General features: G+C 63.7%; 59 protein-coding genes and 1 pseudogene. 30 read left to right on the forward strand and 30 right to left on the reverse strand.

Going from position 1 to position 54,272, the window contains the following annotated elements; all coding sequences use genetic code 11:
- Positions 1–173: 173 nt before the first annotated feature.
- The 3 genes and pseudogenes from FJ423_RS06145 to FJ423_RS06155 all read right to left on the reverse strand — a co-directional run bounded on the left by FJ423_RS06145 (position 174) and on the right by FJ423_RS06155 (position 2,026).
- The gene (locus tag FJ423_RS06145; RefSeq protein ID WP_095765229.1) at positions 174–569 is read right to left on the reverse strand and encodes a GFA family protein; all 396 of its coding nucleotides are present in this window, start codon (positions 567–569) and stop codon (positions 174–176) included.
- Positions 570–706: 137 nt separating this feature from the next.
- Positions 707–1,654: pseudogene (locus FJ423_RS06150) on the reverse strand (alpha/beta hydrolase).
- Between the two features lie 123 nt (positions 1,655–1,777).
- A complete protein-coding gene (locus tag FJ423_RS06155) occupies positions 1,778–2,026 on the reverse strand; it encodes a ParB N-terminal domain-containing protein (RefSeq protein WP_042644583.1) in 249 nt (82 codons plus the stop codon).
- A 146-nt stretch (positions 2,027–2,172) separates the two neighbouring features.
- On the opposite strand from FJ423_RS06155, the gene FJ423_RS06160 reads away from it, so the two are divergent.
- The 4 genes from FJ423_RS06160 to FJ423_RS06175 are packed head-to-tail and all read left to right on the forward strand — an operon-like array spanning position 2,173 to position 6,736.
- Entirely contained in the window at positions 2,173–3,813 is a 1,641-nt protein-coding gene (locus tag FJ423_RS06160) for a N,N-dimethylformamidase beta subunit family domain-containing protein (RefSeq protein WP_140840117.1), read from the forward strand.
- 1 nt (position 3,814) lies between these two features.
- Positions 3,815–5,197, forward strand: a complete 1,383-nt coding sequence (locus FJ423_RS06165; protein ID WP_140840119.1) for an aspartate aminotransferase family protein — start codon at positions 3,815–3,817, stop codon at positions 5,195–5,197.
- 13 nt (positions 5,198–5,210) lie between these two features.
- On the forward strand, positions 5,211–5,705 hold the full coding sequence (locus FJ423_RS06170) for a GNAT family N-acetyltransferase (protein WP_140840121.1): 495 nt from the start codon (positions 5,211–5,213) through the stop codon (positions 5,703–5,705).
- A 2-nt stretch (positions 5,706–5,707) separates the two neighbouring features.
- Positions 5,708–6,736: a histone deacetylase family protein gene (locus tag FJ423_RS06175; RefSeq protein WP_140840123.1), complete on the forward strand. Its 1,029-nt coding sequence runs from the start codon at positions 5,708–5,710 to the stop codon at positions 6,734–6,736.
- Between the two features lie 53 nt (positions 6,737–6,789).
- Here FJ423_RS06175 and FJ423_RS06180 read toward each other — a convergent pair whose 3' ends face one another.
- The 3 genes from FJ423_RS06180 to FJ423_RS06190 form a co-directional block, all read right to left on the reverse strand.
- Positions 6,790–8,058: a cysteine desulfurase-like protein gene (locus FJ423_RS06180; protein WP_140840125.1), complete on the reverse strand. Its 1,269-nt coding sequence runs from the start codon at positions 8,056–8,058 to the stop codon at positions 6,790–6,792.
- A 51-nt stretch (positions 8,059–8,109) separates the two neighbouring features.
- A complete protein-coding gene (locus FJ423_RS06185) occupies positions 8,110–9,177 on the reverse strand; it encodes an aldo/keto reductase (RefSeq protein WP_140840127.1) in 1,068 nt (355 codons plus the stop codon).
- A gap of 349 nt (positions 9,178–9,526) precedes the next feature.
- On the reverse strand, positions 9,527–9,985 hold the full coding sequence (locus FJ423_RS06190; protein WP_140840528.1) for a hypothetical protein: 459 nt from the start codon (positions 9,983–9,985) through the stop codon (positions 9,527–9,529).
- Between the two features lie 392 nt (positions 9,986–10,377).
- On the opposite strand from FJ423_RS06190, the gene FJ423_RS06195 reads away from it, so the two are divergent.
- On the forward strand, positions 10,378–10,542 hold the full coding sequence (locus FJ423_RS06195) for a DUF1127 domain-containing protein (protein WP_140546832.1): 165 nt from the start codon (positions 10,378–10,380) through the stop codon (positions 10,540–10,542).
- Positions 10,543–10,595: 53 nt separating this feature from the next.
- On the opposite strand, the gene FJ423_RS06200 is transcribed toward FJ423_RS06195, so the two are convergent.
- Positions 10,596–11,102: a DUF1993 family protein gene (locus tag FJ423_RS06200; RefSeq protein WP_140840129.1), complete on the reverse strand. Its 507-nt coding sequence runs from the start codon at positions 11,100–11,102 to the stop codon at positions 10,596–10,598.
- A 141-nt stretch (positions 11,103–11,243) separates the two neighbouring features.
- On the opposite strand from FJ423_RS06200, the gene FJ423_RS06205 reads away from it, so the two are divergent.
- Positions 11,244–12,293 carry a DUF1176 domain-containing protein gene (locus FJ423_RS06205; RefSeq protein ID WP_140840131.1) on the forward strand — a complete coding sequence of 350 codons (1,050 nt, stop codon included), beginning with the start codon at positions 11,244–11,246 and terminating at the stop codon, positions 12,291–12,293.
- A gap of 15 nt (positions 12,294–12,308) precedes the next feature.
- Here the strand turns inward: FJ423_RS06205 and FJ423_RS06210 are convergent, their stop codons facing one another.
- The 7 genes from FJ423_RS06210 to FJ423_RS06240 form a co-directional block, all read right to left on the reverse strand.
- Entirely contained in the window at positions 12,309–13,208 is a 900-nt protein-coding gene (locus tag FJ423_RS06210; RefSeq protein ID WP_246680098.1) for an alpha/beta hydrolase, read from the reverse strand.
- 21 nt (positions 13,209–13,229) lie between these two features.
- Positions 13,230–14,846: a molybdopterin-binding/glycosyltransferase family 2 protein gene (locus FJ423_RS06215; protein WP_140840133.1), complete on the reverse strand. Its 1,617-nt coding sequence runs from the start codon at positions 14,844–14,846 to the stop codon at positions 13,230–13,232.
- Positions 14,843–15,547: an XdhC family protein gene (locus FJ423_RS06220; RefSeq protein WP_140840135.1), complete on the reverse strand. Its 705-nt coding sequence runs from the start codon at positions 15,545–15,547 to the stop codon at positions 14,843–14,845. Before FJ423_RS06220 ends, FJ423_RS06215 begins: the two co-directional genes overlap by 4 nt.
- A gap of 6 nt (positions 15,548–15,553) precedes the next feature.
- Positions 15,554–15,892, reverse strand: coding sequence for an XdhC family protein (locus FJ423_RS06225; RefSeq protein ID WP_140840137.1), 339 nt, complete (start codon positions 15,890–15,892; stop codon positions 15,554–15,556).
- Between the two features lie 86 nt (positions 15,893–15,978).
- Positions 15,979–17,226 (reverse strand): VWA domain-containing protein, encoded by a 1,248-nt coding sequence (locus FJ423_RS06230; protein WP_181174732.1) that lies wholly within the window; start codon positions 17,224–17,226, stop codon positions 15,979–15,981.
- A gap of 5 nt (positions 17,227–17,231) precedes the next feature.
- Positions 17,232–18,155: a MoxR family ATPase gene (locus tag FJ423_RS06235; RefSeq protein WP_140840139.1), complete on the reverse strand. Its 924-nt coding sequence runs from the start codon at positions 18,153–18,155 to the stop codon at positions 17,232–17,234.
- A gap of 28 nt (positions 18,156–18,183) precedes the next feature.
- On the reverse strand, positions 18,184–18,678 hold the full coding sequence (locus FJ423_RS06240; protein WP_140695039.1) for a flavin reductase: 495 nt from the start codon (positions 18,676–18,678) through the stop codon (positions 18,184–18,186).
- Between the two features lie 191 nt (positions 18,679–18,869).
- Here FJ423_RS06240 and FJ423_RS06245 point away from each other — a divergent pair, with 191 nt between their 5' ends.
- A complete protein-coding gene (locus FJ423_RS06245; RefSeq protein WP_140840141.1) occupies positions 18,870–19,940 on the forward strand; it encodes a branched-chain amino acid ABC transporter substrate-binding protein in 1,071 nt (356 codons plus the stop codon).
- A complete protein-coding gene (locus FJ423_RS06250; RefSeq protein ID WP_140840143.1) occupies positions 19,940–20,956 on the forward strand; it encodes a P1 family peptidase in 1,017 nt (338 codons plus the stop codon). Before FJ423_RS06245 ends, FJ423_RS06250 begins: the two co-directional genes overlap by 1 nt.
- Positions 20,957–20,971: 15 nt before the next feature.
- Here the strand turns inward: FJ423_RS06250 and FJ423_RS06255 are convergent, their stop codons facing one another.
- Positions 20,972–21,229 carry a DUF2171 domain-containing protein gene (locus FJ423_RS06255; RefSeq protein WP_040982323.1) on the reverse strand — a complete coding sequence of 86 codons (258 nt, stop codon included), beginning with the start codon at positions 21,227–21,229 and terminating at the stop codon, positions 20,972–20,974.
- Positions 21,230–21,483: 254 nt separating this feature from the next.
- Here FJ423_RS06255 and purB point away from each other — a divergent pair, with 254 nt between their 5' ends.
- Entirely contained in the window at positions 21,484–22,791 is a 1,308-nt protein-coding gene (gene purB / locus FJ423_RS06260; protein ID WP_140840145.1) for an adenylosuccinate lyase, read from the forward strand.
- 55 nt (positions 22,792–22,846) lie between these two features.
- Here the strand turns inward: purB and FJ423_RS06265 are convergent, their stop codons facing one another.
- Positions 22,847–23,659, reverse strand: a complete 813-nt coding sequence (locus FJ423_RS06265; RefSeq protein WP_140840147.1) for a VOC family protein — start codon at positions 23,657–23,659, stop codon at positions 22,847–22,849.
- Positions 23,660–23,858: 199 nt separating this feature from the next.
- Between FJ423_RS06265 and FJ423_RS06270 the strand changes: the two genes are divergently transcribed.
- Positions 23,859–24,416, forward strand: coding sequence for an alpha/beta hydrolase (locus FJ423_RS06270; protein WP_140840150.1), 558 nt, complete (start codon positions 23,859–23,861; stop codon positions 24,414–24,416).
- Positions 24,417–24,424: 8 nt separating this feature from the next.
- On the opposite strand, the gene FJ423_RS06275 is transcribed toward FJ423_RS06270, so the two are convergent.
- Together FJ423_RS06275 and FJ423_RS06280 are read right to left on the reverse strand one after the other, a co-directional pair.
- Positions 24,425–25,198 (reverse strand): HpcH/HpaI aldolase/citrate lyase family protein, encoded by a 774-nt coding sequence (locus tag FJ423_RS06275; RefSeq protein WP_095765209.1) that lies wholly within the window; start codon positions 25,196–25,198, stop codon positions 24,425–24,427.
- A 218-nt stretch (positions 25,199–25,416) separates the two neighbouring features.
- Positions 25,417–25,737 (reverse strand): DUF1476 domain-containing protein, encoded by a 321-nt coding sequence (locus tag FJ423_RS06280; RefSeq protein WP_095765208.1) that lies wholly within the window; start codon positions 25,735–25,737, stop codon positions 25,417–25,419.
- 274 nt (positions 25,738–26,011) lie between these two features.
- Here FJ423_RS06280 and purC point away from each other — a divergent pair, with 274 nt between their 5' ends.
- From purC to FJ423_RS06305, 5 genes are all read left to right on the forward strand, one after another.
- Entirely contained in the window at positions 26,012–26,806 is a 795-nt protein-coding gene (gene purC, locus FJ423_RS06285) for a phosphoribosylaminoimidazolesuccinocarboxamide synthase (RefSeq protein WP_040995384.1), read from the forward strand.
- A gap of 63 nt (positions 26,807–26,869) precedes the next feature.
- A complete protein-coding gene (purS, locus tag FJ423_RS06290) occupies positions 26,870–27,109 on the forward strand; it encodes a phosphoribosylformylglycinamidine synthase subunit PurS (protein ID WP_140840152.1) in 240 nt (79 codons plus the stop codon).
- Positions 27,110–27,111: 2 nt separating this feature from the next.
- A complete protein-coding gene (purQ, locus tag FJ423_RS06295; protein WP_140840154.1) occupies positions 27,112–27,780 on the forward strand; it encodes a phosphoribosylformylglycinamidine synthase subunit PurQ in 669 nt (222 codons plus the stop codon).
- 39 nt (positions 27,781–27,819) lie between these two features.
- Positions 27,820–28,230 (forward strand): hypothetical protein, encoded by a 411-nt coding sequence (locus FJ423_RS06300; protein WP_140840156.1) that lies wholly within the window; start codon positions 27,820–27,822, stop codon positions 28,228–28,230.
- Between the two features lie 7 nt (positions 28,231–28,237).
- Positions 28,238–28,885, forward strand: a complete 648-nt coding sequence (locus FJ423_RS06305) for a Pr6Pr family membrane protein (protein WP_140840158.1) — start codon at positions 28,238–28,240, stop codon at positions 28,883–28,885.
- A 4-nt stretch (positions 28,886–28,889) separates the two neighbouring features.
- On the opposite strand, the gene FJ423_RS06310 is transcribed toward FJ423_RS06305, so the two are convergent.
- On the reverse strand, positions 28,890–29,138 hold the full coding sequence (locus FJ423_RS06310; RefSeq protein ID WP_140840534.1) for a DUF1127 domain-containing protein: 249 nt from the start codon (positions 29,136–29,138) through the stop codon (positions 28,890–28,892).
- A gap of 91 nt (positions 29,139–29,229) precedes the next feature.
- Here FJ423_RS06310 and FJ423_RS06315 point away from each other — a divergent pair, with 91 nt between their 5' ends.
- The 5 genes from FJ423_RS06315 (at position 29,230) to FJ423_RS06330 (ending at position 33,976) form a co-directional block, all read left to right on the forward strand.
- Positions 29,230–30,639: a PLP-dependent aminotransferase family protein gene (locus tag FJ423_RS06315; protein ID WP_140840160.1), complete on the forward strand. Its 1,410-nt coding sequence runs from the start codon at positions 29,230–29,232 to the stop codon at positions 30,637–30,639.
- 149 nt (positions 30,640–30,788) lie between these two features.
- Entirely contained in the window at positions 30,789–33,020 is a 2,232-nt protein-coding gene (gene purL / locus FJ423_RS06320) for a phosphoribosylformylglycinamidine synthase subunit PurL (protein ID WP_140840162.1), read from the forward strand.
- Positions 33,021–33,113: 93 nt separating this feature from the next.
- Positions 33,114–33,347 carry a hypothetical protein gene (locus FJ423_RS34755; RefSeq protein ID WP_348642877.1) on the forward strand — a complete coding sequence of 78 codons (234 nt, stop codon included), beginning with the start codon at positions 33,114–33,116 and terminating at the stop codon, positions 33,345–33,347.
- A gap of 153 nt (positions 33,348–33,500) precedes the next feature.
- Complete coding sequence (locus tag FJ423_RS34760; protein WP_348642878.1) at positions 33,501–33,641, forward strand: hypothetical protein; 141 nt, start codon at positions 33,501–33,503, stop codon at positions 33,639–33,641.
- A gap of 101 nt (positions 33,642–33,742) precedes the next feature.
- Positions 33,743–33,976: a BolA family transcriptional regulator gene (locus FJ423_RS06330; RefSeq protein ID WP_040995401.1), complete on the forward strand. Its 234-nt coding sequence runs from the start codon at positions 33,743–33,745 to the stop codon at positions 33,974–33,976.
- A gap of 40 nt (positions 33,977–34,016) precedes the next feature.
- On the opposite strand, the gene FJ423_RS06335 is transcribed toward FJ423_RS06330, so the two are convergent.
- On the reverse strand, positions 34,017–34,745 hold the full coding sequence (locus tag FJ423_RS06335; RefSeq protein WP_140840164.1) for a DJ-1/PfpI family protein: 729 nt from the start codon (positions 34,743–34,745) through the stop codon (positions 34,017–34,019).
- 305 nt (positions 34,746–35,050) lie between these two features.
- Between FJ423_RS06335 and grxD the strand changes: the two genes are divergently transcribed.
- Both grxD and FJ423_RS06345 read left to right on the forward strand, forming a co-directional pair.
- Positions 35,051–35,386: a Grx4 family monothiol glutaredoxin gene (gene grxD / locus FJ423_RS06340; protein ID WP_059185116.1), complete on the forward strand. Its 336-nt coding sequence runs from the start codon at positions 35,051–35,053 to the stop codon at positions 35,384–35,386.
- Positions 35,387–35,529: 143 nt separating this feature from the next.
- A complete protein-coding gene (locus FJ423_RS06345; RefSeq protein ID WP_140840166.1) occupies positions 35,530–36,798 on the forward strand; it encodes a multidrug effflux MFS transporter in 1,269 nt (422 codons plus the stop codon).
- A 45-nt stretch (positions 36,799–36,843) separates the two neighbouring features.
- Here the strand turns inward: FJ423_RS06345 and FJ423_RS06350 are convergent, their stop codons facing one another.
- The 3 genes from FJ423_RS06350 to rpsD form a co-directional block, all read right to left on the reverse strand.
- Positions 36,844–37,671, reverse strand: coding sequence for an inositol monophosphatase family protein (locus FJ423_RS06350; protein ID WP_140840168.1), 828 nt, complete (start codon positions 37,669–37,671; stop codon positions 36,844–36,846).
- Positions 37,661–38,545: a tRNA 2-thiocytidine(32) synthetase TtcA gene (gene ttcA, locus FJ423_RS06355; RefSeq protein WP_181174740.1), complete on the reverse strand. Its 885-nt coding sequence runs from the start codon at positions 38,543–38,545 to the stop codon at positions 37,661–37,663. The genes FJ423_RS06350 and ttcA overlap by 11 nt, the downstream gene beginning before the upstream one ends.
- A gap of 112 nt (positions 38,546–38,657) precedes the next feature.
- A complete protein-coding gene (gene rpsD, locus FJ423_RS06360; RefSeq protein ID WP_140840172.1) occupies positions 38,658–39,275 on the reverse strand; it encodes a 30S ribosomal protein S4 in 618 nt (205 codons plus the stop codon).
- Positions 39,276–39,632: 357 nt separating this feature from the next.
- Between rpsD and FJ423_RS06365 the strand changes: the two genes are divergently transcribed.
- Entirely contained in the window at positions 39,633–39,836 is a 204-nt protein-coding gene (locus FJ423_RS06365; RefSeq protein ID WP_140542642.1) for a hypothetical protein, read from the forward strand.
- Positions 39,837–39,900: 64 nt separating this feature from the next.
- On the opposite strand, the gene FJ423_RS06370 is transcribed toward FJ423_RS06365, so the two are convergent.
- The gene (locus tag FJ423_RS06370; protein ID WP_140840174.1) at positions 39,901–40,083 is read right to left on the reverse strand and encodes a DUF3008 family protein; all 183 of its coding nucleotides are present in this window, start codon (positions 40,081–40,083) and stop codon (positions 39,901–39,903) included.
- A gap of 162 nt (positions 40,084–40,245) precedes the next feature.
- Between FJ423_RS06370 and FJ423_RS06375 the strand changes: the two genes are divergently transcribed.
- Positions 40,246–41,637 carry an RNB domain-containing ribonuclease gene (locus FJ423_RS06375; protein WP_140840176.1) on the forward strand — a complete coding sequence of 464 codons (1,392 nt, stop codon included), beginning with the start codon at positions 40,246–40,248 and terminating at the stop codon, positions 41,635–41,637.
- 3 nt (positions 41,638–41,640) lie between these two features.
- On the opposite strand, the gene murI is transcribed toward FJ423_RS06375, so the two are convergent.
- From murI to FJ423_RS06390, 3 genes are all read right to left on the reverse strand, one after another.
- The gene (gene murI / locus FJ423_RS06380; protein WP_140840178.1) at positions 41,641–42,441 is read right to left on the reverse strand and encodes a glutamate racemase; all 801 of its coding nucleotides are present in this window, start codon (positions 42,439–42,441) and stop codon (positions 41,641–41,643) included.
- Between the two features lie 167 nt (positions 42,442–42,608).
- Positions 42,609–43,214 (reverse strand): hypothetical protein, encoded by a 606-nt coding sequence (locus tag FJ423_RS06385; protein WP_140840180.1) that lies wholly within the window; start codon positions 43,212–43,214, stop codon positions 42,609–42,611.
- An 81-nt stretch (positions 43,215–43,295) separates the two neighbouring features.
- Entirely contained in the window at positions 43,296–44,144 is an 849-nt protein-coding gene (locus tag FJ423_RS06390; protein ID WP_140840182.1) for an RNA methyltransferase, read from the reverse strand.
- A 208-nt stretch (positions 44,145–44,352) separates the two neighbouring features.
- Here FJ423_RS06390 and FJ423_RS06395 point away from each other — a divergent pair, with 208 nt between their 5' ends.
- The 3 genes from FJ423_RS06395 to FJ423_RS06405 all read left to right on the forward strand — a co-directional run bounded on the left by FJ423_RS06395 (position 44,353) and on the right by FJ423_RS06405 (position 46,839).
- On the forward strand, positions 44,353–45,564 hold the full coding sequence (locus FJ423_RS06395) for an NADP-dependent isocitrate dehydrogenase (RefSeq protein WP_095765188.1): 1,212 nt from the start codon (positions 44,353–44,355) through the stop codon (positions 45,562–45,564).
- A gap of 86 nt (positions 45,565–45,650) precedes the next feature.
- Complete coding sequence (locus tag FJ423_RS06400) at positions 45,651–46,265, forward strand: glutathione S-transferase family protein (protein ID WP_140840184.1); 615 nt, start codon at positions 45,651–45,653, stop codon at positions 46,263–46,265.
- The gene (locus FJ423_RS06405; RefSeq protein ID WP_140840186.1) at positions 46,258–46,839 is read left to right on the forward strand and encodes a demethoxyubiquinone hydroxylase family protein; all 582 of its coding nucleotides are present in this window, start codon (positions 46,258–46,260) and stop codon (positions 46,837–46,839) included. The genes FJ423_RS06400 and FJ423_RS06405 overlap by 8 nt, the downstream gene beginning before the upstream one ends.
- 10 nt (positions 46,840–46,849) lie before the next feature.
- On the opposite strand, the gene alaS is transcribed toward FJ423_RS06405, so the two are convergent.
- Positions 46,850–49,519, reverse strand: a complete 2,670-nt coding sequence (alaS, locus tag FJ423_RS06410; RefSeq protein ID WP_140840188.1) for an alanine--tRNA ligase — start codon at positions 49,517–49,519, stop codon at positions 46,850–46,852.
- A gap of 432 nt (positions 49,520–49,951) precedes the next feature.
- Positions 49,952–51,049 (reverse strand): recombinase RecA, encoded by a 1,098-nt coding sequence (recA, locus tag FJ423_RS06415; RefSeq protein WP_095765184.1) that lies wholly within the window; start codon positions 51,047–51,049, stop codon positions 49,952–49,954.
- A gap of 367 nt (positions 51,050–51,416) precedes the next feature.
- Here recA and FJ423_RS06420 point away from each other — a divergent pair, with 367 nt between their 5' ends.
- Positions 51,417–52,355, forward strand: a complete 939-nt coding sequence (locus FJ423_RS06420; RefSeq protein ID WP_140840190.1) for a carbohydrate kinase family protein — start codon at positions 51,417–51,419, stop codon at positions 52,353–52,355.
- Between the two features lie 42 nt (positions 52,356–52,397).
- A complete protein-coding gene (locus FJ423_RS06425; protein WP_140840193.1) occupies positions 52,398–53,315 on the forward strand; it encodes a pseudouridine-5'-phosphate glycosidase in 918 nt (305 codons plus the stop codon).
- 22 nt (positions 53,316–53,337) lie between these two features.
- Here the strand turns inward: FJ423_RS06425 and FJ423_RS06430 are convergent, their stop codons facing one another.
- On the reverse strand, positions 53,338–53,670 hold the full coding sequence (locus FJ423_RS06430) for a TfoX/Sxy family protein (RefSeq protein ID WP_140840194.1): 333 nt from the start codon (positions 53,668–53,670) through the stop codon (positions 53,338–53,340).
- 89 nt (positions 53,671–53,759) lie between these two features.
- Here FJ423_RS06430 and FJ423_RS06435 point away from each other — a divergent pair, with 89 nt between their 5' ends.
- Positions 53,760–54,257, forward strand: a complete 498-nt coding sequence (locus FJ423_RS06435; RefSeq protein WP_140840196.1) for a GFA family protein — start codon at positions 53,760–53,762, stop codon at positions 54,255–54,257.
- Positions 54,258–54,272 lie beyond the last annotated feature (15 nt).

The raw sequence follows: 54,272 nt of genomic DNA on the forward strand, positions 1-54,272 counted from the left end.
TCGAATCGGATGGCCATCCGGTTCGAGGCTCAGTCGCTTCCATCGCACAAATCTCTGTCCGTGCAGATACAAGGGGTATACCAGCGGAGTGAGACGCTGGTATTCTCTGGAACACCCCTCATCCGACCGAGCTTCGCTCGGCCACCTTCTCCCACAAGGGGAGAAGGAAGAAGCTACGCCGGCGGCGCGCCTTCATATTGCGGCAGGCCATCGTCAAGCATCACCCAGGGCTGCTTCGACGCGGTCCAGAAATGCATGTCGGGCTTGAACAGCGACGGGTCGTCGAGCGAGCCGGAGGTGATGCCGAGAATGCCCCTGGAATCGCGGCGTGAGAACAAAGTCGTGCCGCAAACCGGACAGAAGCCGCGCTTGAGGTCTGGCGTGGAATTGATCGTCGCCACCGGTCCTTCGATGGTCACGTCGTCGATGCGAAACAGAAGTCGCGCATTGAAGGCGGCGCCGATCGCTCTCTGGCAGATGCGGCAATGGCAGATGCGTTCGTTGATCGGCTCGGCCTCGGCCCTGTAGCGCACCGCGCCGCAAAGGCATCCGCCCTCATACTTGGTCATCACCAGACACCTGCCTCGAGGAAATGCCGGGCACCCTAGTGGCCGGCATGGCAGGGTCAATCAAAAAACATTGATGGGATACGATCGCTTGAGCTGATGCCGCTGGCCGGCTGCGTCAGGCGGCCAGCGGCCAGGATTCATTCGCTGACGATCTCGTCCCAGGTCTTCACCTTGGTGACACCGTCGAGGAACGGCAGCGTGCTGGCGACCAGTTCCGGCGCGAAGAACACGTCGTAATGCGTGCGGTTGGGGATGATCGCCAGCCGGTTCTGCGACAGGTGCTCGCGCATCCAGCCGGCGTCCTTCAATCCGCCGCCGAGCATCTGGAAGAACTTGATCTCGTGCTCGGGCTTGTACATGTCGCTGTCGCCGTAGACGAGCATGACGGGCATCTTCAGCTTCGGCACGTCGGCCGAGAAATCATAGTCCTTGCACATGAAGGCGCCGAGCGCATCGAGCAGTTTTGGGAAATCCTCGGGCTTCGGCGCCACGGCGACATAGGATTTGTACATCGGCGTGTCCTTCATGAACTCGGCGGCCGCCGCGCTCACCTGCGCCTGCTTCGGACGCATCTCGTCATAGAAGCCGTTGGCGGCGTAGCCGGTCGACACCATGACCAGCCGACGCACCGCTTCGGGATGCTGGACGGCCATGCGGAAGGCGACGCCGCCGCCAAGCGAATAGCCCATGACGTCGACCTTGTCGTAGCCGAGCGCCTTGACGATAGCCGCCATGTCGTCGCCCATCGCCTCAAGGCCTAAAGGCCGTTCGCCGAGCGCGGTGCGGCCATGTCCCTGCAGGTCGACGGCGATCACCGTGCGATGTTCGGCAAATTTCGGCAGGATCGGCGCGAACATGTCACTCGAACCCAGGCCGCCATGCAAAAGAAGCAGCGGCTCGCCCTTGCCCTAGACGGCGTAGTAGTAGTTCACGCCGTCGATCGGCAGCAGGCCGGATTTTTCCGGCTTCAAGAGAGCTTTGGTTTCACTGGTCATGACAGGCTTGGTCTCCTCGGATTGTGCGCTCGGCGAGGCTATGAGGGTCATTGCCGAAGCAAGGATGGCGAAAAACAGGGTCTTGGGCATTTCAGTCTCCTCTCCGCTTGCGTTGCCTCGAGGACGCGGTGGGAGAACCCAAGCCGACATGGCCCGCTAAATAATTCGAGGGAGAGTGGAAGCGCCTCGGCAGGCGACTCCAAAGAAGAAGGATCAGTGGCGCTTGGCCTGCACTAGATAAGCGTCGATCATGGTCTCGCCGAGCCATTTCGCGGCTTCGAGCCTATGCAGCCCCTCGACCAGGATGTGGCGCTTGCCGTCGTGTCGCACCTGTATCGGGGTCTTCATGCCGTTTTCGAGAATATCCTCGGCAAGATGGCGCACCGTCTCGGGATGCAGCGTCTTGCGCCGCGCCGTCGGCACGTAGATGTCGTCGACCTTGACCTTTTGCACACGCAGCATGTCGGCTCCTCGGCGAGAATGTCGCCTCAGCATGAATAGTTGGTTTGCCGGCGGCGGCCAAGCGCGAGCGCGCTGGCCCGATGCTTTCCATTTGACGCTTGGCCAGCCGATGGTCTCAATGACGGCCTCGTGATCTCAGGTGTTCCTTGACGCAACTGCCCAGTGAATTCCCCGATTTCGGGCTGACGCCCGAGCAGCGCCGCGAGGCGGTGCGCGGCCACTATTACGAATGGCCGGGAATGGATGGCCCGAGCGGCGAGATCTGGTGCTACAGCGACCGGTTTTCCTATCGCCCCGGCGAGACGGTAACGCTCTTCGTCAGCGCGTCGGCGCCGCATTTCAGCCTCGCCATCATTCGCGACGGCGACAACGAAACAATAGTCTTCGAGGGAGCGGGCCTGTTGGCGCGCTGGCAGGATACGCCCGACCAATGCTCGGTCGAAGGCTGCGGCTGGGAGGCTTCGTTCGAATTCCGTGTCGGCGACGATTGGCCGTCCGGCGCCTACCGCGTGACGCTGTCGGCCGAAGGCCGAAACGGCACGCCGATCCACAGCCATCATCTCTTCATTGTCACACCCCTGCCCGGCCGCAAGCCCGGCCGCCTGCTGCAGGTCGCCGCTACCGGCACCTGGCTCGCTTACAACACCTGGGGCGGCTCGAACCACTATCAGGGCATCACCGGTCCGAACCGCGATCAATACGCCACGACAGTGTCGATTGAGCGCCCTTGGTGCCGCGGCTTTGTCGTGCTGCCCAAGGATGCGCCGCGCGTGCCGCTGGAAGTCGCGGTGCCGCCGAAGACCGTGCCACGCTATCCGCATATGGAATGGGCCTTCGCCACGGGACATTCGAAGAAATACGCCTCGTCCGGCTGGGCGAGCTATGACAGCCATTTCTTCCGATTCGCCGAGCGCGCCGGCTATCAGGTCGATCTCGCGAGCCAGCACGACCTCCATCTCTCGCCCGAAATCCTCGACGGCTATGACTGCGTCGTCTTCGTCGGCCACGACGAATACTGGACCTGGGAGATGCGCGATGCCGTCGACACCTATGTTGAGCGCGGCGGACATGCGGCGCGCTTCGCCGGCAATTTCATGTGGCAGACGAGGCTGGAGGACCAAGGCCGCCGCCAGGTCTGCTATAAATACAAGGCACGCGCGGAAGACCCGGCCTATCGCGGCGGCGACGTCACCCGCGCCACCAATTCCTGGGAAGCGCCTGAGATCGGCCGTCCAGGCAGCGCCACCTTCGGCCTCAATGCGACCCGAGGCGTCTATGCCGGCTGGGGCGGCTGCGCGCCGCGCGGCGTGCGCGGCTTTCCGGTCTACCGTCCCGAGCATTGGGCCTTCGCCGGCACCGGCATCTATTATGGCGACCTGCTCGGCGCCGACAGCCATGTCTACGGCTATGAAGTCGACGGCCTCGATTTCGAGATCCGTGGCGGCCTGCCCTACCCGACCGCGACCAGCGGCGCGCCGGACGGCTTGCAGGTGCTGGCCGTTGGCATGGCGAGCCAGGTCGAGGAAAGCGCCGACATCCCAATCGAGGACCAGTTCCTCACCGACGAGGATGGCCGCTTCACCGCCGAGACCTTGTTCGGCGAGGCGAGCGACGCCAATCTCGACAAGGTCAAGCGCGGCAACGGCATGATCGTCAATTTTCCGCGCGGCAAAGGCGAGGTGTTCCATGCCGGAAGCTGCGAATGGGTCGCCGGCCTGCTAAGGCAGGACGCGATGGTCGAACGCGTGACCAAAAATGTTCTCGACCGCTATCTCGGAAAGCCCTGACATGTCGAAACTGGAAGTCCAGCCTGCAGCAGAGGCCGAAGCGCGGCCGCCGTCGCATTTGTTCTACCTCTCCAGCCTGCGCCGGCCGCTCGTCGACCGCGCCGAGGGCATCTATTTCTGGACGAAGGACGGTCGCCGCTTCATCGACGGCTCGAGCGGGCCGATGGTCGCCAATATCGGCCACTCCAACCGTAACGTGCTCGACGCCATGAAGCGGCAGATGGACAAGACCACCTTCGCCTACCGGTTGCATTTCGAAAATGAGCCGGCCGAGGAGCTTGCGCGCGCCCTGGCCGGCAAGCTGCCCGAAGGCATGGACCGCATCTTCTTCGTTTCGGGCGGCTCGGAAGCGACCGAATCCTGCATCAAGCTCGCCCGCCAATGGGCGGTCGCCACCGGCCAGCCGAAGCGCTGGAAGGTGATCACCCGCTTCCCCTCCTATCATGGCGGCACGCTGGGCTCGCTTGCCGTCACCGGCGACGATGCGCTGGCCGAAACCTTCACGCCGATGATGAAGGTGATGCCGACAGTGCCTGCGCCCACAGCCTGGCGCGACCGCGACAATCTCTCGATGGAGCAGCGCGGTCTTCGCTATGCCGACATGCTGGAGGAAAAGATTCTCGCCGAAGGGCCGGAAAGCGTTTTAGCCTTCATCATGGAGCCGGTCGGCGGTGCCGCGACCGCAGCCCTTGTCGCGCCCGACAGCTACTATCCGCGCATCCGCGAAATCTGCGACCGCTACGGCATTCTTCTGATTCATGACGAGGTGATGAGCGGCGCCGGCAGGACAGGCAAGTTCCTCGGCGGCGACCACTGGAACTGCAGGCCCGACATCGTCGCCCTCTCGAAGGGGCTGGGCTCGGGTTACGCGCCGCTCGGCGCCCTCGCCGCGCCGATGCGCCTGGTCGAGCCGCTGCTGGCCTCCGGCGGTTTCCAGCACGGCCACACCTATGCCGGCAATCCGCTTGCCTGCGCCGCCGGCCTCGCCGTGCTCGGCGAGATGGACCGGCTCGATCTCATCGTCAACGCCGCCGCCATGGGCGACGTGCTGATGGCGGAGTTGAAGGGCTTGCAAAAGCGCTTCCCCTTCATCGCCGACGTGCGCGGCAAGGGCCTGCTCACCGGCGCCGAAATGGTCGCCGATCCGGAGACACTGAAGCCCATTGATCCGGCCAGCAAGGCGACGCAGCGCCTGCTCGACCACGCCTATGCGCGCGGCCTGATCATCTATGGCCGCAAGGTCAAGGGCGGCGTCGACGGCGACAATTTCATGGTGGCGCCGCCGATGATCATCACCAGAGACCAGATCGGCGAGATGATTTCCATCATCGGAGATTCGCTGGAGGCGCTGGCGGAGGAACTCGATCTGCCGGTGGAGGGATGAGAAAGGTGTTTTGATGCCGGCACCAATCACCCTCCGCCCTGGCACCCTCGATGATGTCGAAACCATCCACGCCGCCCTGCTGCGCCTCGGCACCGATATCGGCGCGCATCAGGAAATCACTTCGACGCCCGAGGATCTGCGCCGCTACGGCTTCGGCGCCAAACCCGCCTTCTCGACCCTGATCGCTGAGATCGACGGCGAGTTCGCCGGGCTTTGCCTGCATTTCCCGATTTTCTCGACCTGGATGGGCCGTCTCGGCGTCTATGTGCAGGACCTTTATGTCGAGGATCGCTTCCGCGGCCGCCGCATCGGCGAAAAACTGCTCAGACGCGTGGCGAAGGAGTGCCGCGCGGCCGGAGGTGGCTATCTGAGGCTGTCCGTCGATACCGACAATGAGACGGCCAAGGCCTTCTACGAAAGACTGGGCATCGGCCGGTCGAGCTACGAGCAGGTGCAGAAAATCGTCGGCGATGCCTTTTTCGCCTTTGCCGATACGCCGGAGGAATGACGATGAAAGCCTTCTATGCCGAGGAGCAGAAGCGCCATGACCCGAAAGCTTTCCTCTCCAGCGGCGCGCCGCAGCCCAACCCGGAAAAGCCGGAGCGGATTGAACGATTGTTAGCTGGCGCAAGATCGGCAGGCTTGACGATCGAACGTCCAGGCAATCATGGGCTTGGCCCGATCGCCGCGGTGCATACGCCTGAATATCTCGATTTTCTCGAGCACATTTTTGCGCGCTGGCAGCGCATCGAAGGCGCCTCCGCGGAAGTCATCCCGAACATCCACCCGATCGCCCGCGCCGGCTCCTACCCGGCCTCGGCGGTCGGCCAGGCCGGCTACCACATGGCCGACACCGCCTGCCCGATTTCGGCCGAGACCTGGAACAGCGCGCTGTGGAGCGGCTGGAGCGCAGTGGAAGCTGCCGAAGCGGTGATGGCCGGCGCGCCTTCGGCCTATGCGCTCTGCCGGCCGCCCGGCCATCACGCCTTCGCCGATGTAGCCGGCGGCTTCTGCTTCATCAACAATTCGGCGGTCGCGGCGCAGGTGCTGCGCAAGAACGCCGCCCGCGTCGCCATCCTCGATGTCGACCTGCATCACGGCAACGGCACGCAAGGCATCTTCTATGCCCGCCCCGACGTGCTCACCGTCTCGCTGCACGCCGATCCGCTGCGCTTCTACCCGTTCTTCTGGGGATATGCAGACGAGCGCGGCGAAGGTCCCGGCCTCGGCTACAATCTCAACCTGCCGCTTCCGCGCAAGTCCGCCGACGCGGCCTTTCTCGAAGCGCTGGCGACGGCCTTCCAGCGCATCCGCGCCTTCGCGCCGGAAGCGCTGGTCGTGGCGCTCGGGCTCGACGCTTTCGAGGGTGATCCGTTCGGCGGCCTGTCGGTGACGACGCCTGGCTTCTCGCGCATCGGCGAAGCGATAGCCGGACTCGGCCTGCCGACGGTCGTCGTCCAGGAAGGCGGCTATCTCTGCGATGCGCTCGGCGACAATCTCACCGCTTTCCTCACCGGCTTCGGCGGCAAGCAGGGTTAGAAGCAATTCCAGGAAAAGTGTGTAGCGGTTCGGAATTGCGTAAAGCTAAAAAACTAGGAGCGCTGCTGCCGCAGCATCGCGATCACGCGGTGCACGCTCTCCAGCGTCTCCTCGATCTCGGCGGCCGTGTTGTAATGCGCGATGCCGATGCGCACGACGCCCTGCTCGGCGGGTATTCCGAGCTGGTGGACGACCTCCCACGCATAATTGTGGCCTGACCAGACGAAGATGTTCTCGGCATTCATCTGCCGCACGATCGTTTCCGGCGCGATGCCTTCGACGGTGAAGGAAACGGTCGGCACCCGCTCGGCGAGGCGTTCCAGATCGATGATGCCGTGGATCACCAGCCCCTCGATGCTGGACAGGCCTTCGATCAGTTGCCGGGCAAGCGTATTCTCGTAAGCAAACGAGACCTCGAACGCCTTGGCGATCCGCTGCCGGCGCGACCCGCTCTCGCCGGCGGCAGCGCCGAGATCGGCGAAATAGTCGATTGCCGCCGTCAACCCGGCCATCAGCTCGATCTGCGGCGTGCCGAGCTCGAACCGCTCGGGCAGGACGTTCGACGAGCAGCGGCATTTGTAAGGCTGGAGCGCGTCGATCACGTCGCGCCGGCCCCACAATATTCCCATATGCGGCCCGAAGAATTTATAGGCCGAGCAGATCAGGAAATCGCAGCCGAGCGCCTGCACGTCGATCAGCCCGTGCGGCGCGAATTGCACGGCATCGACGTAGACCAATGCGCCCGCCTGCTTGGCAATCGCCGTCAGCGCCTTCACACGGTTGATCGAGCCGGTGAGATTGGAGGCATAGTTCAGCGCGACAAGCCGCGTCTTTTCCGAAAGCAGTCCCTTGAGCGCCGCCTCCTCCACCTGCCAGCTCCGCTCGTCGAACGGCAGGAAGTGCACGACCAGGCCGAGATCCTCGGCAAGCTGCAGCCAGGGCGAGACATTGCCCTCATGGTCCATGCGCGTGACGATGATCTCGTCGCCTGGCTTCATCGTGCGGCCGAGGGTGCGCGACATGTGGTAGGTCAGCGTCGTCATATTGGCGCCGATGACGATCTCCTCGACGCTCGATGCGTTCAGGAAATCAGCCATAGCGGCATGCGCAGCGTCGACCACTTTCTGGGCCGCGACCGTCGTTTCAAAGAAACCACCGAGATTGGCATTGGTCGTCAGCAGGCAGCGCGACACCGCGTCCGCCACCGTCAGCGGCACCTGCGTGCCGGCTGGATTGTCGAGATAGATACGCCGGCGACCGTCATCGGCGAGCGAAAGCGCCGGAAATCTGCCGCGCACGGCCTCGATCGGAAAGTCTGCCATCGTCTCCCCCTGTTTTTTCTCAACGATCCGTCTTTTCTCGACGATTCCCGCTCAAGGGCACGGATTGCCGACACGCTGATGGATCGCGTCGACCGCCTTCTGCATTTCTTCCGTCCAGGTGACGTCGACCGAGGACAGCGCCACATCGAGTTGCGCAACGCTGGTGGCGCCGACGATGTTCGCGGTCACGAAGGGCCGGCTCGCCACATAGGCGTTGGCAAAAAGCGCTGGCTCCATGCCGAAGGAACGTGCCAGCTCATTGTACTGAAGCAGCACCTCCGCCGCGTTCGGCGTCTCGTAGCGCTGGCCTCGGTTGAACAGCTGCGAGCGCGAGCCCTGCGGTCGCGCGCCATGATCGTATTTTCCGGTGAGATAACCCTGCGCCAACGGCGAATAGGGAAGAAACGCGATCTCCTCGCGCTCGCAGACCTCCGCAAGGTTCACCTCGAAGGTGCGGTTGACGAGGTTGTAGGCGTTCTGAAGCGAGGCGACGCGCGGGCCGGAGCCCTTCTCGGCTTCGAAGACGAAACGCATGACGCCCCAGGAGCTTTCGTTCGAGAGGCCGAGATGGCGGATCTTGCCGGCTTTCACCAGGTCCTGGAAGACGGCGAGCGTCTCGGCAATCGGTGTTTCGTCTGCGGGCGCGGCTGCGGCATCGGCCCGGCGCGCCACCGCTCCGATCCGCGTCGGGTTCGAACCCCACGGAATGTCCCGGTCCGGCCAGTGGATCTGGTAGAGGTCGATATAGTCGGTGCCGAGCTTGGCCAGCGATTTCTCGACCGCGTCGAAAATGTCGGCGCGCACCAGCTTCGACGGACGATCGCCGCGGAACCATGCGTTGGCCGTGCGGCCGACCACCTTCGAGGCAAGGATGACCTTGTCGCGGTTTCGATTGGCCTTCATCCAGCTGCCGATGATCCTCTCGGTTCGCCCTTGCGTCTCTGCCTTGGGCGGGATCGGGTAAAGCTCGGCCGTGTCGATGAAATTCACCCCGCGCGAGAACGCCAGGTCCATCTGCGCGTGGCCTTCCGCCTCGCTGTTCTGCTGACCCCACGTCATCGAGCCGAGGCAGATTTGCGAAACAAGGAGATCGGTCCGACCGAGGCGGCGCTTATGCATAGAATTCTCCGGCGGGAGGTTTGCGCGGACAGCGCGGGGAGGAGGTTGAACATAGAGCAAAACGCTTGCGTTTTGCAAAGCCGCCCAGTTTCGAGATTGGCCGAAGCGTCAGTCAGTTCGTCATTCTAGGGCGGAGCAAGGAGCGAAGCGACGCGCGCAGACCCTAGAATCCATTCCGTTACCCTAAAGCGTTGCAGCGGTTACAGAATTCTGCACCGTCGCACTCTACGTTGAAGGTCACGGAATGGATCCTTGGGTCTGCGCTCCGCTTCGCGCCGCTACGCCCAAGGATGACGAATATTGGAGAGGCTCCAGCCAATTTCGATAGCGAAGTCTCTGATGGAGGGAACTACCGCCTGGCCCCGGCCAGCGCCCGCCGCTTGGCCTCGTCGATCAGCATGTTGGCAACCTGCATGCGGATCATCGCACGCAGGCGCAGATGCGGCGCGACCCGGTCCGGATGGTTGGCGAAGGCGAAGTTACGGCGGATGCGACCGAAATCGGCGTTCTTGGCCGGACGGTCGAGGCCGAGCTCGCCGGCGATCGCTTCGGGATCGATCGGCGGCAGCTTCTCCTCCGGCCACTGCTCTTCGCCGGCAAGCGTCAGTTTCGCCTGGTCGAGAAGTGCTGCGAACTCGGCAGCGAGGTCGGCGGCGGACTCGCGATATTCGGCGGCGACGCTCTCGCCGGCGACCTTGATGCGGCCGGAATGCAGTTCATCGGCCACGGACAGGTAATCAAACGGGATGGACGGTCGGGCGCCCTCGTCCTCGCCTTTCTCCGAGGCGACGATCAGGTCGTCGAGCAACGAAGCGAAATCGAGCTTGTTCCCGGTGCCGATCTCAACCTCCCTGTCGTGACGGCATGCAGTGATGCCGCCAAACATAGTGGGCTCTCGTTAAGAATGAATTCTGGCGATATTGACAATTGGCGGCTTTTCCGCCCGGCAAGACGGCATCGGAAAATAAAAAGCCGGACTGCTCTTCGTGCAGTCCGGCAAGGTCGCCAGAGTGGCGAGGAAAAAGCCAGCCATGTGCCGGCACGGGTGCCTACGGTCGAGGCTACCGAAAAGTTTCACGGAAAATCGATTGTGGCGGGAAAAATTGTCGCGGCATGGCAGCCATGCAAATGCTGCACTGCACAATTTTAACAAATCGCCTATATGCTGGCGTCGGGAGGACCAACTGGGGCAACTGAGTCATGGGGTTCTTCACTGAAATGTTCGCTCGGCCGAGGCCGCAGGAACACCAGCGTTACCGCTCGGCGCTTGCGCTTCTGAACGCGATGAGCAATGCGGACCGCGCCGATATCGGCGTCAAGCCGGCGGATTTTCCGCGCATCGCGCGCGAAATGTCGATCCGCTGAGCTGAGCCAAAGAGGTTTCCCGGAATCCCGGGAAACCTCCAAGCCATTCAACATCAACGATTTCCGAGAAAAGTCTGCTTGCTGAGCGGCACGCCATTGTGGCGCAGGATGTCGTAGGCTGTGGTGACGTGGAAATAGAAATTCGGCATCGCCAGGTGCAGCAGATATTGCAGGCCAGGCAGCGTGGTTTCGCGGCCGCCGAGCCGCACTTCGACCGTCCTGTCCTCAGATCCTTCCAGATCGGCCGCCGCAAATGTCGCCAGATAATCGAGCGTCTTGGCGATCCGGGCCTGCAACTCGGCAAAGCTCGCTTCATTGTCCTCATATTTCGGCACCTCGCGCCCGGCGAGCCGCGACGGCGCGCCCTTGGCATGGTCGGTGGCGATCTGGATCTGCCTGGCCAGCGCGAACATGTCGGGCGCCAGCCGCGCCGTGAGGAACACCTGCGGATCAATCTTGCGTTCGCCGGCATTCTGCTCCGCCGCCGTCAAGACGCTGGCCAGCGCCTTCAGCCTGGCGGAAAAAACGCCCACCGATATGTCGTACATGGAAATGGTCACGGGCAATCTCCCCACGCGGCCCAGCGCCGCGGGCCGTGAACTAGCGCCTCCCGCCACGATTCTTCAAGCGGCCGTGGCTATGGCGTCACCGCGCCGCCGCAATCGCCGTGGTAGTATTTTCGTTACCGAGCGGAGGATTCGATGAAAAGAGCCACTTTCGCAGCGACTGTCTTTTTCTCATTGGCCGGCCTCACGCATTCCGCGTCCGCGGCGGATGCGCCCTATGTCGATGACCGATCAAGCGCCGATGCGGTCGTCCGCTCGCTTTACAGCGCCATCAACCGTCACGAATTCGCCCGTGCCTGGGGCTATTTCGGCGATACGAAGCCGGCAAAGGATTTCAACACCTTCGTCAAGGGTTACGACGGCACCGACAGGGTCGAAGTCAAGACTGGCGCCATCTCGGAGGACGGTGCTGCCGGCAGCATCTATTACAGCGTCCCCGTCGCCATCCAGGCGACCGACAAGAAAGGCGACGCCAAGGTTTTCGCCGGCTGCTACACGGTCCGCCAAGTCAATGCGCAGATCCAGGAGCCGCCCTTTCAGCCGATCTTCATCGACAAGGGCGCGTTGAAGCCGTCGACCGAGGATTTCGACAGCGCCGTGCCGGCAAGCTGCGGCGACGGTCCGCCGCCGCCAAAGAAGGACGAGGCATTGGAGCAGGCCAAGAAAGCCTTCCTCGCCACCTATGGCGACCAGTGCGACAAGCAGGATCCTGACGGCAAGCCGATCGGCGAGCCAGAGGCTCATTCCATCCACTATAAGGACAAGGACGCCCAGCCCAGCGACCCGGAGCGCGAGACGCGGCTGTTCCGCTTCTTCTGCTCGATGGCCGCCTACAACGAGACGGCGGTCTACTACATCACCGACGACGTCAACGGCGTCTCACAGTTGCAGTTCACCGAGCCGGAGCTCGACATCCGCTACGAGAACAACAACAGCGAAGGCAAGGTCGAATCGATCCATATCATCGGGTTCAAGACCAGCGGCTGGGCGACCAACTCGGACTATGACGACAACACAAAAACCATCACCACATCCAACAAATGGCGTGGTGTGGGGGATGCCTCGTCATCGGGAACCTACCTTTTCCGCAACGGCGATTTCTCGCTCGTCCAGTATGACGTCGATGCATCCTATGACGGCGAGCAAAATCCGCAGACGGTCATCGACTACAACACGGCGCCTTGAGGCGCTGCAGCGCAATCACGGCGCTTTCGTCAGCATCCAGTTCAGCGTGCCGCGCCAGTCGACCATGCGGATCGGCGTGCCGTGGGTGCCGGTTTCGAAGCGCACGAAGCGGGTCGGATAAGCCTTCTTGGCCAGAATCGAGCGGAAGAAGGCTTCCTGCTTCTCCACCGGGAAGACCACGTCATGGCTGCCCTGGCCGAAGAACACCGGTACGCGGCGCTTGAAGGCGGGGCTGGTGAGAAAGCTGTCGTCCCACAGCGATCCGAGCAGCAGCAGCCCGTTGATGCGGCCGCCCGTGTCATTGCGCGCGGCGAGCTTCCAGCAGATGATCCCGCCCATCGAGCCGCAGGCGACGAAGATTTTCGCGCTCGGCGATGTCTCGGCATAGTGGTCGATGAGCGCCGCGACCTGCGCCGCGCCCTTGTCGCCGAAATCGGGGAAATCGGGCGAAAGATAGAGCCCGTTGTTGGCGGCCATCAGGTTCTTGATGCGATTGAAATTGCCGCCGAAGGTGAAGTCGTCCACGCCTTGCTTGCGGCTGCCGCCTTGCCCGTGCAGATAGAGCACAATGATGGACGCGCCTTCCGTCCTGCCGACCGCGACATGTCTGATATCGCCGGCATCGGTCTTCAGCATCAGGTCCTGCTGCACCTTGCGCACCCCGGGATCGGTGTATTGCGCATGCACGCGCTTTTCCGGCACCTCGTCGCGCTGATTTATGTCGCGCATCTCGCGATAGTCGAGGACGGTGTAAGCGCCATTGTCGCTCGTCGACAGTGTCGCCGGATAAGCGAACAGATCGTCCTTGAACGATTTCAGCGAAAGCGTTTGCCCCTCGGCGACCGAGAGGGACAGCGCCGTCGCGGCGATCAGGGCGAAGAAACGTCGATAACGCAAAGCCATGCCGAGAGGCATGCGAAATTCGGCTCCGCTTTGTCAATCCTGCAGAACGCCGCCCGCCCCTTCCAGCGCCTCGCGCGTGTCGACATCGATCGAGGCCCCCTGCCCGATCTCGACATCGATGACGTCGAGACCCTCGGCCTCGACCAGATGACGCGCCCCGGTATCGCCCTCGAGCTGCGCGACGGCCGCGAAAAGCGAGCGCGGCAAAAGCACCGGATTGCCGCGCTTGCCTTGGTACGAAGCGCGCACCACGGAGCGGCCGCCGGCGCGGCGGAACGCGTCGATCAGGCTGTCGAGGTCTTTCGACGAAACACCCGGCATGTCGCCAAGCACGATCAGGGCGCCGGCCGCGTCGGGCGCGACCTTCGCGATACCCGCCTTCAACGACGAAGCGAGGCCATCGGCGAAATCCGAATTGTCCACGAATGTCACGCCAAGACCGCCAAGCGCCGAACGCACGCGCTCGCGCTGATGGCCGGTGACGACGACGGTGGCGGCGGCCTTCGAGGCCAGCGCACGACCGGCAGTGCGGCGCACCAGCGGCTCACCGTCGAACAGCGCCAGAAGCTTGTTCGGCCCGCCCATGCGGCTCGATCGGCCGGCGGCCAGGAGCACGATATCGACTTTCAGCGCCGACCTTGCCGGCTGCGGCGCCGGCTCGCGCGGCTGCGGCCGGGTCGGGATTTCCATCAAAAGCCCGCCGACGCCCATGCCGGCAATGTCGCTCGCGGTCACTTCAAGCCCGGCAACCAGCCGATCGAGCACCCAGTCGAAGCCATTTTCCTTCGGGCTGCGCGCGCATCCGGGCGCGCCGACGATGCGCTTGCCGTCGAGCGTTCCGAGCACCAGCAGATTGCCGGGGTCGACCGGCATGCCCGCGCGGACGACGGTACCGCCGGCACACTCGATCGCGGCCGGCACGACATCGGCGAAGTCGCTCATCGCCGAGGCGCCGAAGATCACCACCATGTCGTTGTCGCGCGCCAGCTGGGTTGCGGCCGCGGCGACCGGCGCCACGTCGTGCGGCGTGCGCCGCTCGGCCGTAAGTCGGCCGCCGAAACGCGCCAGGCGCGCCTCGGTGACGCGCAGCGTCTTGTCGAGCACGCTCGGCTTGACGCCGGGAAGCATCGTCTGGATGACGCCGACAGTTATGGGGCGATAGGCATTGACGGCAAATATCTCGCGGCCGGCGCAGATCCTCACCACGCTGTCCACCAGGCTTTCGGCGACGGCAAAGGGGATGATCTTGACCGTCGCCACCATCTGCCCCTTCTCGACCGGCGCATGCTGCGCCAGCGTCGCTATGGTGATGGCTGGATCGACGGCATTGATGGCGTCGATCATCGCGGCGTCGACGGTAAAGACGCCTGAGGCTTCCGCATGCAAATTCACCCGCCCGGTCGCGGCCGGCTTGACCTCGACGTTGCGGTGACGCATGGCGGAGGCGATCTTCGCGGCTGCGACATCTTCGCCCAAATCGTCCGCGGCAAGAACCGCCGCGACGACTTCGTCGACGCCCGCCGCCTTGAGCGCCTCGATATCCTGGCGGCTCAGCCGGTGCGCCTTGCGGAAGCGTTTTTCGCCGGCGGTGGTCGCATGCGCCAGCACCGCCCCTTCCGCCTCGTCGATCGGAACCGGTCCGAATCTCACGCCACGGCGCCTTTTGCTTCGAAACCGCGCGAGCGGAAGGCGTGGATCGTCTGCGCAAGGACGGCGACGGCGATCTCGGCCGGACTGGCAGCACCGATATCGAGGCCGATCGGCGCGTGGATGCGGGCGATCTGGTCGGCACCGGCGCCGAGCGCCAGCAGGCGTTCGACACGCTTGGCGTGGGTCTTGCGACTACCGAGCGCCCCGACGTAAAAGCATCGGGCGTCGAGCGCCGCCTTCAGCGCGAAATCGTCGATCTTCGGATCGTGGGTGACGGCGGCAAGGGCGGTATAGCTGTCGAGTGGCGCGCGTTTCAGCACATCCTGCGGCCATTCGGCATGTAGCGCAACGTCGGGAAAGCGCTCCGGGGTCGCGAAGGCGGTGCGCGGATCGATGATCTCGACCGGATAGCCGGCGATCTTCGCCATCGGCGCCAGCGCCTGGCTGATATGCACGGCGCCGATCACCACCAGACGCGGGCGCGGCAGATGCGCATTGAGGAAAAAGGTCCGCCCTTCCGCCTCCACCGATTGCGAATTGCCGGTGCGGAACGCATTGGCGATCGCCACCCCGAGATCGCCTGCGACATGGTCGCCCTCGCGCACGATGCGGTCGCGGCCGTCGCCGAGGTCGGTGACAAGCACCGCGGCGCGGCGGGCGCGGCGTTCTTCGTTCAGCGTCTTCAGGACGTAGGGATCCATCTGTGATCAGCCCAGCCGCTCGACATAGACCTTGATGCGGCCGCCGCAGGACAGGCCCACCTGCCATGCGGTCTCGTCGGCGACGCCAAACTCCAGCATCTTTGCCTTGCCACTGTCGATGACGTCCATCGCCTCCGTCACCACGGCGCCCTCAACACAGCCGCCGGAGACCGAGCCATGGAAATTGCCCTCGGCGTCAATGACCAGATGGCTGCCAACCGGGCGAGGCGCCGAACCCCAGGTCTCGACCACGGTCGCGATGGCGACATCCTTGCCGTCCTTCATCCAGCTTTCCGCGATGATCAGGGGATCGCGGGCCTCGTCGAGATAAATGCTCTCATCCATCGTCGCTTCTCGCAAAGTCTGTTTTTCAAGGAAAACCTTGGTCGTCCCTACGGTAAACGTTGGTTTCCCGCCAAGGAAACACATGGCTACGCGGCCTGCCTCCCGCCAGCTTGCCAGCGGCGCGGGTCGACCGAAGTCGCCGGCCGCTGGTCGAGCGAGGCGCAAAGATCGGCCAGCGCGTCGAGATTGTGCACTGCCCGGAACTCATCGACATAGGGCAGCATCGCTTTCACGCCACGGGCGCGGGCCTCAAAACCGTCGAAGCGCAACAGCGGATTGAGCCAGATCAGCCGCCGGCAGGATTTTTGCAACCGCTCCATCTCCTGCGAAAGGCCAGCGACGTCGTCGCGCTCCAGCCCGTCGGTGATGAGAAGCACCACGGCGCCCTGCCCCAGCACGCGCCGCGACCACAGCCGGTTGAACTCGGCAAGCGTGTCGCCGATGCGGGTGCCGCCCGACCAGTCCTTCACCGCCGCCGAGCATTCGGCCAGCGCCTCGTCGGGATCGCGATGGCGCATCTGGCGGGTCAGGTTGGTCAGCCGCGTGCCGAAGACGAAGGCGTGCACGCGCCGGCGCTTCTCCGTCAGCGCATGCAGGAAATGCAGGAAGATGCGCGTATACTGGCTCATCGAGCCGGAAATGTCGGCCAGAACGACCAGCGGCGGATGCGCTTCGCGCGGAGACCGGAATTTCGGCAGGATAAGCTCGCCGCCGGTGCGCGCGGCCGAGCGCATCATGGCGCGCGGATCGATGCGGCCCCCTTGCGCGTCCGCCCTGAAGCGCCGTGTGCGGACAAGATCGAAGGGCAGGCGCAAGGCCGCGATCGCCTTTTTGGCTTCGGCCATCTCCGCCGCATCCATCTGGGCAAAATCCTTGCCGCGCAGCACCTCGTTGCCGGAAAAGGTGAGGCGCGCATCGATCTCGATCTCCGGCACTTCCCGGACCGGTTGATTCTTCCGATGGCCTTCGAACATCGCCTGGCTGACGCGGTTCTCCGCCGCCCGCGGCTTCTGCTTTTCGCGATCGTCCGGCGCGACCGGCGAGAACATCGCCAGCAGCTTCTCGATCAGCTCGCGCGATTTCCAGAACAGGCGGAAGGCCTCGTCGAAGACAGGATGATCCTCGCGCCGCGAGACGAGCACCGCATGCAGCGTCCAGTAGAAATCGTCGCGCGAGCCGATGCCGGCGGCAAGCACCGCCTCGATGGCGTCCTTCACGGAAGCCGGACCGACGCGCATGCCTGCCTTGCGCAACGCACGCGCGAAATAGACGATGTTGTCGGCGATGCGCCCATCGGCGAGCGCTTCCTTGGGTTCCGGACGCGGCACAGGCATCGCGCCTACTCCGCCGCCGACAGCTCGGCCTTCACCTCATTGAGGATGCGCCGGCCCTCGCCCTCGCCGATACGGGCGATGTCGTCCTGGTATTTTAGAAGCACGCCGATGGTGTCCGACACGGTCTCCGGATCGAGTGCCACCTTGTCGAGCTCGGTCAAGGCGCCGGCCCAATCGATGGTCTCGGCAACGCCGGGCGCCTTGAACAGCTCGACTTGGCGCAGCTTCTGGATGAAGGACACGACCTCCGCCGACAGCCTGCGGTTCGCCTGCGGCACCTTGCGCCGCACGATCTCCAGCTCGCGTTCGGCGTTCGGATAGTCGACCCAGTGATAGAGACAGCGACGCTTCAACGCGTCGTGGATCTCGCGCGTACGGTTGGTGGTGATGATGACGATCGGCGGTTCTTCCGCCTTAATCGTGCCAAGTTCCGGAACTGTTACCTGGAAATCGGAAAGAATCTCGAGCAGGAACGCCTCGAAAGCTTCGTCGGTGCGATCGAGCTCGTCGATCAGGAACACCGGCGCGGCACCCGCCTTGCCGGTCAGCGCGTCGAGCACCGGACGGCGGATCAGGTATTTCTCGGAAAAGACGTTACGCTCCATATCAGAGCGGACGACCTTGCCCGCCGCTTCCTCCATGCGGATCTCGATCATCTGCGCGGCATAGTTCCACTCATAGACGGCCGAGGAGACGTCGAGCCCTTCATAGCATTGCAGCCGGATCAGGCGGCGGCCGAGCGCGCCGGCCAGCACTTTGGCGATCTCGGTTTTGCCGACGCCCGCCTCGCCTTCGAGGAACAAGGGCCGCTTCATGCGCAGTGAAAGAAACAGCACCGTCGCCAGCGAACGGTCCGCGACATAATCCGCGCCTGTCAAAAGATCGAGCGTTTCGTCGATCGTTTTCGGCGCGGGGCGCGGCGCGGTCATCTTGTCTCCGTGGATCCCGCTTGCACGTTCAAAGAAAATGATAGCCGCGGTTGTGGTAGATCAGCGGCCGCAAATTATCGCCGATGCGCAGGCCTGTCACCTTGCCAAAAAGCACACGGTGGGTGGCAAGGTCCTTGCTATCGATGATCTCGCAGTCGAACACGGCCAGCGCGCCTTTCAGCGTCGGGGCGCCGGTCGAGATCACGTCCCATTCGGCAAGCGCGAAGCGCTCCTCCACCGGCAGGCCGGTGATGCCGGAAAAGGCGACCGATACGGCTTCCTGGTCCGATGCGAGGGTGTTGAGCGCGAACTTGCCGTTCTTGACGAAAGCCTCGTTCTTGGCGTTCTCGCGGTTGAGGCAGACCAGCACCGTCGGCGGGGTGTCCGAGACCGAACAGGCGGCGATCACCGTCGCGCCCCTTTTGCCGCCGGGCCCGTCGGTCGTCACCACATGCACATGGCCGGCAAAATGCGCCATCGCATCGCGATAATGCTGCGGCCCGATATCATTGATCTTCAGCACCCGATGTCCACCTGTCGAAACCAGTTCGTTATATATGGCGGCATATTGCACGCCACAAGTTGCATAGCGTGGGCGAAGTGCTTGACCGCAATCCGCAAATTCGCGTGTTGCGCGGCGCTTAGCCAGCCTTTAGGCATTTCCTGAAATAGTGTCGGGACTGTATTCCCGGCATGGAGGATCTCTTAGCCCGAATGCGTCTTCTCACGACGACATCAGCCGTGCTGCTCTGGTTGTCGCTGACCGCGAGCGCCGACGCCGAGACGCTGGTCGGCATTGCCGCGCCGCTTTCCGGCCCATCGGCGATCCTCGGCAAGCAGATCGAGGCCGGCGCCGGCCTTGCGGCGGAAGCGAACGGCATCGCGATCAAGGCCGTGGACGATGCCTGCACCGCCGATGGCGGCGCCGCAGCAGCGAACGAATTCGTCGACGCCAAGGTCAATGTCGTGGTGGGCTTTCTCTGCACTGACGCGATCGAGGCGGCGCTGCCGATCCTGAAGGATGCCAACATCCCGGTCATCACGGTCGGCGTGCGCACCGAAAGCCTGACCGACCGGCGCGCCAAGACCGGCTGGCCGGTCTACCGGCTCGGCCCGCGCGGCGACGATGAGCGCAATGCGGTCGCCGCCAAGCTAATCCAGCTCTGGCGCGACGACCTGTTCGCCATCGTCGATGACGGCACCATCTATGGCCGCGAGATGGCCGAGACCTTTCGCGCCGCAGCCGAACAGGCTGCCTTGAAGCCGGTCTTCACCGACACGTTCCGGCCGCAGCTCGACAACCAGATCGGGCTGATCGGCCGGTTGAAGAAGGCCGGCGCGACCAAGGTGTTCGCCGGCGGCGACGGCGAGGATGTCGCCATCATGGGCCGCGACGCCGCCCAGCTCGATGCCGGCATCACCTTTGCCGGCGGCGAAAACCTGCGCACGCCGCCGGGCGATGTGCCCTATGCCGTCGGCACGCTGATGATTGCCCCGCCGGAATGGTCGGAGATCGCCGATCCCAAGGTGGTGCAGGGTTTCGCAGCGAAGAACATCGTGCCGGACGGCTACACGCTTCCGGCCTATGCCGCGGTCGAGGTCGCCAAGGCCGCGTTGGCCGGTGCGGAAAGCACTGGACAGCCGCTCGTCGAAGCGCTGACCGGCCGTGAATTTGCGACCGCGATCGGCACCGTCCGCTTCGACGACAAGGGCGATCTCAGCCAGAACCCGTTCCGCCTCTTCCGCTTCGACGGCACGCATTTCGTGCCGCTGGAGGACAAGTGATGTTCCGCACCGGTCCGCGCAATCTGATCACCGACGTTACCGGCCTTCGCGTCGGCAATGCCGCCGACGCCAGGCTCAAATCCGGCGTCACGGTGGTGCTGTGCGACGAGCCCGCGGCTGCCGGCGTCCAGGTGCTGGGCGGCGCGCCGGGCACGCGCGAAACCGACCTGCTCGAGCCGCAGAATTCGATCGCGATGATCCACGCCGTCGTTCTGTCCGGCGGTTCCGCCTTCGGCCTCGACGCCGCCTCGGGCGTACAGGCGGCGTTGCGCGAAAAGAACATCGGTGTCGAGGTCGGCGGCTTCCGCGTGCCGATCGTGCCGGCCGCGATCCTGTTCGACCTGCGCAATGGCGGCGACAAGGCTTGGGGCCGTTACCCGCCCTATCGCGAGCTCGGCTATGAGGCCGTGCAGACGGCAGCAGTGGATTTTGTCATCGGCACGGCTGGCGCCGGCACCGGCGCCCTGACCTCCGGTCTCAAAGGCGGGCTGGGCTCCGCCTCGACCGCGCTCGATAGCGGCGTCACTGTCGGCGCGCTCGCCGCCGTCAATCCGACCGGCTCGGTGACGGTCGGCCGCAGCCGCCATTTCTGGGCGGCGCCCTTCGAGATCGGCGACGAGTTCGGCGGCCTCGGCTACCCGGCCCCGCTGCCTGAAGATGCCAGAAAGATCCTGCTGAAATACCGCGCCAGGCAAATGGGCGGCGAGGCCGAAGGCGGCAGCACCACCATCGCCGTCATCGCCACGGACGCCATCCTGACCAAGGCCGCGGCCAAGCGACTGGCGATTTCGGCGCATGACGGCTTCGCACGCGCCATCTGGCCAACGCACACGCCGGCGGACGGCGATCTCGTCTTTGCCCTGGCGACCGGCAGGAGCGGCATCGAGCTCGGCGCCGATGCCGCGATCGACCTGTTCGCAGCCGCCGGCGCCACCATGGCGCGCGCGATCAGCCGCGGCGTCCATGCCGCGACGCCCGCCGACGGTGATTTGTTTCCGGTCTGGTCGTCGCGCTGATTGGCCCGGCCCCGATCAGGTCGGATCGGATTTTTCTTCCTCGAAGGTGACCGCGACATCCGAATTCGCGGAGAGCCATACCTTCTGGCCGTCGATCTCCGCGACCAGGGCAAGCGAAATGTAGTGGTGATGACCCTTATGCGAGCCCATGCCGCTGTCGGCCTTGGTCAGCTTGATCCGGTCACCCTCGACCTTGTCGACGGTGCCGATATGGACGCCGTCGGCGCCGATCACTTCCATATGTCCGCGTATCTTGCTGATATCGGTGCTCATGCTGGTTCTCCGCTGAATGGCGATGTGCCCTTTCGGATGCGAGACGGCCGACAATAACAAATGAACGCCGGATTGGATGCATCGCACGGCGCGCCTCGTTCATCGTGGCGTGATAAGCATGACGCTGATGAGACAGATGACAAACCGCGCTCGTCGCGGTCAGTACCTGGTTTGCGCGGCAGCGGCGTTGAGCATTGGGCCTGGCTCTGTTAGGACGCGGCCGACGCTTCTCCCAGGCAGGACTTAGAAAACGGATGATCCCTCGCTATTCCCGGCCGGAAATGGTCGCCATCTGGTCGCCCGAAACCCGCTTCCGCATCTGGTTCGAGATCGAGGCGCATGCCTGCGATGCGCTGGCAGAGCTGGGTGTCATTCCGAAGGAAGCGGCGAAGACGATCTGGGAAAAAGGCGGCGCGGCCAAATTCGACGTCGCCAAGATCGACGAGATCGAACGCGTCACCAAGCATGACGTCATCGCTTTCCTGACCCATCTCGCCGAATTCGTCGGACCGGATGCCCGCTTCATCCACCAGGGCATGACCTCGTCGGACGTGCTCGACACCTGCCTTGCGGTGCAGCTGACCCGGGCCAGCGACATCCTGCTTGCCGATATCGACGCCTTGCTTGCGGCGCTGAAGCGCCGCGCCTTCGAGCACAAGGACACCGTCACCATCGGCCGCAGCCATGGCATCCACGCCGAGCCGACCACCTTCGGCGTCAAGCTGGCGCAGGCCTTTGCCGAGTTCTCGCGCTGCCGCGAGCGGCTGGTGCACGCGCGCGAGGACATCGCCACCTGCGCCATTTCCGGCGCGGTCGGCACCTTCGCCAACATCGAGCCTTATGTCGAAGAGCATGTGGCGGCAAAGCTTGGCCTGAAGCCGGAGCCGGTGTCGACCCAGGTGATCCCGCGCGACCGCCACGCCATGTTCTTCGCCACGCTTGGCGTCATCGCCTCGTCGGTCGAACGCCTCGCCATAGAGATCCGCCATCTGCAGCGCACCGAAGTGCTGGAAGCGGAAGAGTATTTCTCGCCGGGCCAGAAGGGCTCGTCGGCTATGCCGCACAAGCGCAACCCGGTGCTGACCGAAAACCTCACCGGCCTTGCCCGGATGGTGCGCGCCTACGCCATGCCGGCGATGGAAGACGTGGCGCTCTGGCACGAGCGCGACATTTCGCATTCCTCGGTCGAGCGCATGATCGGGCCGGATGCGACGGTAACGCTGGATTTCGCGCTGTCGCGCCTGACCGGCGTCGTCGACAAGCTGCTCGTCTACCCCGAGAACATGGAGAAGAACCTCAACAAGTTCCGCGGTCTGGTGCACTCGCAGCGCGTGCTGCTGGCACTGACCCAGGCCGGCCTGTCACGCGAGGACGCCTACCGCCTGGTGCAGCGCAACGCCATGAAAGTGTGGGAACACGGCGCCGATTTCCTGGAGGAACTGCTTGCCGACAAGGACGTGACGGCGGCGCTGCCCGAAGCCGAGATCCGCGAGAAATTCGACCTCGGCTATCATACCAAGCATGTCGACACGATCTTCAAGCGGGTGTTCGGAGAGGCTTGATCTTTCCTTCGCCCCGTCTCTATACGGGGAGAAAGACGCTGTCACCGACGCCCGATCAAGCCTTCCCAGGCACCGTCCTGATCACCGTCCCCCAGGGATCCTCACGGCTCGTCTCCTCCTTCACATTGTCCGAGCGCATCTCGATCCAGGCGAGGCCTGAGCGCGACGGATCGCGGCGGCCGGCGCCGGCGCTCTGCCAGGCATTGGCGCCGATATGGTGGTGGTAATGGCCGGACGACAGGAACACCGCCTGGCCGCCATATTTGGCGACGGTGTCGAAGCCGAACTGGTCATGCCACCAGGCCTCCGCGTCCTCCGGCCGGCCGACACGCAGATGCACATGGCCGACAATGGTGTTTTCCGGCGCGCCTTGCCAGCCGGCATCGCCCGCCGGGACGCTGCCCACCACCGCCTGCAGGTTCAGCCGCTCGGTCGCCATGGCAATTCTGTCGCCGTTCCATTTCCAGTCCTGCGGGCGGCGATCGGCATAGATCTCGATGCCGTTGCCTTCCGGATCGGTGAGATAGAGCGCCTCGCTGACCAGATGGTCCGACGCACCCTCGATGCCGATACGGTTGGCGGCGGCGTGGCTGATCCAGCGGCCAAGGTCCGCGCGCGAGGGCAAAAGGAAAGCGGTGTGAAAAAGGCCGGCGCTGCGCGGATCGTCGGGCTTGGCCGACGAATCCTGTTCGAGCACCAGCAATGGCCGATTGGCTGCGCCGAGCGTGATCGCGCCGTCGGCGCGGCTCAGTTCCTGCAGGCCGACGACGGCGCGGTAATAGGCCGCCAGGCTTTCGGAATCGCGCGCCTTTAGCCCGACACGCGACACGCTGACCGGGGTGGTCGCGGCAAAAGGCAGTTCGCTCATCAAACTCTCCGTTCGGGCAGCGCTTATCCCAGCATGGGATTGTCGTGGCCGCCAGCCAGTGTTCGTTGTTCCCCTCCAAATCGTCGATTGCGATCGTTCACACAAGAGAGCAAGAATCGAACAAGTTGTTCACAATTGTGATCGCTCCGAATTTTCCGACAGGGTTGCAGCCAAGAAGGCCGCTCGCTACATCGGCGCCATGAAAGTCAAAGACGCAGATATCCTGATCGTGCCGGGCTACACCAATTCCGGCCCCGAGCACTGGCAGACCCGCTGGCAATCGAAACTGTCGACGGCGCGCCGGGTCGAGCAGGCGGAATGGACCAAACCCGTGCGTGAGGACTGGACGGCGAGCGTGGCCAACGCCGTCAACGAGGCCGAGCGGCCCGTGGTGCTTGTTGCGCACTCGCTGGGCGTGACGGCGGCGGTGCAGGCCATCCCGCAATTCAAGAAGCCGGTCGCCGGCGCGTTCTTCGTCGCGCCGCCCGACGTCTCCAATCCGGAAATCAGGCCAAGGCATCTGATGACCTTCGGCCCCTATTCGCGCGATCCCCTGCCTTTTCCGTCCATCGTGATCGCCAGCCGCAACGATCCATTCTGCGCCTTCGCAGTCGCCGAGGACATTGCCGCCGCCTGGGGATCGCTCTTCATCGATGCCGGCGAGGCCGGCCATCTCAACCACGACGCCGGCTTCGGCCCGTGGCCGGAGGGTTCGATGACTTTCGCCAAATTCCTGGCGGAGTTGAAGGAGCCGTAACGCCGGCTTCAGGAGCCGATCGAATCCCGCATGCTCTTCAGCAGCGTTTTCGCGCCGAGCGAGATCAGCGTGTGGTCCGAGCCCATGGCGAGCAGCCGAAAACCCATCGACACGACACGCCCGGCAATCGCCGGTTCGATGACATAGATCGCGGCATGCTTGCCGGCCTTGCGGGTCCGCTCGGCGATCGACGCGACCGTCTCCATCATGCTTTCCAGCGTCGAATTGATGGTGGTGCCGTTCGACCAGGCGATCGAGAAATCCGACGGACCGACGAAGATGCCGTCGATGCCGGGCGTATCTAAAATACCGTCCAGCGCCTCGAGGGCAGCCCGCGTCTCGACCATGGCGAAAGCCATGGTGCGCTGGTTCGTGTCGCGCAGCCATTCGGCATGGTCGCCCTTGCCATGGCGCGGGAAAGCATAGGTGGGGCCCCAGGAGCGTTCGCCCAGCGGCGGATATTTCATCGCGGCGGCGAATTGCCTTGCATCGGCCACGGAGTTCACCATCGGCGCGATCACCGCCTCGGCGCCGAAATCGAGCGCGCGGCTCGCCATGTCGAAGCGCCCGACCGGAATGCGCACCAGCGCCGGCTTGTTGGCGGCTAGAACCGGGACCAGGCCGCGCAGCACGCTGTCCTCATGATGGCCGCCATGCTGCATGTCGAGGGTGACGGCGTCAAAACCCTGCTTGGCGATAATTTCGACCGTGAGTGCGTCCGGCACGCCCGACCAGGCAGTGAACAGCGTTTCGTCGGCGGCCAGGCGGGACTTGAGCGACATCGAAAGTTTCCTTGTGAACAATCCGCAGTTTTGGCCGGAAACGACGCGAAGGCAAAGAAAAACCGCCCGGTTTGGCCGAGCGGTCGATTGGTCCAGTCAGAGCAATTTCAGGAGAATGCGTAACGGTTTTCCGTCCGGAATTGCGTAAAAACAAAGAGATAGGGGATGATGCCGAAGAGCGCAAAGCGGTTCTCGGACGACATCATGTCCGCACAGCCTCAGCTGTTCTTGATCTCCTCGATCGCCTGCGCCATCAGCTCGTCCATGGTGCGGCGGATCTGATGGTCGGACTGGGCGACGCCGGCCGCGTCAAAATCCGTGCGTATCTTGCGGAAAACATCGTGGTCGCCCGCTTCCTCGATATCGGAGACCACCACTTCCTTGGCATAGGCTTCGGCATCGGCGCCGGATTTGCCCAGTTTCTCGGCGGCCCACAGGCCAAGCGCCTTGTTGCGGCGCGCCGCGGCCTTGAAGCGAAGCTCCTCGTCGAAGGCGAATTTGCGCTCAAAACCCTCTTCGCGGTCTTTCATGCTGCTCATGACATCCCTCCGATCAATCCGATTCGCTTGGCGGTGAATATGTGTGGTGGGCAAGCACAAACCAAAAGGCCGCGGGCCGGTCAATATGCTTCGTCGCATGCTGCGCTGCGGCATTTCAGTCCCGAAAGCGGTTGATTCGCGGGATTTGCGGATTGAGCAAACAAGACGATTGCGATAACACCGGCATTGAACGCCGCCTTCGCCATACTAATTTAGGCAGACGGGCAGGAACCGGTCACTCGCCGCTTGCCCGCAGATCCAGAGAAAAAATCAAATGAAAAATCGCCGCCGCATTTACGAAGGCAAGGCCAAGATCCTCTATGAGGGCCCTGAGCCGGGGACGCTGATCCAGTTTTTCAAGGACGATGCCACCGCTTTCAACAAGAAGAAGCATGAAGTGGTCGATGGCAAGGGCGTGCTCAACAACCGCATTTCCGAACACATCTTCAACCACTTGAACCGGATGGGCATCCCCACCCACTTCATCCGCCGGCTCAACATGCGTGAGCAGTTGATCAAGGAAGTCGAGATCATCCCGCTCGAGGTGGTGGTTCGCAATGTCGCCGCCGGCTCGCTATCCAAGCGCCTCGGCATCGAGGAAGGCACGGTGCTGCCGCGCTCGATCATCGAATTCTACTACAAGGCCGACGCGCTCGACGACCCGATGGTGTCGGAAGAGCACATCACCGCCTTCGGCTGGGCAAGCCCCCAGGAAATCGACGACATCATGGCTTTGGCCATCCGCGTCAACGACTTCCTGTCCGGCCTGTTCCTCGGCGTCGGCATCCAGCTGGTCGACTTCAAGATCGAATGCGGCCGCCTGTTCGAGGGCGACATGATGCGCATCGTCGTCGCCGACGAGATCTCGCCGGACTCCTGCCGCCTGTGGGACGTCGCCACCCAGGACAAGCTCGACAAGGACCGTTTCCGCCGCGACATGGGCGGTCTGGTCGAAGCCTATCAGGAAGTTGCCCGCCGTCTCGGCATCATCAACGAGAACGAGCCGCCGCGCCCGACGGGCCCCGTGCTCGTCGCCTCTTCCGAGGCGCCCAAGGGCCTGAAGCACTGAACATTGACGGGCCTGCCGGACAATGGCAGGCCTTCCTAAACGACGATCTGCCCAGGAGCATCGATGAAAGCCCGTGTCACCGTAACCCTCAAGAACGGCGTCCTCGACCCGCAGGGCAAGGCGATCGAGCACGCGCTCTCCGGGCTGGGCTTCGATGGCGTCGGCCAAGTGCGGCAGGGCAAAGTGTTCGACATCGAGCTCGCCGGAACCGACAAGGCCAAGGCCGAAGCCGACCTAAAGGCCATGTGCGACAAGCTTCTTGCGAACACGGTGATCGAGAACTACGCGGTGGAGATCGCCTGACAATGAAATCAGCCGTCGTCCTCCTGCCTGGCCTCAACCGCGACCGCGACATGATCGCGGCGCTGACCAAGATTTCCGGCCAGGCGCCGGCGACCGTCTGGCAGACCGACACAGAAATCCCCGATGTCGACCTGATCGCCATCCCGGGCGGCTTCTCCTTCGGCGACTATCTGCGCTGCGGCGCCATCGCGGCGCGCATGCCGGTGATGCGGGCCGTCGCCGAAAAGGCGGCCAAGGGCGTGACCGTTATCGGCGTCTGCAACGGTTTTCAGATTCTGGTCGAGGCGGGATTGCTGCCCGGCGCCCTGATGCGCAACGCCTCGCTGAAATTCGTCTGCCGGCAGGTGAAGCTCGAGATCGCCAACGCCAACACCATATTCACCCGCGGCTACCAGCCCGGACAGGTCATCCGCTCGCCGGTGGCGCATCATGACGGCAACTATTTCGCCGATGCCGAGACGCTTGCCAGGCTAGAAGGCGAAGGCCAGGTGGTGTTCCGCTATGCGGAAAACACCAACCCCAACGGCTCGATCAACGACATTGCCGGCATCGTCAACGACAAGGGCAATGTGCTCGGCCTGATGCCGCATCCGGAAAACCTGATCGAGGCGGCGCATGGCGGCGAGGACGGACGGGCGCTTTTCCAAAGCGCGCTCGGCATCGCTGCCTGATCCTTTAACATCCTATCGGAACGCGGGGGCGGACTGACCATGAGACTGACGATTGCTCGCCTTGCTCTCCTGGCCGCCGCCGGGCTTGCCTTGGCTTCCTGCCAGTCCAGCCCCAAGACCACGCCGGTTCCCTCAGGCAAGAGCGCCTCGCTGCTCGCCATGGAACAGGTTGCCATCGCTGCGCACAAATGCTGGATCGCCAGCAAGGACCCGGCCTTCAAGCCCTACCAGATGGCCAATGAGCTCAATTCCTACAGCGGCACGCCGCGCTTCCTGCTGGTGCCCGCCAAGCATTATGGCGGCAAGCCGCTGCTGGTCGTGCAGGCGCAGGGAAATTCCCGCCGCGTCGACGTGTTCGGGCCGCTGATGAACGAGCCGCTCGGCGCGCGCATCGGTTCCGACATCGCCCGCTGGCAGGCCGGCAATCCGTCCTGCGCGGCTGCCGCCTGAGGTTGTCGTGGCCCGGTTCCTGCAGACGGCGGGACTGGCTGTCGGGCTGATTGCGCTTGTCCTGCAATTCGCCATCACCATCCCGGCATCTATGGCCGCAGGCCGTGGCCTGCTAAGCTCGATCGTCTTCTATTTCAGCTTCTTCACCATCCTGACCAACATCGCCGCTGTGATGGTGCACGCCTCGCTGCTGTCACCCGCCGGCTATGCCTGGTTCCCAGCCTTTGCCGGACCGCGGACGCGGACTGGCGTCGCCGTGGCCATGACTTTGGTTTTCATCGTCTACACCACAGTCCTGGCGAAGCTCTGGCAGCCGCGGGGTTTGTTCCTGCTCTGCGACGTCCTCTTGCACTATGTGACGCCGGCGCTGTTCGTGCTGTGGTGGCTGGTGGCGGGCGCCGATGGCAGGCGGCAGTGGAGCGACATCACCTGGTGGATGATCTATCCGGTCGCCTATCTCGCCTACGCGCTGATACGCGCGCCCTTCGCCGGAGAAATACCCTACCCATTCCTCGACGTCGCCAAGAACGGCGCCGCCAGCGTTGCCATTTCGGCGCTTGGCGTCACGGCCCTGTTCATCGCATTGTGCGTGCTCGCCGTGCTTGTCGATCACGGTATCGGCCGGTTGCGAAGAAAGCCCGCAACCCGAAGATAGACCATCATTCCCAAAATGGCCTGATGCCTTCGCTATGGGCGTCGCAGCGCGAGACGCCGATATCCTTGAGCTGCTCGTCCGTCATCTCCAGGAGCGCGAGGCGACCGCGCCGGCGCTCAAGCATGCGATCGATTTGTTTGGCGGCGGAACGGAGCACGAATACCAGGCGACCGACGAAGCCGCGACGGCTCTGTTGATCGGTCTGCGCGCCAGAAACCGGGCGAGCATAGCGAATTGTCTCGATTGTATCCATTGTCATTCTGCCTTGTTCCGATTGTACCTTCCCAATCGCGAGATCGATATGAATTGACTCATCGCGCGGTGCAATATAGAAAATTGTCACCATGACAAATTGGCTCCCCGATCTTTCCTCTGGCTCCGGTCCGCTCTACCAGCGCCTTGCTGACAGCATTGAGTCAGATATCGACAAGGGCGTCATCGATGCCGGTGCAAAACTGCCGCCGCAGCGTGACCTCGCCTATGACATCGGCACGACCGTCGGCACCATCGGCAGGGCCTATCAGCTGCTGCGCGAGCGGGGCCTTGTGAGCGGCGAGGTCGGCCGCGGCACCTATGTGCTAGGCCAGCGCGCCGCAGACCCGAAGCCGGATTTGGAACCTGCCATCCAGGGCACGCGCCCCATCGATGCGCCAAGCGGCAAGCTGCGCTTCGACAGCACCGCCGCGCCCGATGTCGGCCAGGGCGCGGTGATTGCCGACATGCTGGCACGCACGGCGCAGGAGCATCCGCACGACATTTCGAGCTACACGCGGGACTTTCCCGAACGGTGGTCCGAAGCCGGAAGCCGCTGGCTGGCACGCAATGCCTTCCGCCCCCCGCTCGATTCGATCGTGCCGACGCTGGGCACCCATGCCGCGGTCATGGCGGCGATCGCGGCGCTGACCATGCCCGGCGACTACGTGGTCTTCGAGCACCTCACCTATTCGCAGATCGCACGCAGCGCCGGGCTGATCGGCCGCCGCACGGCGCTGGTTTTGACTGATGAGGACGGTATCGACCCGGATGATTTCGAGCGCGTCTGCGCTCAGAAACATCCAAAGCTGATGTTCCTGATGCCAACCGCTAAGAACCCGACGCTGGTGACATTGTCGGCGGAGCGGCGGCAGGCGATAGCCAAGATCGCACGTGAGTACAATGTCGCGCTGATCGAGGACGATCTTTACGGCGAACTCACCGACGACCCGACACCGCTGCTGGCCGAATACGCGCCCGAGCGCACGATCGTCGCCGGCGGCCTGTCAAAGTCGGTCGCGGCAGGCGTGCGCGGCGGCTGGCTTTCCTGCCCACCGGCCTATCGCCACCGCATCCGTGTCGCGCACAAGATGATGACCGGCGGCCTGCCCTTTCTGCTGGCCGAGGTCGGCACGAGGCTGGTGATGTCGGGCCAGGCGGGCGAGATCCGCAAGCGCTGCATTGGCGAAATCCAGGTGCGCCTCGCTATCGTGCGCGAAGTGCTGGCGGGTTTTGATTTCAAGGCGCGCGACAACGTGCCCTTCGTCTGGCTGACCTTGCCGGACCCGTGGCTGTCCGGCACTTTCAAGAACGCCTGCCTGGCGCAAGGCGTGCTCATCGACGACGAGGACGAGTTCAAGGCCGGCCGCTCCGAGCAGGTCTTTCACGGCGTGCGCTTTGGCGTGTCGCAGCCGCGGCAAAGCAAGGATGTCGCCGGCGGCGTCGCCGTCATTCGCCGCCTGCTCGACGAAGGCCGCGCCGGCTACGACAGTTTTTCCTGATCAAGCTGGCGAGCTCTAGGCCCTGGCCTCCGCCGGCAGGGGCCGTTTTCCGGCTTTTTTCGTCATCCGGTGGGGTGTATCGCGCGAAAGCTTGCGATAAGAGGAGACTCAAAGAAACTCCCCTCTTCCACGGACAAAAATCGCCGCTCATGACCATTTCCAATTCCGTGCCGATCACTCCCGAGCTCGTCGCCGCGCATGGGCTGAAGCCGGACGAATACCAGCGCATCCTCGATCTGGTCGGCCGCGAGCCAAGCTTCACCGAGCTCGGCATCTTCTCGGCGATGTGGAACGAGCACTGCTCCTACAAGTCCTCCAAGAAATGGCTGCGCACGCTGCCGACCAGCGGTCCGCAGGTCATCCAGGGTCCAGGCGAGAATGCCGGCGTGGTCGACATCGGCGACGGTGACTGCGTCGTCTTCAAGATGGAGAGCCACAACCACCCCTCTTACATCGAACCTTATCAGGGTGCCGCGACCGGCGTCGGCGGCATCCTGCGCGACGTCTTCACAATGGGCGCCAGGCCGGTGGCGGCAATGAACGCGCTTCGCTTCGGCGCGCCGGATCATCCCAAGACCCGGCACCTTGTCGCGGGCGTGGTTTCGGGCGTCGGCGGCTACGGCAATTCCTTCGGCGTGCCGACCGTCGGCGGCGAAGTCAATTTCGATGCTCGCTACAACGGCAACATTCTGGTCAATGCCTTCGCGGCGGGTCTTGCCAAGACCAACGCCATCTTCCTGTCGCAGGCCAAGGGCGTCGGCCTGCCGGTCGTCTATCTCGGCGCCAAGACCGGGCGCGACGGCGTCGGCGGCGCCACCATGGCCTCGGCCGAATTCGACGACAAGATCGAGGAGAAGCGTCCGACCGTGCAGGTCGGAGATCCCTTCACCGAAAAATGCCTGCTGGAGGCCTGTCTCGAGCTGATGGCGTCGGGCGCCGTCATCGCCATCCAGGACATGGGTGCGGCCGGCCTCACCTGCTCGGCGGTCGAGATGGGCGCCAAGGGCGACCTCGGCATCGAGCTCGACCTTGACAAGGTGCCGGTGCGCGAGGAGCGCATGAGCGCCTATGAGATGATGCTGTCGGAAAGCCAGGAGCGCATGCTGATGGTGCTGCGCCCCGAGAAGGAAGAGGAAGCCGAGGCGATCTTCCGCAAATGGGGCCTCGACTTCGCCATCGTCGGCAAGACCACCGATGACCTGCGCTTCCGCGTCATCCACCAGGGTGACGAGGTCGCCAATCTGCCGATCAAGGAACTGGGCGACGAGGCGCCGGAATATGACCGCCCCTGGGTCGAGGCGAAGAAACCCACGCCGCTTGCCGCGAACGACGCGCCGAAGGCCGATGTCGCCGACGCGCTGCTCAAGATGCTGGGGGGGCCGGATCTCTCCTCGCGCCGCTGGGTGTGGGAGCAGTATGACACGCTGATCCAGGGCAATTCGCTACAGCTTCCAGGCGGCGATGCCGGCGTCGTGCGCGTCGAAGGTCACCCGACCAAGGCGCTGGCCTTTTCCTCCGACGTCACGCCGCGCTACTGCGAGGCCGATCCTTACGAAGGCGGCAAGCAGGCTGTGGCCGAATGCTGGCGCAACCTGACGGCAACGGGCGCCCTGCCGCTTGCTGCCACCGACAATCTCAATTTCGGCAATCCGGAGCGGCCGGAGATCATGGGTCAGCTCGTCGGCGCCATCAAAGGCATCGGCGATGCCTGCCGCGCGCTCGGCTTCCCGATCGTGTCGGGCAATGTCTCGCTCTACAACGAAACTAATGGCCGCGGCATCCTGCCGACCCCGACGATCGGCGGCGTCGGCCTCATCGCCGACTGGTCGAAGATGGCGCGCATCGGCTTTGCCGCCGAGGGCCAGATGATCGTGCTTGTCGGCGCGCCACCGACATGGGGCAGCCATCTCGGCCAGTCCGCCTATATGCGTGACATCCATGGCCGCGCCGACGGTCCGCCGCCGCCCGTCGACCTCGCGCATGAGAAGCGCGTCGGCGACCATGTGCGCTCGCTGATCGCTTCCGGCATCGTGACATCGGCCCACGATGTCTCCGACGGCGGCCTGGCGGTAGCGCTGGCCGAAATGGCTATGGCCTCCGGCATCGGCGCCACCATCCCCGGCCTCACCGGCACCGACCCGATTCCGGTCTGGTTCGGCGAGGACCAAGGCCGCTATCTATTGACGTTATCGATCGACCCGCAAAGCGGCGAATGGGACAGGATCCGCGAGGAGCAGAGCAAGCTCGGCATCTTCGCGCCATGGATCGGCACCACCGGCGGACGTGAATTGAAGCTGGCTGACGCACGGCCGATCCCGGTCAGTGAATTGACCGCCGCCCATGAGGGCTGGTTCCCGCGCTTCATGGATCAGGCCAGTTGACCAGAAGCATGTCTCCCGAAAGTGTGCAGCGGTTTCGGGAAAAAGACATGCCTACGACAAAAGCCCTAAATCATGTCGCATAAATCCTTTTTTATGCGACATGATTTAACCGCCAGGGCGCTGGTCGCAGTCGTCTTCTGGCCGTCTCTGTTCTTCTTCTGGTTTCTCGGACCGTTCGCCCTGTTCCTGCTGTCGACGACCTCGAGCGAGGTCTGCCCCCGGCTAGAAACCCGCGCCGAGTTCCTGGCGGCGGCAAACGGCACGCTGCCGATGCTCATCGTGCAGAGCCTGATCTACGCGGTTCCAATCGCCTGCCTCGTGCTGTGAAACAGGTTTTCTCCGGAGCCGGCGCGGGCAAAGCACATCGCGACCTGCATCAAGCTCTTTGCCGTTGCCGCCGCGGTCGGGGCGGTTTGGGACTATGGCTCGTCCTTGATCTGCGACGGCTACGGTCAGGCCTTCTTCTCAACTGCATGGCGGATGACGAGCTATGTTCCCATCGTCGGCCTGCTGATCAACGTCCCGCTCTACGTGCTGGTCTTCAGCCTCGGCCGCGCCTATTCGACGCGCGATGACATCAGCGAGGACGGTGTGGTTCATCCGAGCCCGGATAATTCCTAGGCTTCCTCCTGCGACGGAACGGCTTCAATCCGGGCTGGAAAGGTTCTAGGCTCACCCCGAGTCACACCACACAGCCTGCCCGCTTGAAACAGGATTTTGCCATGGCAATGGATGCCCACGACATCGAAAAACTGATCAAGGAAGGCATTCCCGACGCCAAAGTGACCATCCGCGATCTGGCCGGCGACGGCGATCATTATGCGGCCGAAGTGGTGGCCGAGAGTTTCCGGGGCAAAAGCCGCGTCCAGCAGCACCAGATGGTCTATGACGCGCTGAAGGGCAAGATGGGCGGTGTCCTGCATGCTCTGGCGCTGCAGACCAGCGTTCCGGACTAGTGGTTGAAATCTGACGGCTGGAACTGGAGTTGTAGGTCCCTTAGCGCGGAAATTTGCCGGGGATGACCAATTTTTTGAGTCCTTCGCGAATCCCCGTGTAGGCCTTTTCGTTGCGTTGAACCATGAGCGCGATGGCCGCCTCGGATGCCTTGTCAGGGTGACCTGAATCAAAGGGAGGAGACGGGTCGTACTCGATCCCGAGTTGGATGGCTTGCGCGACCTCCGGTCCAGCAAGTTCGGCGACGATGCGGAATGCGAAGTCAATCCCCGAAGTGACGCCGCCCGAGGTGAAGACATTGCCGTCGCGCACTACCCGCCCCTTTTCGTGACTGGCGCCGACCAAGGGGAGCAGATCGACGTAGGCCCAATGTGTCGCAGCCCTACGTCCCTTCAACAACCCGGCCGCACCAAGAAGAAAGGCGCCCATGCAAACGGAGGTTACATATTCTGCCTGCTCGCCCTGGCGGCGAATGAAGTCGACCGTCTCGAAATCGGCGAGAGCTTCCACAACGCCTGCGCCACCGGGCAGGCAAATCAGGTCTAGCGGGGGACAGCTCTGAAACGTGCAGGTGGGCATGATGCCGAGACCGCGGTCGCTCGAAACCGGTAGCATGGTCTTCGCGACAACGTGGGTTCTGGATTGAGGGAACTTGCTGGCGGCAGAGATCGAGGCAGGCGTTCCAAGCCGGCTCAAGACTTCAAACGGGCCAGTAAAATCGAGTTGCGTGATTCCAGGGAAGATCACGAAGCCGATATCGAAACCGGACATGCCGCATTCGCCTCCAAATGCCAGAACGCCGGCTTGGCGCAGCGGAGATCATCGCGCTTGGTGAAGATATGCGCAACGGGTCATAGCTCCGAGGGGGCAGATCTGGGCCGGGAGACGTCTTCCGCATCGGGCACCAAGCTCAGATTCATCACTACGAATCCACCGTCACTCGGTTTGGCCCAAACCGCGCCGACTTTTGCGCCATTGGGCCAGCGTCACGGCTAACGTCTTGTTTCAGCCAACCTATGGGTTTATTTGAAGGACATGCTTCGAGCCTGGCTCCCACAGGCATGAAAGGATTGTTCATGACCGGCATCAACGACTACATCGATAATGAAGTGAAGAGCAACGACGTCGTGCTCTTCATGAAGGGCACGCCCGGTTTCCCGCAATGCGGGTTCTCAGGCCAGGTGGTGCAGATCCTCGACTATATCGGGGCCGACTACAAAGGCGTCAACGTGCTCGACTCGGCCGAATTGCGCCAGGGCATCAAGGATTATTCCAACTGGCCGACCATCCCGCAGCTCTATGTGAAGGGCGAATTCGTCGGCGGTTGCGACATCGTGCGCGAGATGTTCCAAGCCGGTGAATTGCAGGACTTCCTGGTCGAAAAGGGCGTCAGCGTCAAAGGCGCCGCCTGATCGGATTGCGTCGGCGACCGGCCGGCGGACACTAGCTTCCGGGGCTGCCCCCACCTCGGCATTGTAGTTCTCGGATTCGAGAACGAGACGAATGGATGCGCCGGTAATCCGGCGCATGTTCGTTTGAAGAATCGGATTTCGCGGTGGACAAGCAGGCAGCAGCGCAGCAATCGGCAACAAGCTTGCCCATTCCGCGCTGGGAATTCATCGCGCTCTGCGCGGCGCTCATGGCGCTCAACTCCCTGGCCATCGACATCATGCTGCCGGCGCTTCAGCAGATCGGCGCCTCGCTCGGCGTCGAGAGCGAGAACCATCGCCAATATGTCATCACCGCCTATATGCTTGGCTTCGGCGGCGGACAGCTTTTCTTCGGACCCATTTCGGATCGCTTCGGGCGCCGTGCGCCATTGGTCTTCGGCCTGGTCGTCTACGTCGCCGCCGCGGCTGCCGCCGCCGTCGCGCCGAGTTTCGCCCTGTTGCTGACCTGCCGCCTGATACAAGGCTTCGGCGCGGCGGCGACCCGCGTCATCGCCGTCTCGATCGTGCGCGACACGTTCGAAGGGCGGCGCATGGCCGAGGTGATGTCCCTGATCTTCATGGTGTTCATGGCAATTCCGGTGGTCGCGCCCGGCATCGGCCAGTTCGTCATGCTGTTTGCCAGTTGGCATTGGATTTTCGTCACCATGGCCATCGGTGCGCTGGTCGTGTCGACGTGGGCGCTGTTGCGCCTGCCCGAGACGCTGCATCCGGAATATCGCCGACCGCTGACGGTAAGCTCCGTCGCCGGCGGCTTCCGCATCGTGCTCACCAACCGCCTCACGCTTTGCTACGCCTTTGCCAGCACCTTCATCTTCGCGGCCATGTTCGGCTTCATCAGCTCGGCCCAGCAGATCTATATCGACATCTTCCATGTCGGCGAATTGTTCCCGCTGATCTTTGCCGGCGTCGCCGGCGTGCTGGCTTTCTCGAACTATCTGAATTCGCGGCTGGTCGGACAGATCGGCATGCGCCGCCTATCGCAGGGCGCGCTGCTTGTCTTCCTGTGCATCAGCCTTGCCTGGCTCGTCGTCTCGCTCGAAATGAAAATGCCGCTCTGGCTGTTCATCGCGTTTTTTGCCGGCGCGATGCTGCCCTTCGGCGGACTTGGCGCGAATTTCAACGCTTTGGCCATGGAGCCGCTCGGCGAGCTCGCCGGCACCGCCGCGTCCATCCTGGGCTTCATGCAGACCTTCCTCGGCGCCATCATCGGCGCGCTGATCGGCCAGGCCTATAACGGCACGGTGACGCCTCTGGCCGCCGGCTTCTGCACCGTCTCGGTCGCGGCTCTGCTGATGATCCTGATCGCCGAGCGGGGCAGGATGTTCCAGCCTCACAATCCCCCTGTTTCGGGGCACATCACCGATCTGCATTAAATGCTGTATGGCCGGCAGCTTTGCCGGCCAGAGCCGGCACGGCCCCTATTCCGCCCAGAGCTCGCGTCGCAACTCGTCCCAGCTTTGCTTGTCCGGTGCCACCAGCAGGCCGCCATCGACATGCGATGGTAGGTAGGCGCTGCCGTCGACGCGCGCAACATGGCCGCCGGCTTCCTGGTGGATCAGCGCCCCGGCGAGATGATCCCAGGGCATCAGCTTGTTGTAGAGCACGAAATGGGCGTGGCCGCTGGCCAGAAGCCGGTATTCATGCGCCGCGCAGCGATAGGCGAATTGCGACAGCGTCTTGGTCTGGTTGCGGGCGAGCCGCGAGCGTTCGGGCTCGTGAAGAAACTGCCAGGAAACGGAACCGGTCATCTGCGACATCGGCACCGGCGCCGCGACGCGAACCTTCTCCAGCGCGCCATGCGCATGGCGGATATGGCTGCCGGCGCCCTTGGTCCCGATCAGCCAGTCCTTGCCGACCGGGTCATGGATGATGCCGGCGACGGTCTCGCCATTGACGACGACGCCGGCCATGACACCGAACAGCGGCACGCCGGAAGCGAAATTGAAAGTGCCGTCGACCGGATCGATAACGAAGGCAAGCGCAGCATCGCCAAGGCCGGACAGCAGCGCCGGGTTCTCGGAGCAGGCTTCCTCGCCGACCACCATGGCGTCGGGAAAGCGCTCGCGCAGCCTAGCGGTGATCAGCCTCTCGGCGTTGACGTCCGCCTCAGTGACGAGGTCGGCGGCGGATGTCTTCTGGCGCACGTCGCCCTCGCCCAGCCGGCGGAAGCGCGGCATGATTTCGGCGTTTGCGGCACCGGCGAGAAGCTCGGCCAGCCAGTCGATCGCGTTATCGTCAAATCGCATCGGAAATGTCTTGTCCTGGGTTTGCGTCGAGCCCCGCGAAGTCGAACAGCTTCCTGTCCAGGAGATGCGAGGGCCTAACATTGGCCATGGCGCGGATCATCGTGTCCTTGCGGCCCGGCATGCGCTTCTCGATGTCGTCGAGCATCGCCTTCATGGCGTTGCGCTGCAGCCCTTCCTGGCTGCCGCAGAGGTCGCACGGGATGATCGGGAATTTCATCGCGTTGGCGAATTTTTCGAGGTCGGCCTCGGCGCTATAGGCGAGCGGCCGCAGCACCATGACGTCGCCTTCGTCATTGAGGAGCTTGGGTGGCATGGCGGCGAGACGCCCGCCATGGAACAGGTTCATGAAGAAGGTTTCGAGGATGTCCTCTCGGTGATGGCCAAGCACTAGCGCCGAACACCCTTCCTCGCGCGCGATGCGGTACAGATGGCCGCGCCGCAACCGCGAGCAAAGCGAGCAATAGGTGCTGCCCTGCGGCAGCTTGTCGGTCACCACCGAATAGGTGTCCTGGTATTCGATGCGGTGCGCAATGCCGTTGGCGTTGAGATAGTCGGGCAGGATGTGCTTCGGGAAATTCGGCTGGCCCTGGTCGAGATTGCAGGCAAGCAGTTCGACCGGCAGGAGGCCGCGCCATTTGAGGTCGAGCAAAAGCGCCAGCAGGCCGTAGGAATCCTTGCCGCCCGACAGCGCCACCAGCCAGCGTTCGCCCGGCTTCACCATGGTGAAATCCTCGATCGCCTGGCGGGTGAGCCTCAACAGCCGCTTGCGCAGCTTGTTGAACTCGACCGAGGACGGCACGTCGCGGAACAGCGGGTGGAAACCGCCGTCGGTCTCATCGTCGATCGCCTCGAGGGATTTGACATCTGGCAGCATATTCATGGCGCCGGCCCCATGGTTCTGTTGGCGCCCGGCTTAGCGGACCTGACCGCCAAAGAAAAGGCCGCCTCGAAAGGCGGCCTTGGATGCACCGGCTGATTGATGTCGATCAGCGCGAGTAGAATTCGACGACCAGGTTCGGTTCCATCTGCACGGCGAACGGAACGTCCGAAAGGCCGGGAACGCGAGCGAAGGTCGCGGTCATCTTGTTGTGGTCGGCTTCGATGTAGTCCGGCACGTCGCGCTCGGCGAGAGCGACCGATTCCAGCACGATCACGAGCTGCTTCGACTTCTCGCGCACCTCGATAACGTCGCCCGGCTTGCAGCGATACGAGCCGATGTTCGTGCGCTTGCCGTTGACGTTGACATGGCCGTGGTTGACGAACTGACGGGCGGCGAAGATGGTCGGCACGAACTTGGCGCGGTAGACCACCGCGTCGAGACGCGACTCGAGCAGGCCGATCAGGTTCTCGGAGGTATCGCCCTTGCGGCGGTTGGCCTCTTCATAAACCTTGCGGAACTGCTTTTCCGAAACATCGCCATAGTGACCCTTCAGCTTCTGCTTGGCGCGCAGCTGCAGGCCGAAGTCGGAAAGCTTGCCCTTGCGGCGCTGGCCGTGCTGGCCGGGGCCGTATTCACGCTTGTTGACCGGGGACTTCGGGCGGCCCCAGATATTTTCGCCGAGACGGCGGTCGATCTTGTATTTCGCGGATTCGCGCTTGCTCATCGCATTCCCTTTCAAAACAATATACCCGGAACCCCATGGCTCCGGGCGAAGGAAACGCGCCCTCCTCTGGCCTCCGTTTTCGAGACCTGACAGGGTTTTCTACGCAAAGCGACGGAAAACCCACGGGACACGTCAAAAGAAACCACCGGGCGTCGCCACCCGGTGTTGGTGGGCCTGTTAAACAGAGATTTAACCGGTGTCAAGCTTACGGCTGGCAGCGCGGGTCGCAACCCGATAATTTCCCGCGTGGCGTGCAGTGCCGGTTGTGGCGAAGGCCGTCGGCAGCAGAGCGGCCAAGGAGCTGCCCTGCTCTGCCATCTTAATCTAAGGGACTGGAGCAGAGGAGTCCGAATTCCCATGAAGAAGTTCTTCCTTACCCTGACCGGGGCCGCTGTATTGGCGGGATCTATGGCGGTCATGACGCCGGAACCTGCCATGGCCAGGCATTGGAGCGGCCACAGGCAGATATGCCGCGTCGTGGTGACGAAAAGAGTGGTCTGGCGCCACGGCCATCGCCACGTCATCCGTTACAAGACCAAACGCTGCTGGTGGCGCCGCTAGCTCATCTTGCGCCAAAAGGGGTTGACGGAGGCCCGCGGCCGACGCCGCGGGCCTTTCATTCCATCTACGACTTCTTGCTGGGCAGACTTTTGCGCTTGGTCTCGGCGAACTCCTCGAGCTGCTTTTCGCCCATCGATTCATACATTTCGCGCGAAGCGCCTTTTAGTTCGCTCTTCTTCGTCTCGCCGCGCTTGGCGGACAGCGCTGCGCCGGCGGCCTTTTGCTGGGCTTGCGATTTGGCGGGCATGGCGATTTCTCCTTTGCTGCGGGAGAAACGCCGGGCCGAAGCGGCAGTTCCGGCGGCTACGGCCCGGCCCGTGGGCCTGCTGGAGTTGGCGATTAGGCGGCCGACCTTGGCGGGATCCTGGCAAGCCTTCCCGCGCCCGGAATGCCAGTGTAGGACGGCAGCATGAAATCCCTGAACGATCCCTCACAGGCGCTTTCCACCGGCCTTGCGAAAATCCGCGCAGAATTCCACGTGCCGGATGGATTTCCGCCTGCGGTAATCGCCGCGGCGGAGGCGGCGGCAAAGCGTGTGCCCGACCAGCATGCCGATCGCACGGCTATGCCCTTCGTCACGCTCGATCCGGCGAGTTCCACCGATCTCGACCAGGCCTTCTCGATCGAGGCCGGCGGCGGCGATCTTCTCTTGCACTATGCCATTGCCGATGTGGCCTGGTTCGTCGAGGACGGCGACGCGATTGATCTCGAAGCCTGGGGCCGGGGCGAGACACTTTACTTGCCGGACGGCAGGGCCGGGCTCTACCCGCCGGTGCTCGCCGAGGCCGCGGCAAGCCTGTTGCCCGATGGGCCGCGTCCGGCAGTCGTCTTCACCGTTCGGGTCGCCGAGGACGGTGCGGTGAAATTGGATGGCGCGGAGCGCGCCATCATCCAAAGCCGCGCCAAGCTCGCCTATGACAGCGTGCGGGCCGCCGACGTTCCGGCCGGCTTCGCGGAACTGGCGCGGCGCATGGCGGCAAACGAACAGCGCCGCGGCGCTTCGCGCGTAGATCCGCCAGAGCAGGAGGTGCAAAGGCTCGCCGACGGCACGTTCCGGCTTTCGTTCAGGCCGCTGCTGCAATCCGAGCAGGACAATGCGGCACTTTCGCTGGCCGCCAATATGGCGATTGCCGACGCCATGCTGGCCCACAAGACCGGATTGTTCCGGGTGATGTCGGGGCCGGACGCCTCCAAGGTGCAAAGGCTGCGCAACGCGGCACAGGCGCTCGGCCTGTCCTGGCCGGCCTCCACCAGCTTGCGCGACTATCAACGCACACTCGATCCGGCCGACCCGAAACAGGCGGCGCTGATGCTGGAAATCCGCCGTGCGGGCAACGGTGCGTCCTACCAGCCTTATCAGGAGGGCGTCGTGCCCTGGCATGAAGCGATGGCCGCGACCTACGCGCACGCCACCGCGCCGCTCAGGCGGCTGGCCGACCGTTACGTCCTGCGCTGCGCGCTGGCGATCGCCAATGGCCAGCCCGTGCCGCAGGCCGTCACCGGCGCCTTCGCCAGATTGCCGAAGGTGATGGGGCGCGCGGATGCCCGCGCCTCGCAGATCAGCCACGCGGCAATCGACCTTGCCGAGGCGGTGATGCTCAAGGGACATGAGGGCGAGACGTTCGAGGCCGTCGTCACCGACTTCGTCGACCGTGGCGTGCGCGTGCAGCTTGCCGACATGCCGGTGGTTGCCAGCGTGAAAGCCTCCGGGCTCAGGCAAGGCGACGGCATGACGCTAAGGCTGGTTTCGGCCGATCCGGATCAACGCAGCATCGTCTTCGAACCTGCCGCGCCGGCTTGAGCGCTAAGGCGCGGTCAGTCCAAAACCCTGGATCAGCCGCCTCGTGGCGAAATCCACCTTGCCCGAGGTGAAAACAGCAAGATCCGGCTCGCTTTCGCCGGATGTCTCCCCAACGGGTTCAAGCAGCGACATGGCGCGCCGCGCGATCGCCTCGGCGGGATCTATCCAGTCGACCGGCCAGGGCGCGGTCTTGCGCATGCGGTTGGCGAGAAACGGGTAGTGCGTGCAGGCAAGCACGACGATGTCGGTGCGGTTGCCGTCGCGCTCGATGAAGCAGGGCGCAATTTCGGCGCGCACGGCTTCCTCGTCGACGAAACCCTGGCGCATATAGATCTCGGCGAGCCCCGCCAGCCGGTCGCTGCCGACCAGGCGCACATGGCATTTCTGCGCCCATTTGCTGATCAGGTCGCGCGTGTATTGGCGCTTCACGGTGCCCGGCGTCGCCAGCACCGACACCAGGCCGGAGCGGGTGCGTTCGGCCGCCGGCTTGATTGCCGGAACGGTGCCGACAAAGGGATGGCCGGGGAATTTATCGCGCAGCGCATCGATCACCAGCGTCGACGCTGTATTGCAGGCAATGACCGAAATCGCCGGCTGGAGCCGGTCGAGCAATTTGCCGAACAGTGCAAGGATGTGTTCCTGGAGCGCCGGTTCCTCCCAGGCGCCATAGGGAAAAGCCGCGTCGTCGGCGACATAGACGAAGCGGCGGTCGGGCATCAGCACGCGCGCCTCGCGCAGCACGGTCAGCCCGCCGACGCCGGAATCGAACATCAGGATCGGGCGCTGGCTTGATCGATCGCTCATTGTCATCCGGTTATGAGAAACGACAGGCCCGGAATTGGACCGACGCGCTTCTATCGCGAATGATCATGGTCTTGAAGAGGCGAATGCGAGCAGCTTTTGCGCAGTCGCTAGAACATGATGCCGAAAAGTGCCAAGCGGTTTTCGGACGACATCATGCTCTATCTCACTCATATCCCACGCTTGCCAAAGCCGGCGGGGCGCGGCCTGCCGAAGGGCTGCGGCGCGGGCGGGATGAGTGCGGCTGAAGCGCCAACCGCGGCGCGTGGAGCGGCCGGCACAGCGGCGCGTGCAGCGCGCGTCGATGCCGGCAGCGGGCCATCGAAGTCGAAAAAATCGGTCAATTCATCGATGTTGCTGCCCGCGACGGGCTTCGCCCACCAAATCGTGCACCAGAGGCCGAATACCGAAAACCCAAGCAGGTTCAGCCCGCCCGGAATGCTCTCGGGGTCGTCGAATTTGACGACCAGCAGCACGCCTGCCTGCAGAAGGGCATAGACAGCCGAAAGGGCGATGTAGGCCCACAGGATCCAGCGGCGTCCGTTGGCGTCGCGGGTGCGGCGCGAGGCGATGTTGCCGCGCAGCGCGACAAAGATGAGAGAGGCGATGAGGACCGCGCCTGCCATGCCCTGGCGCGACGAACCAGGCCCTGAATTGAGCAGCCCTTCGAAACCGATCGTGCTGACAATGCAGATGACGATCACCGCAGTTTCGGCTACGGCGAGACCGAGAGAGTAAAGGAAAAAGCGCAGTCGACCAATATTGGACGTAAACATGTGCCACCCCCACTATTGCAGCAAGGATGATGCGCAACCGAATAAAATTCGGTTACTTCAAATGCTCACAGCTTACCGATCTTAACTTTCTTCGTCTTTGGCGCGACTGCGCGCGGCGGCCGGCAACCGCCTTGGATCGTCCCCGGGCGAGCCATCGCCCCGCGGCATGGCCGGCGAGAACCGGTCGAGCGACGAGATGATTCCGCGCAGCACCTTGAGCTCGGGCTCGGCGAAGCCCGCGCGCGTCAGCACTGCGCGCAGATTGTCGACCATCTTCGGCTTCTTTTCTTCGGGGCGAAAATAGCCGCGCGCTTCCAGCGCGTTCTCGAGGTAGGCGAACAGGCTGTGCAGCTGCTCCTTGGGCGCCGGCGCCAGCTCCGGCCCGGAGAAGTTGGTCTGGGTCTCGTCGGCGAGGCCGGATTTCATCCATTCATAGGACATCAAAAGCACCGCCTGGGCGATGTTGAGTGAGGAAAAGCCGGGATCGACCGGAAAGGTGACGATCTCGTCGGCAAGCCCGACCTCGTCATTGTAAAGGCCGAAGCGCTCGCGGCCGAACAGGATACCGGTGCGCAGCCCGGCCTCGCTGCGCGCCCTGAGCGCCCTGCCCGCTTCCACCGGACCGCGCACCGGCTTGAAGCCGTCGCGCTCGCGCGCTGTCGTGGCGAAGACGAAGTTCAGGTCGGCGACCGCCGAGGGCAGATCGTCGAAGACCCTGGTGGCGTCGATGACGTGGTCGGCGCGGCTGGCCGCCGCGCGCGCCTTCTCGCTCGGCCAGCCGTCGCGCGGGTTGACCAGCCTGAGCTCGGACAAGCCGAAATTCGCCATCGCCCGCGCGACCATGCCTATATTCTCGCCGAGCTGCGGCTCGACCAGGATGATCGCCGGTCCGGCGGAAGCGGTCTTGGTTGTGTCTTCTGTGGCTGGCATGGCTATGGGTAACCGGGGTTTGCGGCGTTTCGGCGTCCCCTGCCACATCCGGATCGGAAAATGAAGCATTCACAACAGCGGCACCCGTCTGCCCCGGCGCGGATCGCGGTTTGCGCGCTGAAAAAGCCTTTGATATACGCTCCGCATCCCCGGCCGAAGCCATGTGGGCAAGGCCGTTCAGATCCCCCAGCAACGAGGCATTCTTTTCATGGCGAAGATCAAGGTGGCGAACCCGGTCGTCGAGCTCGACGGCGACGAGATGACCCGCATCATCTGGCAGTTCATCAAGGACAAGCTGATCCACCCCTATCTCGACCTGAAGCTGGAATATTACGATCTCGGCATCGAGCACCGCGACGCCACAAACGATCAGGTGACGATCGATTCGGCCAATGCCATCAAGAAATGGGGCGTCGGCGTGAAATGCGCGACGATCACCCCCGACGAGGCGCGCGTCGAGGAATTCAAGCTGAAGAAGATGTGGAAGTCGCCCAACGGCACCATCCGCAACATCCTCGGCGGCACCATCTTCCGCGAGCCGATCATCATGAAGAACGTGCCGCGCCTGGTGCCGGGCTGGACCAAGCCGATCGTCGTGGGACGTCATGCCTTCGGCGACCAGTACCGCGCCACCGACTTCCGCTTCCCCGGCAAAGGCAAGCTGACGATCAAGTTCGTCGGCGAGGACGGCCAGGTGATCGAGCATGACGTCTATGACGCGCCGGGCGGCGGCGTGGCCATGGCCATGTACAATCTCGACGAGTCGATCCGTGAGTTTGCCCGCGCCTCGCTGAACTACGGCTTGCTGCGCAATTTCCCGGTCTATCTGTCGACCAAGAACACCATCCTCAAAGCCTATGACGGCCGCTTCAAGGACATCTTCCAGGAGGTCTACGAGAAGGAGTTCGAGGCCGAGTTCAAGGCAAGGAAACTCTGGTACGAGCACCGCCTGATCGACGACATGGTCGCTTCCAGCCTGAAATGGTCGGGCGGCTATGTCTGGGCCTGCAAGAACTATGATGGCGACGTGCAGTCCGATACCGTGGCGCAAGGCTTCGGCTCGCTCGGCCTGATGACCTCGGTGCTGATGACGCCGGACGGCAAGACGGTGGAGGCGGAAGCCGCGCACGGCACCGTGACGCGCCACTACCGGCAGCATCAGAAGGGCGAGGAAACCTCGACCAATTCGATCGCCTCGATCTTCGCGTGGACGCGCGGCCTCGCCCACCGCGCCAAGCTCGACGACAATGCCGAGCTCAAGCGCTTCGCCGAGACGCTGGAAAAGGTCTGTATCCAGACCGTCGAGAGCGGTTTCATGACAAAGGACCTGTCGCTGCTGATCGGTCCCGACCAGCCCTGGCTCTCGACCACCGGCTTCCTCGACAAGATCGACGAGAATTTGCAGAAGGCGATGGGGTGAGGAGCGGTGCGCGAAGCGCATGAAAAGCCCCCAAATGGGCTTTTCAAGCGACGAACGCCCGGAGCCATAGCGGAGGGCCGGGCGGCATGAGAAGACCGATCCTCTACGGCGCCGACTACAGCGTTTATGTGCGCATCGCGCGGATGGCGCTGGAGGAGAAAGGCGTCGGCTACGAGCTCGTTCCCCTCGACATCTTCGCCGCAGAAGGCATCCCGGCCTGGTATCTGGAACATCACCCTTTCGGCCGCATCCCGGCCTTCGAGCATGATGGTTTTCGTCTGTTCGAGACCGGTGCGATCACGCGCTATGTCGACGAAGCCTTCGACGGCCCGGCCTTGCAGCCGGCCGACGCGCGCGGCCGCGCGAGGATGGTCCAGATCAGCGGCATGCTCGACGCCTATGGTTATCGGGCCATGGTTTGGGACGTCGCCGTCGAGCGGCTGGAGAAGACGCCGCCGGATGAGGCGCTGATTGCCGGCGGGCTGAACCAGGCTGAGACGGTGCTCAAGGCTCTGACCTCGCTGAAGGCGAAAGGACCTTGGCTGCTAGGAGAGCAACTGACACTGGCCGACCTGCATGCGGCACCGATCATCGCCTATTTCGTCAAGGTCGAGGAAGGGCGAAAGCTCCTTTCCCGCTTCCCCGTCTTGCAGGAATGGTGGGATCGTATCGTCGTGCGGGCAAGCTTCTCCAATGGGTGAGCTTTCTCGCCGCGACGCGTTGACCGTGGGCAGGATAGTCCGGGTCAACCACGCCGGCGAATTTGGAGCGATCAGGATCTATTCGGCGCAAATCCTTGTCGCGCGACGCTTTTCGCCTGATTGCGTGCCAGCTTTGTTGGAGATGCTTGGACACGAGCGCCAGCATTGTGCCGCCTTCCGTGCCGCCATGCCGGCGCGAAATTCGCGTCCATGCCGCGTGATGCAATTCTGGAGTTGGGGAGGCTGGTTGCTGGGCTTTCTCACTGCCCTGCTGGGCCAGCAAGGCATCTGGGCATGCACAGCCGCCGTCGAAGCGACAGTGCACCGCCATCTCGACGACCAGCTCTACTATCTAGCTGAGCGCGATCCCGAACTGCATGCCATTGTCCAGTCGATCCGTGAGGAAGAGCTGGCCCATCTCCATCACGCCGAGGAGCAGTTGCTGGCACCAGGCCGGCTACTATACCTCCTGCGCGCAGCGATCACCGTCGCCACGGATTGCCTCATCTGGCTGTCCACTTGGGGCGACTCCGTCAGGATGGCCCACGCCCTGAAAGCGGCGCGGCTTTGCTGACGCCCCTAACCTACGCCGCCTCCAGCGCCGCTCTCACCGCCGCGATCGCGTCATTGGCCTTCGACGCGTCCGGGCCACCGGCCTGGGCCATATCCGGGCGCCCGCCACCGCCCTGGCCGCCAAGCGCGGCAGACGCGACGCGCACGAGATCGACGGCGCTGAAGCGGCCGGTCAAATCGTCGGTGACGCCGACGACTACGCTTGCCTTGTTGTCCTCGCCGGCGCCGACAAAGACGACCACGCCGGAGCCGAGCGTCTTCTTGCCGGCATCCGCCAGCGGCTTCAGGTCCTTCGGCGCGACACCGCTGACTGCTTTGCCGAGGAAGCCGACGCCGGCGACGGTCTCGTTGGTGGGCGGAGCATCGGATACGGCCGGGCCGGCGCCAAGCGCCAGTTTCTTGCGCGCTTCCGTAAGCTCCTTTTCGAGCTTCTTGCGTTCCTCAAGCAATGTTTCGACGCGAGCCGGCACATCGGCCGGCGCGATTTTCAAGGTCGCCGCCGCGGCTTTCAGCCGCCTGTCCTGCTCGTCCAGATGCCTGCGCGCCGCCTCGCCGGTCAGCGCCTCGATGCGGCGCACGCCGGCCGCGACCGCGCTGTCCGACAGGATGCGCACCAGGCCGATATCGCCGGTCGACCTCACATGCGTGCCGCCGCAGAGCTCGACCGAATAAGGACGATTGGCCTTGGCGCCATGCAGGCCGGTGCCCATCGACACGACGCGCACCTCGTCGCCGTATTTCTCGCCGAACAGCGCCATGGCGCCCTCGGCGATCGCATCGTCGACCGACATCAGCCGCGTCGTCACCGGGCTGTTCTGCACGACGATCTCGTTGGCCATCCGCTCGACCTCCTCGAGCTCGTCGGCCGAGATCGGCTTGTTGTGCGAAATGTCGAAGCGCAGCCTTTCGGGCGCGACCAGCGAGCCCTTCTGCGCAACATGGGTGCCCAACACCTCGCGCAGCGCCTCGTGGATGAGATGCGTCGCGGAGTGGTTGGCGCGCAGCCTCGAGCGGCGGGCATGATCGACCTTCAGCTCGACGGCATCACCCGTCTTGACCGTGCCTTTGGCCACCTTGCCGAGATGCACGAACAAACCATCGGCCTTCTTCTGCGTGTCCGAGATCTCGATTGAAAAACCCTCGCCGGAAATCGCGCCGGTGTCGCCCATCTGGCCGCCGGATTCGCCGTAGAACGGCGTCTGGTTGACGACCACGGCGACCGCATCGCCTTGGCTCGCGCTGTCGATGGTCTTGCCGTCCTTGACCAGGGCTTGCACGATGCCTTCCGCTTGCTCGGTCTCATAGCCGAGGAATTCGGTCGCGCCGGTCTGTTCGCGTACCGAGAACCATACCGTCTCGGTCGCGGCTTCACCCGAGCCAGCCCAATGCGCGCGCGCCTCGGCCTTCTGCCGCTCCATCGCGTCGGTGAAGCCGGCGATATCGACCGAGATGCTGCGCTGGCGCAGCGCATCCTGCGTCAGATCGAGCGGGAAGCCGTAGGTGTCGTAGAGCTTGAAAGCGGTCTCGCCGTCCAGCATATCGCCGGCTTTGAGCGTCTCGGTCGCGTCCGAAAGCAGGCCGAGGCCGCGCACCAGCGTCTTGCGGAAGCGTGTTTCCTCGAGCTTCAGCGTCTCGGTGATCAGCGCCTCGCCGCGCACCAGCTCGGGATAGGCCTGGCCCATCTCGCGCACCAGCGCCGGCACCAGCTGCCACATCAGCGGCTCCTTGGCGCCAAGCAGCTGCGCATGGCGCATGGCGCGGCGCATGATGCGGCGCAGCACATAGCCGCGCCCCTCATTGGACGGCAGAACCCCGTCGGCCACCAGGAACGAGGTTGAGCGCAGATGATCCGCGATGACGCGGTAGGACGCCGCGTTCTCCTGGCTTGGCCCCTGCCCGAGCGCCGAGGACGCCGCGTCGATCAGATGCTTGAACAGGTCGGTCTCGAAGACGCTTTCGACGCCCTGCAGGATAGAGGCCATGCGCTCCAGGCCCATGCCCGTGTCGATCGAGGGACGCGGCAGGTCGATGCGCTCTTCCTTGCTCACCTGCTCGTATTGCATGAACACCAGGTTCCAGAATTCCAGGAACCGGTCGCCGTCCTCTTCCGGGCTGCCGGGCGGTCCGCCCCAGATGTGCTCGCCGCGATCGATGAAGATTTCCGAGCACGGGCCGCAGGGGCCGGTGTCGCCCATCGCCCAGAAATTGTCCGAGGTCGGGATCCGGATGATGCGATCGTCCGAGAAGCCGGCGATCTTCTTCCAGTAAGCCGCCGCCTCGTCATCGGTGTGATAGACGGTGACCAGCAGCTTGTCCTTCTTGAGGCCGAAACCCTTGGTGATCAGATTCCACGCAAGCTCGATCGCGCGCTCCTTGAAATAGTCGCCGAATGAGAAATTGCCGAGCATCTCGAAGAAGGTCAGATGGCGCGCGGTGTAGCCGACATTGTCGAGGTCGTTATGCTTGCCGCCGGCGCGCACGCTTTTTTGCGCGGTAGAGGCTCGCGTATAGGGACGCTTCTCAAGGCCGGTGAAGACGTTCTTGAACTGCACCATGCCGGCGTTGGTGAACATCAGCGTCGGATCGTTGCGCGGCACCAGCGGGCTGGAGGCGACGATCTCGTGGCCCTCCTTGCGGAAGTAGTCGAGGAATGTCGACCGGATGTCGTTCACGCCACTCATTGCATACTGCCTTTTTTCGCAAGAACCGCCGGCCCGGCCGGCGGCAAAATGGGCTTTGGTGTTTCAGAAGATAGATTGGCCTTTTAGCGATAGCTCTTGTGCCTGTCCAGAAACACGGAAAACAGTCGTGCCGCTCAAAACTGCGCAAACGGTTTTGGGAAAACGAGGTGCATAAACAAAGACCAAAGCGCATCGCCTGAGCGGCGCGACGCGCTTTGGGGCCGATCGGCCGGCGAGCAGCGGCTCAGCGCCGCCCGTACAACGCAAAACCGCCGGCACGAAGGCCGGCGGTTCGGGTTACGCAATACAAGAACTCGATTACATAAGCATAAGGCGATAAACCAGGATTGTGGCCGAACTCCGGCTAAGCAAACCAACTGCTCTCGGGCGCCCTCGGACCACGCGGACCCCAAAATCCCCGGGGCACGCCCTTTACAAGGCGCCGGCCTCGTCCTCGAAACCGTCGTCGCCGCCTTCGGAGCCGCCATTCTCGAGGAATTTCTCGGCGATCAGCCCGGCATTCTGGCGCAACGCAAGCTCGACCTCACGCGCCGTGTCGGGATTGTCGCGCAGGAACAGTTTTGCGTTCTCGCGACCCTGGCCGAGGCGCTGGGAATTGTAGGAGAACCAGGCGCCCGACTTCTCGATGACGCCGGCCTTGACGCCGAGATCGATCAGCTCGCCTGTCTTCGACACGCCCTCGCCATACATGATGTCGAACTCGACCACCTTGAAGGGCGGGGCCAGCTTGTTCTTCACCACCTTGACGCGGGTCTGGTTGCCGACGACCTCGTCACGGTCCTTGACCGAGCCGATGCGGCGGATGTCGAGGCGCACCGAGGCGTAGAATTTCAGCGCGTTGCCGCCGGTGGTCGTCTCGGGCGAGCCGAACATGACGCCGATCTTCATGCGGATCTGGTTGATGAAGATGACCATGGTGTTGGAACGCGAGATCGAGGCGGTCAGCTTGCGCAGCGCCTGGCTCATCAGGCGAGCCTGAAGACCGGGCAGCGAATCGCCCATCTCGCCTTCGATTTCAGCGCGCGGCGTCAGTGCCGCCACCGAGTCGACGACCAGCACGTCGATGGCGCCCGAACGCACCAGCGTGTCGCAGATCTCCAACGCCTGCTCGCCGGTGTCGGGCTGCGAGATCAAAAGGTTCTCGAGGTCGACGCCAAGCTTGCGGGCATAGACCGGATCGAGCGCGTGCTCGGCATCGACGAAGGCGCAGATACCGCCCTTCTTCTGGGCTTCCGCCACCGTGTGCAGCGCCAGCGTCGTCTTGCCCGAGCTTTCCGGCCCGTAGATCTCGATGATGCGGCCGCGCGGCAGGCCGCCGACGCCGAGCGCGATGTCGAGGCCGAGCGAGCCGGTCGGCACGGTTTCGATCTCGACCACCTGCTCGTTGGCGCCGAGCCGCATGATCGAGCCCTTACCGAACGCGCGCTCGATTTGCGACAGCGCCGCGTCCAGAGCCTTTGATTTGTCCACTGCCTTATCCTCTACAAGCCGCAAAGAATTCTGAGCCATGATACATCACCCCTTGGTCGTCAATGAAGGCCGGACAATCCGTGATCCCTGCTTGTTTTGTACCTTTTTTGTTCTCATTTGGCAAGGGGCAACAAATATCTGAAAAATAATCAATATCTGGATTTGTTCTATTTTTGTCTCACCAGGGCTGGTGCGGAGTGCAACCACCGGTCCAGAAGAGATTTCGATACCCGGCCGTCCGAATCGCAACCCCGATTGCAGGGCGACCTGAGGAAACCTAGAGCAATTGCGGTGCGTGCCGGCTTTCCGTCCAGGATAAAGACTTAGAGCAGTTCAGCGATTCCGTGAAACGCTGAACCGCTCTAGTGTGCGCGGCCGCACGATCAACGAAAGTCATCGACCCGAAATGCCGACATCCCCAACAATCCTGGCGCTTGGCGGCGCCCATATCGACCGGCGCGGCCAGGTCTCGGGCGTCTATGTGCCCGCGGCTTCGAATCCCGGCGTCATGCGCGAAGACGTCGGCGGCGTGGTTTTCAACGCGCTGCGCAGCGTGGTGAAGCGCGGCGTGTCGGCCTCGCTGATCTCGGTGCGTGGCGGTGACGCTGCGGCGGACACGGTCGCCTCGGCGATCGACAACGCCGGGATAAAAGACCTTTCGGTGGTGTTCCTCGACCGCACGACGCCGAGCTACACGGCGCTGATCGATGCCGAAGGCGAGTTGATCGTCGGGCTTGCCGACATGGCGCTCTACGACCTTGCCTTCCCCAAACAAATAAGGCGCGCCAAGGTGCGCGAGGCGATCGCCGCCACCGACGCCATCCTGTGCGACGCCAACCTGCCGACGGCCGCGCTGGAGCGTCTGCTGGCGCTTGCCGGCGGCCGGCCGGTCTTCGCCATCGCCGTCTCGCCGGCCAAGGTCGTCCGCCTGGCGCCGCTGCTCGACAACCTGTCGCTGCTCTTCATGAACCGCCGCGAGGCCGCCGCGCTGGTCGGCGCGGCGCCATCCGGCGAAACGCTCGTCGACGCGCTCCGGCGGGCTGGCCTGAACGCCGGCGTGGTCACGTCCGGCAGCGCTCCGGTGCTGGGCTTCGACGATACCGGCATCTTCGAGATCGACCCGCCCGCGCCGCGCAAGGTGGCCGACGTGACCGGCGCCGGCGACGCCTTGACCGGCGCAACCGTCGCCGCCTTGCTGCGCGGCCTGCCGCTGCGCGCAGCACTACGCGAAGGCCTTGCCGCGGCGATGCTCGCCATAGAGAGCCCGCAGGCCGTGCCGTCCTTCACGATCGCCACCTTCACGCAGGCGCTTGCCCTTGTGCCGGAGCCGCGGGAAGTGGCATAGGGCCACCACTGCCGAAGCAATCCCTTCGGATCGGAGACAGCCATGACACCTGACACCGCCCGCCCCTTCGTCGATATCCATCCGCCGGTGGCCGAGGCGCTTGCCGCCGGCCGGCCCGTGGTGGCGCTGGAAAGCACCATCATCACCCACGGCATGCCCTACCCCGACAATGGCGCAATGGCTGCCAAGGTCGAGCAGATCATCATCGACTGCGGCGCGGTACCGGCAACGATCGCCGTGGTCGACGGCCGCATCAAGATCGGCCTCTCCGACGGCGAGCGCGAATCGCTTGCCATGACGGGCGACGCCATGAAGCTGTCGCGCGCCGATCTCGGCTTCGCGGTCGCTCAAACGCGCACCGGCGGCACCACGGTTGCGGCGACCATGATCGCCGCGCATATGGCCGGCATAAAAGTGTTCGCCACCGGCGGCATTGGCGGCGTCCACAAGGGCGCTGAGAAAAGCTTCGATATCTCGGCCGACCTCGACGAATTGGCGCGCACGCCGGTCATCGTCGTCTCGGCCGGCGCCAAGGCGATTCTCGACATCGAAAAGACGCTGGAAGTGCTGGAAACGCGCGGCGTACCGGTTATCGGCCATGGCTGCGAGACGATGCCCGCCTTCTGGTCGAGGCAGTCGCCCTTCCGCGCACCGCTGACCCTTCATGCGCCGGAAGACATCGCGCATTTCTACCGAACGCGCCAAGCGCTGGGCCTGGGCGGCGGCATCCTCGTCGCCAACCCGGTGCCGCAGAATGACGAAATCCCGGCCGCCGAGATGGACGGCTACATCCAGGCCGCGCAAAAGGCGGCCGAGGCGCTCAACGTCACCGGCAAGGCGGTGACACCGTTCCTGCTGTCGAAGATCCTGGAGCTGACCGGCGGCCGCAGCCTCAAGACCAACATCGCGCTGGTCGAGAACAATGCGCGGCTGGCGGCGGAGATCGCCAAGGCGTTGTAGGCACGCGCGGCGAAGGCCCCCCTCACCCGGATTGCGTCCCCGCCCTTCGTCCCGCTTCATAAGCCCGCCGCGCCCACACCGCCATTTCGTCCGGATCGTCGAAGGCCTCGTCGGGAATGCTCCAATAGGGCATCGCCACCTCCTTGCCGTGGCGCGAGCCGGTATAGGTCCATTGCTTGCAGCCGGCGGCTTCGAAGTCGGGAATTGTTTCCTCGTCCGCCTTGAGCATCAGCTCGCCGCGTACGACGACCGCGACGATGACGCCGTCGCAATAGATGCCCTTGCCGCCGAACAGTTTTCGGATGGCGATCGGTCCAAGGCTTTCGAACAGTTCTTCAAGACGCGCATTATCCATGCCGCGATCATCTCATCCGTCATCGGCCTTGTCATCGCCGCAACCAAAAGCATGCTGACAGGTTGAAACCTGGAAACGGAGTTCCCGCCATGCCTGTCCTGCTCAAAGGCTCCTGCCGCTGCGGCGCCGTCCGCTTCGAGGTGGAGAGCCACACGCCCGTGCCGTTCATGCTCTGCTACTGCTCGATCTGCCGCAAGCAGCAGGGCGGCGGCGGGTTCGCCATCAATCTCGGCGCCGACTACGAGACGCTTGATATCAGGGGCAAGCGCAGCCTCGGCGTCTATCGCGCCGAAATCGAGGATGACGAGCATCCGCATTGCGAGGTCTCGACCGGCGAGCGCAATTTCTGCAGGAAATGCGGCGCAGCACTCTGGCTCTACGACCCGACCTGGCCGGAGCTCGTGCATCCCTTCGCCTCGGCGATCGACAGCGACCTGCCGGCACCGCCGGAAAAGGTGCATCTGATGCTGAAATACAAGGCGAACTGGGTCGAGCCGGTCGTCGGCAAGAACGACAAGGTATTCGACGTCTATCCGGAGGAATCGATCGCCGACTGGCACAAGCGGACAGGGATGTGGGTGGATTAGCGACAGGAGGCCGAA

It is taken from the genome of Mesorhizobium sp. B2-8-9 (genome assembly GCF_006439475.1).
Taxonomy (GTDB): Bacteria; Pseudomonadota; Alphaproteobacteria; order Rhizobiales; family Rhizobiaceae; genus Mesorhizobium.

Bases quoted from the DNA above. Each gene is read 5' to 3' on its own strand.
- FJ423_RS06145 (WP_095765229.1), bottom strand. From the start codon at position 569: ATGACCAAGTATGAGGGCGGATGCCTTTGCGGCGCGGTGCGCTACAGG.
- FJ423_RS06155 (WP_042644583.1), bottom strand. From the start codon at position 2,026: ATGCTGCGTGTGCAAAAGGTCAAGGTCGACGACATCTACGTGCCGACG.
- FJ423_RS06165 (WP_140840119.1), top strand. From the start codon at position 3,815: ATGTCGAAACTGGAAGTCCAGCCTGCAGCAGAGGCCGAAGCGCGGCCG.
- FJ423_RS06170 (WP_140840121.1), top strand. From the start codon at position 5,211: ATGCCGGCACCAATCACCCTCCGCCCTGGCACCCTCGATGATGTCGAA.
- FJ423_RS06175 (WP_140840123.1), top strand. From the start codon at position 5,708: ATGAAAGCCTTCTATGCCGAGGAGCAGAAGCGCCATGACCCGAAAGCT.
- FJ423_RS06180 (WP_140840125.1), bottom strand. From the start codon at position 8,058: ATGGCAGACTTTCCGATCGAGGCCGTGCGCGGCAGATTTCCGGCGCTT.
- FJ423_RS06185 (WP_140840127.1), bottom strand. From the start codon at position 9,177: ATGCATAAGCGCCGCCTCGGTCGGACCGATCTCCTTGTTTCGCAAATC.
- FJ423_RS06195 (WP_140546832.1), top strand. From the start codon at position 10,378: ATGGGGTTCTTCACTGAAATGTTCGCTCGGCCGAGGCCGCAGGAACAC.
- FJ423_RS06205 (WP_140840131.1), top strand. From the start codon at position 11,244: ATGAAAAGAGCCACTTTCGCAGCGACTGTCTTTTTCTCATTGGCCGGC.
- FJ423_RS06210 (WP_246680098.1), bottom strand. From the start codon at position 13,208: ATGCCTCTCGGCATGGCTTTGCGTTATCGACGTTTCTTCGCCCTGATC.
- FJ423_RS06220 (WP_140840135.1), bottom strand. From the start codon at position 15,547: ATGGATCCCTACGTCCTGAAGACGCTGAACGAAGAACGCCGCGCCCGC.
- FJ423_RS06225 (WP_140840137.1), bottom strand. From the start codon at position 15,892: ATGGATGAGAGCATTTATCTCGACGAGGCCCGCGATCCCCTGATCATC.
- FJ423_RS06230 (WP_181174732.1), bottom strand. From the start codon at position 17,226: ATGCCTGTGCCGCGTCCGGAACCCAAGGAAGCGCTCGCCGATGGGCGC.
- FJ423_RS06235 (WP_140840139.1), bottom strand. From the start codon at position 18,155: ATGACCGCGCCGCGCCCCGCGCCGAAAACGATCGACGAAACGCTCGAT.
- FJ423_RS06245 (WP_140840141.1), top strand. From the start codon at position 18,870: ATGCGTCTTCTCACGACGACATCAGCCGTGCTGCTCTGGTTGTCGCTG.
- FJ423_RS06250 (WP_140840143.1), top strand. From the start codon at position 19,940: ATGTTCCGCACCGGTCCGCGCAATCTGATCACCGACGTTACCGGCCTT.
- FJ423_RS06255 (WP_040982323.1), bottom strand. From the start codon at position 21,229: ATGAGCACCGATATCAGCAAGATACGCGGACATATGGAAGTGATCGGC.
- purB (WP_140840145.1), top strand. From the start codon at position 21,484: ATGATCCCTCGCTATTCCCGGCCGGAAATGGTCGCCATCTGGTCGCCC.
- FJ423_RS06265 (WP_140840147.1), bottom strand. From the start codon at position 23,659: ATGAGCGAACTGCCTTTTGCCGCGACCACCCCGGTCAGCGTGTCGCGT.
- FJ423_RS06270 (WP_140840150.1), top strand. From the start codon at position 23,859: ATGAAAGTCAAAGACGCAGATATCCTGATCGTGCCGGGCTACACCAAT.
- FJ423_RS06275 (WP_095765209.1), bottom strand. From the start codon at position 25,198: ATGTCGCTCAAGTCCCGCCTGGCCGCCGACGAAACGCTGTTCACTGCC.
- FJ423_RS06280 (WP_095765208.1), bottom strand. From the start codon at position 25,737: ATGAGCAGCATGAAAGACCGCGAAGAGGGTTTTGAGCGCAAATTCGCC.
- purC (WP_040995384.1), top strand. From the start codon at position 26,012: ATGAAAAATCGCCGCCGCATTTACGAAGGCAAGGCCAAGATCCTCTAT.
- purS (WP_140840152.1), top strand. From the start codon at position 26,870: ATGAAAGCCCGTGTCACCGTAACCCTCAAGAACGGCGTCCTCGACCCG.
- purQ (WP_140840154.1), top strand. From the start codon at position 27,112: ATGAAATCAGCCGTCGTCCTCCTGCCTGGCCTCAACCGCGACCGCGAC.
- FJ423_RS06300 (WP_140840156.1), top strand. From the start codon at position 27,820: ATGAGACTGACGATTGCTCGCCTTGCTCTCCTGGCCGCCGCCGGGCTT.
- FJ423_RS06310 (WP_140840534.1), bottom strand. From the start codon at position 29,138: ATGGATACAATCGAGACAATTCGCTATGCTCGCCCGGTTTCTGGCGCG.
- FJ423_RS06315 (WP_140840160.1), top strand. From the start codon at position 29,230: ATGACAAATTGGCTCCCCGATCTTTCCTCTGGCTCCGGTCCGCTCTAC.
- purL (WP_140840162.1), top strand. From the start codon at position 30,789: ATGACCATTTCCAATTCCGTGCCGATCACTCCCGAGCTCGTCGCCGCG.
- FJ423_RS34755 (WP_348642877.1), top strand. From the start codon at position 33,114: ATGCGACATGATTTAACCGCCAGGGCGCTGGTCGCAGTCGTCTTCTGG.
- FJ423_RS34760 (WP_348642878.1), top strand. From the start codon at position 33,501: ATGACGAGCTATGTTCCCATCGTCGGCCTGCTGATCAACGTCCCGCTC.
- FJ423_RS06330 (WP_040995401.1), top strand. From the start codon at position 33,743: ATGGCAATGGATGCCCACGACATCGAAAAACTGATCAAGGAAGGCATT.
- FJ423_RS06335 (WP_140840164.1), bottom strand. From the start codon at position 34,745: ATGTCCGGTTTCGATATCGGCTTCGTGATCTTCCCTGGAATCACGCAA.
- grxD (WP_059185116.1), top strand. From the start codon at position 35,051: ATGACCGGCATCAACGACTACATCGATAATGAAGTGAAGAGCAACGAC.
- FJ423_RS06350 (WP_140840168.1), bottom strand. From the start codon at position 37,671: ATGCGATTTGACGATAACGCGATCGACTGGCTGGCCGAGCTTCTCGCC.
- ttcA (WP_181174740.1), bottom strand. From the start codon at position 38,545: ATGCTGCCAGATGTCAAATCCCTCGAGGCGATCGACGATGAGACCGAC.
- rpsD (WP_140840172.1), bottom strand. From the start codon at position 39,275: ATGAGCAAGCGCGAATCCGCGAAATACAAGATCGACCGCCGTCTCGGC.
- FJ423_RS06365 (WP_140542642.1), top strand. From the start codon at position 39,633: ATGAAGAAGTTCTTCCTTACCCTGACCGGGGCCGCTGTATTGGCGGGA.
- FJ423_RS06370 (WP_140840174.1), bottom strand. From the start codon at position 40,083: ATGCCCGCCAAATCGCAAGCCCAGCAAAAGGCCGCCGGCGCAGCGCTG.
- FJ423_RS06375 (WP_140840176.1), top strand. From the start codon at position 40,246: ATGAAATCCCTGAACGATCCCTCACAGGCGCTTTCCACCGGCCTTGCG.
- murI (WP_140840178.1), bottom strand. From the start codon at position 42,441: ATGAGCGATCGATCAAGCCAGCGCCCGATCCTGATGTTCGATTCCGGC.
- FJ423_RS06385 (WP_140840180.1), bottom strand. From the start codon at position 43,214: ATGTTTACGTCCAATATTGGTCGACTGCGCTTTTTCCTTTACTCTCTC.
- FJ423_RS06390 (WP_140840182.1), bottom strand. From the start codon at position 44,144: ATGCCAGCCACAGAAGACACAACCAAGACCGCTTCCGCCGGACCGGCG.
- FJ423_RS06395 (WP_095765188.1), top strand. From the start codon at position 44,353: ATGGCGAAGATCAAGGTGGCGAACCCGGTCGTCGAGCTCGACGGCGAC.
- FJ423_RS06400 (WP_140840184.1), top strand. From the start codon at position 45,651: ATGAGAAGACCGATCCTCTACGGCGCCGACTACAGCGTTTATGTGCGC.
- FJ423_RS06405 (WP_140840186.1), top strand. From the start codon at position 46,258: ATGGGTGAGCTTTCTCGCCGCGACGCGTTGACCGTGGGCAGGATAGTC.
- alaS (WP_140840188.1), bottom strand. From the start codon at position 49,519: ATGAGTGGCGTGAACGACATCCGGTCGACATTCCTCGACTACTTCCGC.
- recA (WP_095765184.1), bottom strand. From the start codon at position 51,049: ATGGCTCAGAATTCTTTGCGGCTTGTAGAGGATAAGGCAGTGGACAAA.
- FJ423_RS06420 (WP_140840190.1), top strand. From the start codon at position 51,417: ATGCCGACATCCCCAACAATCCTGGCGCTTGGCGGCGCCCATATCGAC.
- FJ423_RS06425 (WP_140840193.1), top strand. From the start codon at position 52,398: ATGACACCTGACACCGCCCGCCCCTTCGTCGATATCCATCCGCCGGTG.
- FJ423_RS06430 (WP_140840194.1), bottom strand. From the start codon at position 53,670: ATGGATAATGCGCGTCTTGAAGAACTGTTCGAAAGCCTTGGACCGATC.
- FJ423_RS06435 (WP_140840196.1), top strand. From the start codon at position 53,760: ATGCCTGTCCTGCTCAAAGGCTCCTGCCGCTGCGGCGCCGTCCGCTTC.